This is a genomic window from Gloeocapsopsis sp. IPPAS B-1203 (genome assembly GCF_002749975.1).
Lineage (GTDB): Bacteria > Cyanobacteriota > Cyanobacteriia > Cyanobacteriales > Chroococcidiopsidaceae > Gloeocapsopsis.
Map to the genome: position 1 here is coordinate 288358 of NZ_PEIG01000002.1, position 57394 is coordinate 345751.

The 57394-nt window shown below is 41.5% G+C and carries 59 protein-coding genes and 1 tRNA gene (1 of these 60 cut by a window edge); 37 read left to right on the forward strand and 23 right to left on the reverse strand.

Translation table 11 applies throughout. The annotated features are described in order from the left end of the window. From CSQ79_RS04680 to CSQ79_RS04705, 6 genes are all read left to right on the forward strand, one after another. Positions 1–136, forward strand: the 3' end of a protein-coding gene (locus tag CSQ79_RS04680) for a TonB-dependent siderophore receptor (protein ID WP_099700025.1). It extends 2381 nt beyond the left edge of the window; only the last 136 of its 2517 coding nucleotides appear in the window; its start codon lies beyond the left edge, outside the window; it ends in the stop codon at positions 134–136. Between the two features lies 1 nt (position 137). Next, positions 138–1118 carry an ABC transporter substrate-binding protein gene (locus CSQ79_RS04685; protein ID WP_099700026.1) on the forward strand — a complete coding sequence of 327 codons (981 nt, stop codon included), beginning with the start codon at positions 138–140 and terminating at the stop codon, positions 1116–1118. A gap of 97 nt (positions 1119–1215) precedes the next feature. After that, positions 1216–1836 carry a type I restriction endonuclease subunit R gene (locus CSQ79_RS04690; protein WP_099700027.1) on the forward strand — a complete coding sequence of 207 codons (621 nt, stop codon included), beginning with the start codon at positions 1216–1218 and terminating at the stop codon, positions 1834–1836. A gap of 114 nt (positions 1837–1950) precedes the next feature. Continuing rightward, positions 1951–2021, forward strand: a tRNA-Gly gene (locus tag CSQ79_RS04695). A 482-nt stretch (positions 2022–2503) separates the two neighbouring features. Next, positions 2504–5431 carry a DUF5906 domain-containing protein gene (locus CSQ79_RS04700; RefSeq protein WP_099700028.1) on the forward strand — a complete coding sequence of 976 codons (2928 nt, stop codon included), beginning with the start codon at positions 2504–2506 and terminating at the stop codon, positions 5429–5431. Positions 5432–5446: 15 nt separating this feature from the next. After that, on the forward strand, positions 5447–5923 hold the full coding sequence (locus CSQ79_RS04705; protein ID WP_099700029.1) for a DUF29 domain-containing protein: 477 nt from the start codon (positions 5447–5449) through the stop codon (positions 5921–5923). A gap of 96 nt (positions 5924–6019) precedes the next feature. Here the strand turns inward: CSQ79_RS04705 and CSQ79_RS04710 are convergent, their stop codons facing one another. Further along, complete coding sequence (locus CSQ79_RS04710) at positions 6020–6325, reverse strand: hypothetical protein (RefSeq protein WP_099700030.1); 306 nt, start codon at positions 6323–6325, stop codon at positions 6020–6022. Between CSQ79_RS04710 and CSQ79_RS04715 the strand changes: the two genes are divergently transcribed. The 3 genes from CSQ79_RS04715 (at position 6326) to CSQ79_RS04725 (ending at position 7687) form a co-directional block, all read left to right on the forward strand. Further along, positions 6326–6628 (forward strand): hypothetical protein, encoded by a 303-nt coding sequence (locus tag CSQ79_RS04715; RefSeq protein ID WP_099700031.1) that lies wholly within the window; start codon positions 6326–6328, stop codon positions 6626–6628. A gap of 166 nt (positions 6629–6794) precedes the next feature. After that, a complete protein-coding gene (locus CSQ79_RS04720; RefSeq protein WP_099700032.1) occupies positions 6795–7082 on the forward strand; it encodes a hypothetical protein in 288 nt (95 codons plus the stop codon). A 92-nt stretch (positions 7083–7174) separates the two neighbouring features. Then, positions 7175–7687 carry a hypothetical protein gene (locus CSQ79_RS04725; RefSeq protein WP_099700033.1) on the forward strand — a complete coding sequence of 171 codons (513 nt, stop codon included), beginning with the start codon at positions 7175–7177 and terminating at the stop codon, positions 7685–7687. Here the strand turns inward: CSQ79_RS04725 and CSQ79_RS04730 are convergent. The 4 genes from CSQ79_RS04730 to CSQ79_RS04745 form a co-directional block, all read right to left on the reverse strand. Next, a complete protein-coding gene (locus CSQ79_RS04730) occupies positions 7684–8688 on the reverse strand; it encodes a hypothetical protein (RefSeq protein WP_099700034.1) in 1005 nt (334 codons plus the stop codon). The two genes, CSQ79_RS04725 and CSQ79_RS04730, sit on opposite strands and share 4 nt — an antisense overlap. A gap of 15 nt (positions 8689–8703) precedes the next feature. Continuing rightward, the gene (locus tag CSQ79_RS04735) at positions 8704–10380 is read right to left on the reverse strand and encodes a hypothetical protein (RefSeq protein WP_099700035.1); all 1677 of its coding nucleotides are present in this window, start codon (positions 10378–10380) and stop codon (positions 8704–8706) included. 169 nt (positions 10381–10549) lie between these two features. Beyond that, a complete protein-coding gene (locus CSQ79_RS04740; RefSeq protein ID WP_289500553.1) occupies positions 10550–11236 on the reverse strand; it encodes a glycosyltransferase family 2 protein in 687 nt (228 codons plus the stop codon). Between the two features lie 7 nt (positions 11237–11243). Beyond that, on the reverse strand, positions 11244–12224 hold the full coding sequence (locus CSQ79_RS04745) for a hypothetical protein (RefSeq protein WP_099700037.1): 981 nt from the start codon (positions 12222–12224) through the stop codon (positions 11244–11246). A gap of 270 nt (positions 12225–12494) precedes the next feature. Between CSQ79_RS04745 and CSQ79_RS04750 the strand changes: the two genes are divergently transcribed. Genes CSQ79_RS04750 through CSQ79_RS04785 form a run of 8 tightly spaced genes read left to right on the forward strand, consistent with a single transcriptional unit; the run spans position 12495 to position 17546 of the window. Continuing rightward, positions 12495–13163, forward strand: coding sequence for a hypothetical protein (locus tag CSQ79_RS04750; protein WP_099700038.1), 669 nt, complete (start codon positions 12495–12497; stop codon positions 13161–13163). Between the two features lie 16 nt (positions 13164–13179). Continuing rightward, the gene (locus CSQ79_RS04755; protein ID WP_099700039.1) at positions 13180–13446 is read left to right on the forward strand and encodes a hypothetical protein; all 267 of its coding nucleotides are present in this window, start codon (positions 13180–13182) and stop codon (positions 13444–13446) included. Next, positions 13443–14444, forward strand: a complete 1002-nt coding sequence (locus tag CSQ79_RS04760) for a hypothetical protein (RefSeq protein ID WP_099700040.1) — start codon at positions 13443–13445, stop codon at positions 14442–14444. Before CSQ79_RS04755 ends, CSQ79_RS04760 begins: the two co-directional genes overlap by 4 nt. Then, positions 14445–14948 (forward strand): hypothetical protein, encoded by a 504-nt coding sequence (locus tag CSQ79_RS04765; RefSeq protein ID WP_099700041.1) that lies wholly within the window; start codon positions 14445–14447, stop codon positions 14946–14948. Further along, positions 14948–16021 carry a hypothetical protein gene (locus CSQ79_RS04770; RefSeq protein WP_099700042.1) on the forward strand — a complete coding sequence of 358 codons (1074 nt, stop codon included), beginning with the start codon at positions 14948–14950 and terminating at the stop codon, positions 16019–16021. Before CSQ79_RS04765 ends, CSQ79_RS04770 begins: the two co-directional genes overlap by 1 nt. Position 16022: 1 nt before the next feature. After that, on the forward strand, positions 16023–16520 hold the full coding sequence (locus tag CSQ79_RS04775) for a hypothetical protein (RefSeq protein ID WP_099700043.1): 498 nt from the start codon (positions 16023–16025) through the stop codon (positions 16518–16520). Between the two features lie 20 nt (positions 16521–16540). Then, complete coding sequence (locus CSQ79_RS04780; protein WP_143755419.1) at positions 16541–16819, forward strand: hypothetical protein; 279 nt, start codon at positions 16541–16543, stop codon at positions 16817–16819. 19 nt (positions 16820–16838) lie between these two features. Beyond that, the gene (locus CSQ79_RS04785) at positions 16839–17546 is read left to right on the forward strand and encodes a D-Ala-D-Ala carboxypeptidase family metallohydrolase (protein ID WP_099700045.1); all 708 of its coding nucleotides are present in this window, start codon (positions 16839–16841) and stop codon (positions 17544–17546) included. 38 nt (positions 17547–17584) lie between these two features. Here the strand turns inward: CSQ79_RS04785 and CSQ79_RS04790 are convergent, their stop codons facing one another. Then, positions 17585–18784 (reverse strand): tyrosine-type recombinase/integrase, encoded by a 1200-nt coding sequence (locus CSQ79_RS04790; RefSeq protein WP_099700046.1) that lies wholly within the window; start codon positions 18782–18784, stop codon positions 17585–17587. A gap of 271 nt (positions 18785–19055) precedes the next feature. Between CSQ79_RS04790 and CSQ79_RS04795 the strand changes: the two genes are divergently transcribed. Then, positions 19056–19541: a DUF29 domain-containing protein gene (locus CSQ79_RS04795; protein ID WP_099700047.1), complete on the forward strand. Its 486-nt coding sequence runs from the start codon at positions 19056–19058 to the stop codon at positions 19539–19541. A 24-nt stretch (positions 19542–19565) separates the two neighbouring features. Here CSQ79_RS04795 and CSQ79_RS04800 read toward each other — a convergent pair whose 3' ends face one another. The 4 genes from CSQ79_RS04800 to CSQ79_RS04815 are packed head-to-tail and all read right to left on the reverse strand — an operon-like array spanning position 19566 to position 23482. Beyond that, a complete protein-coding gene (locus tag CSQ79_RS04800; RefSeq protein WP_099700048.1) occupies positions 19566–19976 on the reverse strand; it encodes a hypothetical protein in 411 nt (136 codons plus the stop codon). Between the two features lie 45 nt (positions 19977–20021). Continuing rightward, entirely contained in the window at positions 20022–20993 is a 972-nt protein-coding gene (gene secF / locus CSQ79_RS04805) for a protein translocase subunit SecF (protein WP_099700049.1), read from the reverse strand. A gap of 37 nt (positions 20994–21030) precedes the next feature. Continuing rightward, positions 21031–22446: a protein translocase subunit SecD gene (secD, locus tag CSQ79_RS04810; RefSeq protein ID WP_099700050.1), complete on the reverse strand. Its 1416-nt coding sequence runs from the start codon at positions 22444–22446 to the stop codon at positions 21031–21033. Between the two features lie 52 nt (positions 22447–22498). Continuing rightward, positions 22499–23482 (reverse strand): alpha-ketoacid dehydrogenase subunit beta, encoded by a 984-nt coding sequence (locus tag CSQ79_RS04815; RefSeq protein WP_099700051.1) that lies wholly within the window; start codon positions 23480–23482, stop codon positions 22499–22501. A 288-nt stretch (positions 23483–23770) separates the two neighbouring features. Between CSQ79_RS04815 and CSQ79_RS04820 the strand changes: the two genes are divergently transcribed. The 4 genes from CSQ79_RS04820 to CSQ79_RS04835 all read left to right on the forward strand — a co-directional run bounded on the left by CSQ79_RS04820 (position 23771) and on the right by CSQ79_RS04835 (position 28858). Further along, complete coding sequence (locus CSQ79_RS04820; RefSeq protein WP_099700052.1) at positions 23771–25498, forward strand: succinate dehydrogenase/fumarate reductase flavoprotein subunit; 1728 nt, start codon at positions 23771–23773, stop codon at positions 25496–25498. Between the two features lie 263 nt (positions 25499–25761). Beyond that, on the forward strand, positions 25762–26847 hold the full coding sequence (locus tag CSQ79_RS04825; RefSeq protein ID WP_099700053.1) for a PstS family phosphate ABC transporter substrate-binding protein: 1086 nt from the start codon (positions 25762–25764) through the stop codon (positions 26845–26847). 40 nt (positions 26848–26887) lie between these two features. Then, a complete protein-coding gene (locus CSQ79_RS04830; RefSeq protein ID WP_099700054.1) occupies positions 26888–28006 on the forward strand; it encodes a serine/threonine-protein kinase in 1119 nt (372 codons plus the stop codon). Positions 28007–28237: 231 nt separating this feature from the next. Then, the gene (locus CSQ79_RS04835) at positions 28238–28858 is read left to right on the forward strand and encodes a TMEM165/GDT1 family protein (protein WP_099700055.1); all 621 of its coding nucleotides are present in this window, start codon (positions 28238–28240) and stop codon (positions 28856–28858) included. Here CSQ79_RS04835 and CSQ79_RS04840 read toward each other — a convergent pair. Next, on the reverse strand, positions 28851–29681 hold the full coding sequence (locus tag CSQ79_RS04840) for a tetratricopeptide repeat protein (protein ID WP_099700056.1): 831 nt from the start codon (positions 29679–29681) through the stop codon (positions 28851–28853). The genes CSQ79_RS04835 and CSQ79_RS04840 overlap by 8 nt on opposite strands. Positions 29682–30121: 440 nt before the next feature. Here CSQ79_RS04840 and patR point away from each other — a divergent pair, with 440 nt between their 5' ends. Further along, the gene (patR, locus tag CSQ79_RS04845) at positions 30122–31039 is read left to right on the forward strand and encodes a heterocyst master regulator PatR (RefSeq protein WP_099700057.1); all 918 of its coding nucleotides are present in this window, start codon (positions 30122–30124) and stop codon (positions 31037–31039) included. A gap of 152 nt (positions 31040–31191) precedes the next feature. Here the strand turns inward: patR and CSQ79_RS04850 are convergent, their stop codons facing one another. Then, positions 31192–32373: a homocysteine biosynthesis protein gene (locus CSQ79_RS04850; RefSeq protein WP_099700058.1), complete on the reverse strand. Its 1182-nt coding sequence runs from the start codon at positions 32371–32373 to the stop codon at positions 31192–31194. Between the two features lie 164 nt (positions 32374–32537). Here CSQ79_RS04850 and CSQ79_RS04855 point away from each other — a divergent pair, with 164 nt between their 5' ends. The 4 genes from CSQ79_RS04855 (at position 32538) to CSQ79_RS04870 (ending at position 38050) form a co-directional block, all read left to right on the forward strand. Then, the gene (locus CSQ79_RS04855; protein WP_099700059.1) at positions 32538–33509 is read left to right on the forward strand and encodes a helix-turn-helix domain-containing protein; all 972 of its coding nucleotides are present in this window, start codon (positions 32538–32540) and stop codon (positions 33507–33509) included. Positions 33510–33621: 112 nt separating this feature from the next. Then, positions 33622–36093 carry a TonB-dependent siderophore receptor gene (locus CSQ79_RS04860; protein WP_099700060.1) on the forward strand — a complete coding sequence of 824 codons (2472 nt, stop codon included), beginning with the start codon at positions 33622–33624 and terminating at the stop codon, positions 36091–36093. 2 nt (positions 36094–36095) lie between these two features. After that, complete coding sequence (locus tag CSQ79_RS04865) at positions 36096–37049, forward strand: ABC transporter substrate-binding protein (protein ID WP_099700061.1); 954 nt, start codon at positions 36096–36098, stop codon at positions 37047–37049. Between the two features lie 2 nt (positions 37050–37051). Further along, complete coding sequence (locus CSQ79_RS04870) at positions 37052–38050, forward strand: ferredoxin family protein (protein ID WP_099700062.1); 999 nt, start codon at positions 37052–37054, stop codon at positions 38048–38050. A 4-nt stretch (positions 38051–38054) separates the two neighbouring features. Here the strand turns inward: CSQ79_RS04870 and CSQ79_RS04875 are convergent, their stop codons facing one another. After that, on the reverse strand, positions 38055–38246 hold the full coding sequence (locus tag CSQ79_RS04875) for a hypothetical protein (RefSeq protein WP_099700063.1): 192 nt from the start codon (positions 38244–38246) through the stop codon (positions 38055–38057). Between the two features lie 271 nt (positions 38247–38517). Here CSQ79_RS04875 and CSQ79_RS04880 point away from each other — a divergent pair, with 271 nt between their 5' ends. Together CSQ79_RS04880 and ftsH are read left to right on the forward strand one after the other, a co-directional pair. Beyond that, complete coding sequence (locus tag CSQ79_RS04880) at positions 38518–39186, forward strand: DUF1614 domain-containing protein (protein ID WP_099700064.1); 669 nt, start codon at positions 38518–38520, stop codon at positions 39184–39186. 177 nt (positions 39187–39363) lie between these two features. Continuing rightward, positions 39364–41289 carry an ATP-dependent zinc metalloprotease FtsH gene (gene ftsH / locus CSQ79_RS04885; RefSeq protein WP_099700065.1) on the forward strand — a complete coding sequence of 642 codons (1926 nt, stop codon included), beginning with the start codon at positions 39364–39366 and terminating at the stop codon, positions 41287–41289. A gap of 224 nt (positions 41290–41513) precedes the next feature. On the opposite strand, the gene CSQ79_RS04890 is transcribed toward ftsH, so the two are convergent. Beyond that, a complete protein-coding gene (locus tag CSQ79_RS04890; protein ID WP_099700066.1) occupies positions 41514–41825 on the reverse strand; it encodes a hypothetical protein in 312 nt (103 codons plus the stop codon). Between the two features lie 469 nt (positions 41826–42294). Here CSQ79_RS04890 and CSQ79_RS04895 point away from each other — a divergent pair, with 469 nt between their 5' ends. Further along, positions 42295–43641: a GntT/GntP/DsdX family permease gene (locus CSQ79_RS04895; protein ID WP_099700067.1), complete on the forward strand. Its 1347-nt coding sequence runs from the start codon at positions 42295–42297 to the stop codon at positions 43639–43641. A 28-nt stretch (positions 43642–43669) separates the two neighbouring features. Next, positions 43670–45217 (forward strand): gluconokinase, encoded by a 1548-nt coding sequence (gene gntK, locus CSQ79_RS04900; RefSeq protein ID WP_099700068.1) that lies wholly within the window; start codon positions 43670–43672, stop codon positions 45215–45217. A 114-nt stretch (positions 45218–45331) separates the two neighbouring features. On the opposite strand, the gene CSQ79_RS04905 is transcribed toward gntK, so the two are convergent. After that, a complete protein-coding gene (locus tag CSQ79_RS04905; RefSeq protein ID WP_289500557.1) occupies positions 45332–45883 on the reverse strand; it encodes a TetR/AcrR family transcriptional regulator in 552 nt (183 codons plus the stop codon). A 142-nt stretch (positions 45884–46025) separates the two neighbouring features. On the opposite strand from CSQ79_RS04905, the gene CSQ79_RS04910 reads away from it, so the two are divergent. The 3 genes from CSQ79_RS04910 (at position 46026) to CSQ79_RS04925 (ending at position 47983) form a co-directional block, all read left to right on the forward strand. Continuing rightward, positions 46026–46472, forward strand: a complete 447-nt coding sequence (locus tag CSQ79_RS04910; protein ID WP_289500559.1) for a DUF6463 family protein — start codon at positions 46026–46028, stop codon at positions 46470–46472. 507 nt (positions 46473–46979) lie between these two features. Beyond that, positions 46980–47813, forward strand: a complete 834-nt coding sequence (locus CSQ79_RS04920; protein ID WP_099700070.1) for a hypothetical protein — start codon at positions 46980–46982, stop codon at positions 47811–47813. After that, on the forward strand, positions 47801–47983 hold the full coding sequence (locus CSQ79_RS04925; RefSeq protein ID WP_099700071.1) for a hypothetical protein: 183 nt from the start codon (positions 47801–47803) through the stop codon (positions 47981–47983). Before CSQ79_RS04920 ends, CSQ79_RS04925 begins: the two co-directional genes overlap by 13 nt. A gap of 76 nt (positions 47984–48059) precedes the next feature. On the opposite strand, the gene CSQ79_RS04930 is transcribed toward CSQ79_RS04925, so the two are convergent. After that, the gene (locus CSQ79_RS04930; RefSeq protein WP_099700072.1) at positions 48060–49568 is read right to left on the reverse strand and encodes a UbiD family decarboxylase; all 1509 of its coding nucleotides are present in this window, start codon (positions 49566–49568) and stop codon (positions 48060–48062) included. 238 nt (positions 49569–49806) lie between these two features. Between CSQ79_RS04930 and CSQ79_RS04935 the strand changes: the two genes are divergently transcribed. The 3 genes from CSQ79_RS04935 to CSQ79_RS04945 all read left to right on the forward strand — a co-directional run bounded on the left by CSQ79_RS04935 (position 49807) and on the right by CSQ79_RS04945 (position 51329). After that, positions 49807–50481 (forward strand): MotA/TolQ/ExbB proton channel family protein, encoded by a 675-nt coding sequence (locus CSQ79_RS04935; RefSeq protein ID WP_099700073.1) that lies wholly within the window; start codon positions 49807–49809, stop codon positions 50479–50481. An 84-nt stretch (positions 50482–50565) separates the two neighbouring features. Continuing rightward, positions 50566–50925 (forward strand): ExbD/TolR family protein, encoded by a 360-nt coding sequence (locus CSQ79_RS04940; protein WP_502693907.1) that lies wholly within the window; start codon positions 50566–50568, stop codon positions 50923–50925. Positions 50926–50930: 5 nt separating this feature from the next. Further along, entirely contained in the window at positions 50931–51329 is a 399-nt protein-coding gene (locus CSQ79_RS04945) for an ExbD/TolR family protein (RefSeq protein WP_099700075.1), read from the forward strand. 17 nt (positions 51330–51346) lie between these two features. Here CSQ79_RS04945 and CSQ79_RS04950 read toward each other — a convergent pair whose 3' ends face one another. From CSQ79_RS04950 to CSQ79_RS04980, 7 genes are all read right to left on the reverse strand, one after another. After that, entirely contained in the window at positions 51347–51766 is a 420-nt protein-coding gene (locus CSQ79_RS04950) for a hypothetical protein (RefSeq protein ID WP_099700076.1), read from the reverse strand. 5 nt (positions 51767–51771) lie between these two features. Next, on the reverse strand, positions 51772–52380 hold the full coding sequence (locus CSQ79_RS04955; protein ID WP_099700077.1) for a hypothetical protein: 609 nt from the start codon (positions 52378–52380) through the stop codon (positions 51772–51774). A 128-nt stretch (positions 52381–52508) separates the two neighbouring features. Beyond that, positions 52509–53330 carry a hypothetical protein gene (locus CSQ79_RS04960; protein WP_099700078.1) on the reverse strand — a complete coding sequence of 274 codons (822 nt, stop codon included), beginning with the start codon at positions 53328–53330 and terminating at the stop codon, positions 52509–52511. Between the two features lie 76 nt (positions 53331–53406). Then, entirely contained in the window at positions 53407–54186 is a 780-nt protein-coding gene (gene pstB / locus CSQ79_RS04965) for a phosphate ABC transporter ATP-binding protein PstB (RefSeq protein ID WP_099700079.1), read from the reverse strand. Continuing rightward, the gene (gene pstA, locus CSQ79_RS04970; RefSeq protein ID WP_289500565.1) at positions 54180–55100 is read right to left on the reverse strand and encodes a phosphate ABC transporter permease PstA; all 921 of its coding nucleotides are present in this window, start codon (positions 55098–55100) and stop codon (positions 54180–54182) included. The genes pstB and pstA overlap by 7 nt, the downstream gene beginning before the upstream one ends. Before the next feature lie 2 nt (positions 55101–55102). Further along, on the reverse strand, positions 55103–56029 hold the full coding sequence (gene pstC / locus CSQ79_RS04975) for a phosphate ABC transporter permease subunit PstC (protein ID WP_099700081.1): 927 nt from the start codon (positions 56027–56029) through the stop codon (positions 55103–55105). 145 nt (positions 56030–56174) lie between these two features. Next, a complete protein-coding gene (locus tag CSQ79_RS04980; RefSeq protein WP_099700298.1) occupies positions 56175–57182 on the reverse strand; it encodes a PstS family phosphate ABC transporter substrate-binding protein in 1008 nt (335 codons plus the stop codon). Between the last annotated feature and the right edge of the window lie 212 nt (positions 57183–57394).

Below are 57394 nucleotides of genomic sequence, written 5' to 3' on the forward strand. Positions count from 1 at the left end.
AGACAATTGGAAAGCTGCTATTAACATTCAAAATTTATTTGATGTGACCTATTTCGACTCGATCAATTATGGCAGAGTTTCAGTAATTCCTGGTGCACCATTTACTGTAATTGGTTCATTTACAATCGAGTTCTAAAATGAACTTACAAAAGAAAATTTTAAAAACTCGTCATTTTCGCTCGTTTACGCTGGTGCTATTGTTCTTTTTGTCAGTTGTAGCTTGTAGCGCCCGTGGTGGATCTAATGCGCCGACTACAGAGTGTCGTATGGTTCAGCATTCGATGGGAGAAACCTGTGTTCCACTCAATCCGCAGCGCATCGTTGTTTTAGGGGGACTCGATAGCGCGATCGCTTTAGGAGTAAAACCTCTTGGTACTACCGACAGAATCGAACCATTCTTAACACCTTACCTCAATAACGAAGCTACACAATCAGTTGTGAATATTGGACTTTACGATACTGAACCCAATTTGGAAGCAATCTTAAAGCTTAAGCCTGACTTAATTTTAGGAATATCTTGGGAAATTGAAATCGGAACTTATCCGCTAATATCACAAATTGCACCTACTGTCGTGGTTGCGGTTGAAGCAGAAAAACAATGGAGAGAACCATTAAAAAAGTACGCCGAGGCTTTAGGGAAAACAGCAGAAGCAGAGAAAATACTTGCAAACTACAACGCCCGACTTGCAGAGTTCAAGGAAAAAATGGGCGATCAAACCACAGTCTCATTCATTCGTGTTTACTCGGATGGAGTTCCCTCATTTTATTTAAAAAGTTCCTTCGGTGGTTCAATTTTGGAAGATGCAGGGCTAAAACGTCCACCAGCACAAGATATCGAACCCAAAGGCGCAAATCAGCAACGGATTGATAAAGAAGTCATTTCGATTTTGGACGCTGATGTCATGTTTGTCTGGACTTATGGACATACTAGTGCGATCGCCCAAGAAGCACAAACCGCACTCAAACGCATAAAAACTGATCCTTTTTGGTTATCATTAAACGCTGTGCAACAAAACCGAGTATACGAAGTTCCTGCATCCTACTGGGCTGGCTTCGGTCCACTTGCCGCAAATCTCGTTGTTGACGATTTGTTTAAGTACTTTTTAGGAGAAAAATGAATTTCAGATTACGAAGGTAATCTTAGTATAATTAGCTGCGATTTTAGTTACCAAGCTTAATATTAAACTATATAGTCTCAAGAATATTTATGTAATTATGGTGCAAACAATTAAAGCTAGAGATATTACTCTCTACGAACTAGAAGAAATTGGTTTGCAACTCGTTCAAGATGCTAGCTTTTTTACAGAATGGCAAGAAGACTTACCTCCACTGACTGAAGCTGAAAAACAGGCTTTAGCAAGAGTTTGTAGCAACTACTTGAACTTGTCTAAGCGTCGTCCTATGTCAGAGGAGGCGGTAAAAATGGTAGTGCTATCTCCTCTCCCCGATTTAGCTGGGTTTTATCAATCACCTTTTGAAATTGAAACCGAAACTTCTATTGAAATTTCTGCTGAAGATGATGGTGTTGTTGTTAAAGGAATTGATGTTCTTGTAATACAAAAGCGGCTTTGGGTACTCGTTATTGAATCTAAAAGCACGAAATTTGCTGTCACAGTAGCTTTACCCCAAGCACTCGCCTATATGCTAGCTAACCCAAGCCCAGTAAACCCAACATTTGGCTTACTCGTTAATGGTAGGGAATTTATGTTTATCAAGCTGGTAATTCAAGAACACCTTATGTATGCACGCTCATACGCTTTATCAATCGAACGCGATCGCGAACGACACCAGATACTTAGCGTCTTAAAGTGCCTTGGTCAAATGATAAGTGCATAAGTTTGATGCTTTCCATCACATCTTTGCTTTATCTGACAATATTTAACAACAAAACCGAGATAAATTTGTATTTAATGAGCAATATGTGTTATCTTATTTAAGCTTGATTCTATTGCGGGCATAGTTTAGTGGTAAAACCATAGCCTTCCAAGCTATTGATGCGAGTTCGATTCTCGCTGCCCGCTTAAAGAGAGAAGCGCTGAAACTACTTACACAAAGTTGGTTTCAGCGCTTCTCTTTTTGTTTTTAAGCTTTGTGCTAAAGCTTAGTAATCTACCAAGGCTCTACCAAAAGTCTACCAAAGCAAAATGGTAGACTTTTAACAGTGGCTGTGCTGCTTTGTAACTCTGCAATACAAAATCTCTGATATCCTAAATTCAGTAATTGGGTAATGTATCCGTAAACCTTACAGTTTTGCGTATTTACCCTGATTTTTGATTTTTCTATTCCTGATTAAATTTGGAGTGTATAAAAAGTAAAAAAGCAGCACCTCTAAGACTTTTGACCGAGTTCAAGGGGGGGCTGCTTTTTGCTGTTGTACTTGCTGCTATTAGGACAGTGTACACATGAATAATACAACATTTCTCAATGGCATAACGGTTGTCAGCAACACAACCTCGCTAAATCTTGTTGCATTGCACACCTTCAGTTTTGTGGAGGTGCTGTAATGCAGGAATACAACCGTACTACTCAACCACGATTAACTGAAGTTACGAAATCTGAGCCATGCATTCACTGCGGTAAACCGGACTGGTGCTATCGATTAGGTGAATTGACAGTCTGCAAACGCGATGTTGAACCAGCAGACGGATGGCATCGTACTGAGAAGGCAGACCGTGATGGTTCTTACTTCTACGCGCCAAACATACCGCTAAAACCGATTAGAGCAGCGAGTAAACAAGAATTCTTCTATCCGGATCGCGAAGGCAATCAACTGCTGAAGGTGGTTCGCATCGATGACGGCAACGGTAAAAAATCTTTTGCTCAATATCACTGGAATGGCAAGCGCTGGTTAAAGGGATGTCCCCAAGAAATCCGATCGCGTATTCCGATTTACCGATATCAGCAGATCAAAAAAGCGATCGCTGCGGGGCGGACGATATTTTTTGTTGAAGGAGAGGGCGTTGCTGACGCGCTACACAAACTTGGACTTGCTGCAACGACAACTTTAGGTGGTTCAGGTAAATACCGCGCTTACGGGGGCTATTTAGACGACTTAAAGGGTGCAGATATAGTTTTATGCCCTGACCGCGATCAACCAGGCTTAAAGCACATGGAAATGGTCGCTGAGGAATTTCCTGATGCACGATGGTTATACGCGCCGCCAGGCGAGTTCTATTGGCAGAATTTAGTTCCTTCAAGCGGTTTAGATGTTTCAGATTGGATTTCTGACGGCGCAACTAAAGAAGACATTGTTAGTGCTATTAATACTAATAAAATTTCTTTACTCTCACACGCGTCCGCGCGTAAAATAAAAGAAGAAAAAAGTCAATATATTGACTCAAACAACCACCAATTAACGGTTCCAAGCGCTGACGAAGTTTACACACAAAAAGCACTCGATGCGCTTTACAGCGATACAAATTGGATCGCGGTTGATAAGCAGTTGTATCGGTGGACGGGAACGCATTACGAATTAGTCTCGGAAGCTGCGGAGAAGGCGCGGATCTCGCGGTGGTGTAATTCGACTCCAGTACAGAGGAATAGCGACAACTGGTCATACAGTTATGCGAAATCAAGTTACGTCGAGGCAATTTGGAATTGGCTAATCGTCAGTTTTGCGGTTGATCCAGCGTTGGTTAACCCTCCAGGGCTAAACTGCCTCAACGGTGTATTAAAAATCGAATGGCGTTTGAATGTGCCGTCCTGGACGCTCGTACCGCACGATCCGGCGGTGATGTACACCTATGTTGGGCAATTCGAGTTTGACCCGAATGCGGACCCAACTAATTGCGATCGCCTACTTGCTTGCTTGGATCAACCGCAACAGGAAATATTCATCAAAACCTTAGCAGCGAGTCTTGACCTCAAAACCGTGCGTTCGTACCGAGGGCGAAGTATCAAGGCACTTTTGTGCAAAGGTGACGGTAACAACGGTAAGGACAGCCTCAGAGAAGTCGTGCAGCTTCTTTATGGTGTCGGGGTGATTAGTGCTACGGTGGGTGATTTCCAGTCATACGATCAGGGACGCAAATTTACGCTAGCTAAGCTTGAGGGAGCGCGGATCAGTTGGAGTAGTGAAAATTCAAGTGTTAACCAACTCGATAATTTGCAGAGTCTCAAAGCGGCGATCACTGGTGAACCACTTGATTTAGAGCGTAAAGGTGTTGACGAGCGCGTGATGTTGCCGACGGCAGTGTTTTTATTCAACATCAACAACGTGCCTAATTTGCAAGCGTCGTTAGAGGCGATTCAATCGCGTTGGGCAGTTTTATCCTTCACCAAGACTTTCAAGGTTAATGCTGACCCAAATAAAGGGGAAATCGAGGCAGATCCACGTTTCCGGTATGACCCGCAGTTTTTACAACGCGAGGTTGTGCCAGCACTGCTCAACAAGATGCTAGCGGTGTTACCGGAAGTTGCGGCGAAAGCGATTGACTACATCTGCACCGAAGCGGCGTTAGAGGTTATCCAAGAGGAAACGAATCACTTATGGGCGTTCGCTCGACAGACAGGGCTTGATTACCAAGTTGGGGGCAAAGTATACATAAACGACCTATGGCAACGCCTTAGAGATTGGTATATCGCTAATGGCACGTTGGTAGTGACCACTGACGACAAGGGCAAACAAAAGAACGAATGGCATGAGCAACCACGTCGCGGCGATCGCAATATCAAAGCAGCAAATCAGGTGTATCAACGCTTTATTGAGCTATTCCCGAAAGCAAAGCGCCTAAGAGATAGTTCCTCAAGCGACAGAAAAGGTCAGTTTTACCTCAATGGCGTTTCGTTTATTTCAGTTGGTGAAGCAAGTGAAGCAATTGGTGAAGCAATTGGTGAAGCTACAGCCCTCTCCCAGAGCCAAAGTGAAGCAAGTGAAGCAATTAAGGGTATATTGATTTCACTTACGCAAATCACCACTGCTCGGCTGAAACCCTTGGAAATACGTGAAGTGCTACAAAAAATTGCATCTGAAGGTGATGTAGCCTTAATTGCTTCACTTGCTTCACTGGCAGACACAGCAAGGGCTGTAGCTTCACCAACTGCTTCACCATTGCTTCACTTTGCTTCACCAACTGCTTCACCAAAGGAGGCTCAAGTGACAGATCCTTCGCAAAATACATTTGCAACTGATTCACCAATAAATGCCCCTAATGCAGGGATTGCAGCCTTCAATGCCTCGATCAACGGTGAAACAAACATCAAAACTGGCGACAACCACAATAATTTTTTTGCTGATCCAAGTAATCACAAGTTCAAAGTAGGCTCGAAAGTCGCAAATATTGACCCGAAGAGCGAATCCTACAACTGGCACGGCACGATCACCGCGATCGATGGCGATAAAGCAAAAGTTCACTGGGAGGAGCGAGCGCAAAGAAAAATCAGGGGCGGGGCGGTGCTAAAACACTCTTTGAGCGAACTACGGCTGATTTAATGGGAGCAACCGATTATGAAACCTGAAACGGCTTACGCTAAAGCCCGTGACTTATACGATCGCGATTTTGTCGCGTGGTCAGACGAGCAAGCTTTGCTATTAGAACAAGAGCGATACAGCGAACTGGACTTGATTCACTTAATCGAAGAGGTGCGCGACTTGGGAAAAAGAGAACGCGACGCGATTGAAAGTCAGTTAGAGCGGTTATTGCTGCACCTACTCAAATGGGAATATCAACCGTCTAAAAGGACGAGTAGCTGGGAAATCTCAATCAAAGACGCAAGAAAACAAATTCGACGCCTGATCGAGAAATATCCTGTTCTCGCCAAACATCTAGAAAACGAAAACACCATCTATTTGTGCTACAAACACGCACTAGAAGACGCGGCGGATGAAACTGGATACAGCGCGAATACTTTCCCGCCAGAGTCCCCCTACTTGTTAGAGCAAGCGCTCGATTCGGATTTCTTACCCGAATCGACAGCCGAATAAGTTGGTTGCATTTATGAAGCGATCGCCCTCATGAACCAAAAGAGCGATCGCATTGTTGTTTGTAACCTTGTTCAGCTAAACCAATCGTAAACGCAATTATTTTTCCTGCCACTCGTAACCAGTCCACGAGTAGCCCAATTCTGCCAACTGTTGAAACAACACCATACGTCCGTGACGAGCCGCTGCTAAGTGAAAGAAATACGGTGATACCGCATTAACTTCTGAAAGCTTGCGTACACCCAATAAATACTTCGATGTCAAACTGGGCATTCTCAAGCCAAAAGATTCTACAGTCCGCCGATCAAGTTCGAGGCTTAATTCTTCAGACCAACTCAGTTCAATCAGTTTTGATTTCATGTCAAGTGTGCGATCGTATTCAATGAACCGATTATTGTCTAGCACATGAAGAACGTCACAGAGGCTCTAGAAATAATTCAGCGCGGTTACAGTCGTGCTAAGCAAGACAAGCAAGAAGCTTATATTTGCCAATTGGTAAATAACGATCAAGGATTCAATACATGGGAGATTGATGCAATCAAGCAAAAAGCATCTGAACTTTACTTTGAACTTCCCACGCATATTTCGGTTCTACCTATCGGTAAAAAGCCGACATCACAAAGGCTATTCGATGGTTTAATCGATATTTATTGCAACGATAATGACTTGCAAAACATGGTTGATTCAATGAAAACGAAAGTCTGCTAACACAAAATATCAATCAACTCTATAGTTAAAATTGCAAGTGTTTTTGAGGAAATGTTATGCCAGCAGTTGCAAACGGCAGCCACGCAGTACAAGGGAATATACAAGATATTGAACTTGAAAAAGAAACCGCTGAAGTTAAGCCTAAAAATCTGGGGGGAATCCCCTAATGAAAGTTGTCAATCCTGAAATGCTCTCTAACCCCTATCCATTAGATTTCATGGACGGCATGATGAGCAATGAATTTTGCTACGAGAAAGCAAACAAGACATTATTGCAACCGCTTGAATTTAAAACAGAGAAAGAATGGCTAGCTTTTTGCAAACAAGTGTGGACTTGGAACGAGTCAACAGAACTAAGAGAAAGTGAAGCAATAGCCAATCAATTCTTGAGTCAATATCAAGACAATCCCAAGATCATCGAAATTATCAAGCGAAAACTATCCGAGCAAATGTAATAATTAAATTCTTCACGCTCCTTAAATCACACCACACCTAGCATCAAGAGTGCTAGGTTTTTATTTGCTTAATTTACCTATCTCTCAAACATATGGCGACGATTATTCCTGGTGCGAATGCAACCATTAAATCAAACACTGCCGAAGGACAACTGCACGAATTATGTACGTATTTAGAAATCAATGAAGCCATCTACAGCGCCAATAATCCCACTGCAACCATCGACAACATCAGCAGCAATCACTTTCAAAATTCAGCTACATTCAGCGCAAGCTTTAGTATTCCAGTTCAACAAACAATCAATCCAGATGGACAAATTGTTTATTCAGCAACAGACTACCTAAACAACATCTCTTTTACCTCTGGTAGCGGTGGTACTTTTAAAAGTTCAACGTGTGCCGGTTACTTTATCGAAGTTGTCATTTACCTGCAAAACCTGGAAAGAAATCTAGCAACAAACCCAGAGAATCGTAATTATATTTCTGGAACATTCAATTCAGACAGCACAATTTTTAGTGGTGCAATTAATCTGCCTGTGATTTTGAGCATCGATAACAACGGGCGCGTTGTCTACGCAGCCCAAGAGTATCTTGTTAACCCTTAATCAACATCACCTTTTTTAAGTAACTCGCGCACCGTACTAGACCAGTTATCAGGTTCGCGTTCAGGGTAAAGAAACAATTTATTGTGCTTTGATAGCATCCGTCCTGAAAGTGTCTTTTTGCCATCACGTCGCTTGTCGTCAAGTTGCACAAGTTTAGTGTTCCAGATGCTTAGCCACGCGGGATAAACATCAAAGCTACTGTAACGGGCGCGATCTGGATCTCTTGCTACATCACCTTTGGTGTAGTCGATCTTATTGGCAGTAATCTTGCGAATCTTGCACTGAGTGAATTCTAAAAACTTCTCTAAATTGCGAATTGCCGTTGCTTCAGTTGAGCCACCAGACACCATTTGATGAATGCCCTTAGATTCCTCATCTAAACTCACATATGCTCTTGCAGACCATTCACCCCAATTCTGCCCTTGAGAGCCGCCACAAGCGTTTCTAACCGCTTGATAGGTAATCTTAGAGCGATCTACTAGTGGAATCGTGACATGACGCCTAGAGAACCATTTAGTGCCTACTTGGTAGTAAGGAGGGCGCTTGTACGTTGTCAAAATAATCTGCATCGTAATTCCCGTGCGTGGTTTTGCCCTTAAGTACTCATCGAGTGGATAACCTAACCACGCCACATCACCACCATTCATCGTTTTATTCATCAGGTGCAAATTCATAATCAAGCTCACCTGACTCATCAACGCTAATGGCGAACCCATCAACAAGTACGATTCATCTTTGTTCTCACGATCTGGAAAGAATTCAATAACGCGGTAGCCTTCAATTTGTTGTGCATCCGCTTGCTCATTCAACTCTTTGATGCGGGGACGATTTGAGAAACCTTGACCCCAATAATGATCTCTAAACTTCGGGTTAATTTTGACAAAACGCGGAAATCCATCCTCAAAGTCTTTAATCCAGTTATCCAAATCAAAATCAACACGCCGCACATCATTCGTAATGATCCGCTGAATTAACTTTTCACCAGGAACTAGATTAGACATTGTGCTTACCAACGTTTATTTTTTCTTCTGTGTTCTCAAGTCACCAGCAGTGAGTGCCTGACGCGCATTCTTACGGTCAATCGCGCTTTGTAGTTGCAGAATTAACTGCGCCGCTGCAACAAGTTGGTCTAATCGTTCAGGCGTTGATTTATCACTCACCGCCGCTGCTGCGATCGCTGTATCACGTTTAATGTCCTGTAACAAGTCATTAAGCGACTTCTTCTCGTCATTAACAAGCACGCGAATCTCAACTTCAGTGTTTTGTAAAAGCTTTGGCAATAATTCTTCTACGTTTTCTTTGGTATTGTCGTTAGCTGATTGTCCAAAGCCTTGACCTGATTTCCCTTTTGTTCCGGCGTACGGGTCAAATGCAAACGGCACTTTAACTTTCTTCCACCGCTGCTTAAAGTCTAAATGTTCACAAACTGCATCTAACATTGCATCAGCTTGCACCATACCTTGATGAATAAAACCAAGTTCATACAAAGCACGTACCAGCATATTATTTGTGATATCACCATCCCCTTCAGTATCAATTAAATATTGCAAGACTTCTTTAGCAAAATCAGCAAAAGAATGAATTTCAACTTCAACTGATTGATTACCTGGCTTACCTGGATTTGTATCTGTAATCTTTATCTTTTGTGGTAGATAGCCAACTGCTCTATCTATCTGTTTAACTTGATAACCTAATAATTCAACCAAGCTATCAATCTTTTCATTACCTTTACCATTTGGATAAATTAACCGCTTAGGTAACTCTGCCGGAAATTCATCAACACCAACTATTTCAGATAACTTGTCGACTTTTTCAATTAATTCATCAAGTAAAGCGTTAGTTTGTGGACAACATCCCATATCATCTTCCTGTTCTTTCTGATCGAGGGGTGGTGGTGGTGGTTTTTTTTGCTGATTAGTAGGACGATAAACTCCGTTGCAAAATCGATAATACTTTAAAGGTCTATTGCTACTAATAAAGTCGCTAAGAGATTGACGCCAACTTATGTATTCATTGCTATCCGTTAATCTTGGAGGTACAAATTCATAAATTAATAACGATGCAACAAAGTAGTCGTGTTCGGCTTCAGGACCTTGAAAAAAAGTGGCGAATCTCAATCTAGCTGAAAAACTTCCTGTGTTGAACGAACCAAAGTCAATTATGCCAGTGTGAAAAGATTCTTCATCAATTAGATTTACTCCATAGGCATAAGCGCCATTAGCCGACGGATCAAAGAAAAAGGGAGAAACATATCCTGCTGATGCAAAGCCGTCAGCAAGAAAAGTTTGAACTAAATAATGACTGCAATCAGAAGAAAATTCTAAAGGTAAGTCATCAGGTGATATCTTGTCAGGTTCATCATCAAACCTACATTCTGGATCTCGATAAACTAAAAACTTAGGAGGCATTTTGATAAATGCTAAAGAACCAGTAAGCTTGATTCCTAAGTTGCAAGGATTTCTAACTATCTGAATAGACAGACTAAGAGCATTAGGTGATAAAGGATTACTACAAAAAATACTGCCAGGATATCTCCTACAATCAAGTGGATCTACAGGCTGACCTATATCTGTGTATAAACCTGTATCCCCTATCGGTACTAAATCTGAAGGAATATCTTCATTCAGTGAAGGAAACTTGAGAAAACCAATACTAGGACTAAGGATTTTCTTAACAAGAGTTTTGACTACCATGATTTAATAGGTAATTCAACGAGGTTGCGTTGTAAATCTTCTGATATAGCCATAAGAGTTATTATTTAATTTCAAGTACTTGTGCTTCATGACTTCATAATCAGTTTTGCCGTAATAACGATAAGGCATCTTAAAATCATCTAAATGATTAGTGTAAACCTGTTCACCTTTATAAGGATTGACTAGCATTTCTCCTCACAGTTGCTGAATTAATTGCTTTTTGAGCAAAGTAACTTTGTTGCCTACGAAATGTATTTGAAATTTGGTCTTGATGTCTCCTGTAACAACACAAAGGCTTTTGTAAATTATAGATATCGCAAGTTTCTGATAACCTTAAACACAAATCGTAATCTGCTGCAAACTTGTACGTTTCGTTAATCCCTCCAATAGCTTCAAAAGCAATTCTTTTAATTAACCGGAAGTGGAAAGTAATAAAAAGCTTCAATAATTCATCTTGACTGTATTGATATTTACATCGGTGTCCTAGCCCTAGCTTGTCTCCTTGTTCATCAATATCAAAATATTGTGTATAAACCATTCCATATTTGGGGTTGCTTTCTAGAAAGCTAACTGTTTCTTCTAAACAGGTCGGCAGAATCAAGTCATCACTATCTACCCAAGCTAAATATTTATTACTTGTCATTTTCAGCGCTTGACTCAGCGATTGAGTAAAGCCTTGTTGTTTTTGATTAACAACTTTCACTCTAGAGTCAAAGCTTGCATACTTTTTAGCAATATAGAGTGAGTTATCGGAAGAACCATCATTCCAAACAACTAAATTAAAGTCAGGATATGTTTGTGAAAGTATACTTTCAATACATAAAGGTAGATATTTTTCACCGTTATGTGTAGACACTATTATGTCAAGTAGTTCCATATGATGAAGTTTCTACAACTATTAATGCATTAGGCTTTGTAGGTATCCAACCAATATCATCATTAACAAAAACAAAACTTATTTCTTCATTGTCTATTTCTAAAGTTACTGATTCTACTGACTTACCTTGAAAGAAAGCACCATTTACGTAAATGTCTAGCTGATAACTATTGTATTCATCATTAGAATGCTTAATAACTTTAATCTCTCCTCCAGGTGTCAAGTTACTATTTGGTAAAGTCAAAGTTGCTATGTCAGTAAGAATAAATGCTAATTTCTCTCCAATATTTGCCCGGTAAGAATTACTTTTAATTGCCCAGTTTGCCATTTCTGAATCTTCCTCTTGATTGTTTGGTGGAGTTGTATTGTCTGGTGGAGTTGTATTGTTTTGATTAGAGCCGTATATGTAGTAATTAGTGACTTCTGTTGACTTAAGGAATATTTCTTCTACATATGATCCATGAATAGTCACTGAATCTGAAGCTTCTAGTAAGCCATAACCTACGTTTTCTATCTGCACACCGATTTTCCCATTGTCTCCTATTTCTAATGCCAGTGTGTCGGTGAATAGATCCATCAGGTTATAAATCTTGAACGGATAGCCATAGTTGTTAATTAAACTAATGCTACCTATTTGTTGCCAGTTTTCATTTGTCTTGATTCCGGCAAAAACATTAAGTTGTTTTCTTGAATTATTCCATTCCAAGTCAATAACTTTCATTAACCTATCAGTTTCCGTATCTCTCGGTGAGAAAAGCGGTAGCGCAACTTCATCTAAGCTATTGATTTGAACAAAAGCTTTGAGGTTTTTGATAAAACAGTTGTAGCTAACGATTGTGTATCCTTCAATAAACTCACTACCTAGTGTTAAGTTACTGCTTGTATAAACAGTAATTATGTTGCTAGTACTTGCTGAGTTAAGCGGAACGATTATTGAACGAGCGCGGTTAACAGAACTAATTGGCATAAATAGTTAGTTGCATCCAAGCTATTTCTAACTTAATTTGCTATTAAGTAGTATCAGTATATTCTCTAATTTGTACATCAGTGATTCTACTATTTATCTCATAGTTTCTACTGAGTATCGTTAGAACTAGGATCATTATCTTGAATAGAGTTAAATAATTTTTCTGGGACTCTTTAAGGGGTTGTAAAAATACAGCAAAATTTACTGAAGCTCTTGCCAATTGATGTTGTCTATGGCTAGTTTTGATTTGTCAATATCAAGGTAATAAATATGCCACGTCGTAGACAACGATTTGCTGCTTTAGAACGTCAATTTAGAGAATCTGGTGGTCAAGCTGCTGCTGGTAGTCGCTTAGCTGGCTACATTGATTTCAAAACAGGTAAAACTAGTATCAAAGTTTCTAGAGTATTAACTGCTGAGCAACGCAAGCGCTTTGGATATGCAATTTTACCGTTCGGTTTATCGGTGTCTGCAACTCCAAGTCCATCTGAACGTTATGCGGCTGCAATTACTGCTTATTCCAATTCAGGTAGACGCGATTTAGGGTTGAGTGATAACGAATGCGGATATGACAATATCGGTGAAGAAACGACCCAAGACGATAATTTTTATCCGGCATTAATCCGCTGTTTCATACCTAGTGGAACTACAGTAGAAACACCAACTTCAGCGATTACTCGTAAAGAATACCGACGTCGTCCAGGTAGAAGTATTAGTTTTCCCTTTGGGCGGACTGTTACCAGCGTAGTTGATGCTAAAACAGGTGAAGCTGAATCAACTTTAAATAACGTCGATCAGTTGGATGTTCGCAAAGGTTTAGCCCAAAAAGCTAAGAATGGCAACGGTACAAATAAAGCTTTATCAGTCAGTTTTGAGCCGGAAGCCTTTAAAGTTGGCAAGCCCGATCTTGCTTCACCTGCTGCTCAACAAAATCCATAATCTATAAATTCCTACTATGCAACAAGTTATCGATCCACTTAAGCGTAAAGCTTTAGCTGATTGCTTTTATTTAGAGGTTCCTCTAATCAACGCAAGTGATGACGAGATTACTCACAACATTGCAAATGCAATTGCTATAGAGCAAGTCGCGACAGCAATGCTTGATGGATCGATGTCAATTGAAGACTTATTAGAGTCAGCCGAAGATTTGATTGCAGACATGGATACTTATGTCGAGGAAGTCGAAGCCAATTTAGAGGAAACGTTGCTAATTCTGCCATGAGTGGTTACAAGATTGATGACAACAAAACATCAAGCGCAATATTTGCCAAATTTGCAGATCGCGCTTATGCACTAGATTTCGTTGGTGCAATGAATGAATTAGACATTGCACTGCCACGTTTGGCGAATCGCATCGTTGCAGACCTCAAACCGCTGGTGAATAAGATCAATCAGGGTTGGCAGTTTTTTAAACGCTGGTGGCAAGATGACCCTGTTGGCGCTACGGCTGGTGGTATTGCTGCGGTGTTGACCGTAGGTGTAGTGGTGGTAGTCGGTGGCAAGGTTCTAGGAACTGTTGCTGGCGGAATTTCAGCATTGAGAACAATCAAATTGCTGACACTGGCTAAAAATGCTTTGTATGCAGCTACAGCAGCAGGAATTGTTGGTTCTTTGATTCGCTTTGCTGTTCGTGGTGTGCAACGCTTGTGGACTTTTAATTGGAATGTCACTGATAAGCAACTTCGAGAACAGCAGAACAGCTTGATGTTGTCGCTAATTGGGCAAATGGGGGAAGCTGCGGGTACAGGAGTAGGGGCGTTGCTTTGTGGTTCTGCACCAATTGAAATTGCTAAACGCACTAACCTGGTCCGCGTCAATCCGATGATGTTAGCTCGAATTAGAGAGCTTACTGAGTTTGACCCGCAAAGCGATAACTACGGTGAACTGTATGAAGAGACGATGGAGAGTGTTAAAGCGTTAGTTAGTGTCGGTAACAGAGTATTTGCACAAATCATGTTTATGGAGGCTTATAAGAACATCCGTAAATGGATTAAGAATTATTCAAAAGACACTAAGTTAGGGCTGCTGTTCCCAGGGCTAGCACAATTGATTGAACAGTGGGGAGAAGAAGGCTCTCAAGCATGGTCATTTGCTAGTGCAATTGAAGAACGAATTGAAAGTATTCCTGACGATCGGCTGCGGATCTTTACTGAAGAATTCTATGAAGGTTTCACTGATTCGTGTACCGAAAGTGCAATGATTATTTCCTATGTTTTTTAGATGTTTAGTTCTGATTTACAAGATCGCTTAAATTGGGACATCGTCCTTCGCAAAACTTACGAAGCCAAATCAGACCGCGCCGAAGCCCCAAGAACATATGATCCAATTCCACCAATTACAACAACTGTTGACAGCTACACGCTGGCTATTGGTGCTAGTTCTAGTACTGCCAAGCAAACTTGGTATTTAGCAGCTAGGGTTGCTCCCCAATTACTTCTTACGCCTTCAACTACCAGTAATTTTGTTGCTTTGGTACAGTCAGAAGATCCTAAACGAATTGCACTTAATCGACTTAATTTAATTCGCTTTACTGACTTTGGTATCAAGCCTTATGTAGTTGAAATTAGAATCCCTAAATGGTTCACTCAAATGTATATCGAGGTATGGAAGTATTCAGGTACTGATGTTTCAAATACTGATTTAGCTTCTCAGCTTCAAGATGTTAGATCGCGAATTATCAGGATTGAAAATAAGTTAGAAGTTCTTGACACTTGGGGTAACTAATGTCTTGGCAATCAGTAGCAATCATTACTCCAAGTAAAGATTGGCAGTATACACCAGCGATACTTGGCAACTTCTTTAGAATCAAGCATTTATCTAATTCTGAATTTGCTAACAACTTTCGGGCTATTATTGCTCAAGCTTTTGAAGAACCGGATAAAATAACTTTCTTTGATATCAAAAGATTAGCTTTTAAACCAGAGTCAGAAGCATTTTTATTTGTACAACCTGGGGGGTTACTTAATCGCAAATTAGCAATTAAACGACTGGATTATTTACCCGATGACTGGCAAATTGAAATTGAGGTTTTAGGTGGTATGAGTTCATCGATTAGTTTGCCAATCGAGCAATCTGAAGTATTAGGGCTTGAGGCAGCACTTACCTCAAAAGTTAATGTGGAAAGCTTGAGTACTCATATTTCAAGCGCTGATCATCCTGAAGCCACTGCTAGTAGCAATGGCATGATGTCTGCAATTGATAAACGGAAGTTAGATGAAATCAAGCGCAGTTACGATCAGCAATTAGTTCCAGAAAATCCATCAGTTGGGGAGATTTGGAAAGAAAGAGATAGTAATAACTTACCGATTCAAGAGTGGTTTTGGAATGGTACTTATTGGCTAAGTTCAGCAGAGGTTGTTTTCACGCAAAATCTTAATCTGGGAAGTCTTGGAAACACAGTTAGTCCAGTGATTGATTTTACATTAGGACAGGCAATTGACAGGCAAAATAACTTGTTTATCACACGATATATATTCTCGGCTTTAATGGGTAGTTCATCAAGCGCAAATTACACAACAAGGATTGGTGTTAGTAGACCGAGATTTGATCTAGGTTCTAGTGCTTACACAGAAATCCCAAATTCAGCTTTTACAACGACGATAGTAAGTGGAAACTCCTCTATTGTAAGTGCTGTAGAAAATCTTAATTTTCACCTTAATACTAGATCTGTAGAAGAGCTGCATAATACTGCTACCATCTCTCCTTTTAATTTTGTTTGTAGGCTGAGTTCAAGTAACACGACACAAGGATTAAGGCAACTTATGATTGGTATCTACTGTCGTTTAGCAAGAAAATAAAATGAAAATAAACATATCATATAACCAGCAAGGACAACCCCAATTTGTCCATTTCAATCGCGGTACTCAAGAGTCTCCCATGTGGGCTTCTTTACCCTTTAATTCTGATATAAAAGAATTCAATCCGCGATCTCCTATGGACTTTACTTTGATGAATGAAGTTGAAGATTTAGCGGAATGGAAAGCTCTTGATTTAAGCGATCGCCCTGCTGCAACAGATACGAATACTCCTCTTGAGCCTGACTACCCAGGACTGACAGCAGCAGTAAGAGATACACCAATATTTGGGAAAGCCTATACAATTGCTAAATCTAATTCAGATGTTCTTAGTGCTTTAAGTTTCTTCATGGCAGCACTTAATACAAATGTTTTCTTAGTTCAGGATTTGGAATTTGCTTTAAAGGATTTGCGTCGAGCATTAGAAGATGTTTGGAGCCAGGAAGACATTAACTATATCAATCAATCGCTTTTGACTAATAACTTTAATTTCCAGATTTAAAAAATCTACTTATATGAACTATGAACAGCAACAAAGATTTGCATTGCCCAGTTGACTGCCCTAATCGAATGTCGAGATTAGGGAAAGGTTATAGTTTTTTGTTTTCGATTGCTTTAACAGTGTTATTAGTGTGGCAATCATGCGATGTGAAATATTCCGATCAGACAGGTTTGGAGATTAAAACGCGGGATGTACCACTGGCAATTTTAGTCCCAAGTTTTTTATTGATTGCTGGTGCTTTGGGAATCAATACAGATCCGATTGCCCAAAAATTAGGAAATATCTTAACTAAGGATTGAAGAATTGAGCTATCCAAATTTGTCTCAATTGAATACAACTCTAACGCTTGATTCTTTAGTACAGAATCGAGTGTTAGTTACTGAAATTCAGTATTTATTAAGTGTTGGTGGTTTTTATAAAGGTAAAGTTGACGGCATATTAGGGAAGCAAACAATTGCTGCTTTTGTTGAATTTAAAAAACAGGCTTATTTGCAACATCCCGATCGACTAGGGCAATCTACAGCACGTGCTTTACTTGAATTACAGGGCAAAGCTTGGCACCCTAATCCAACTGAGACAAGTCCTAATAGAATTTCAACTGTGCAGTTTCGGTTGCCTACTGGCGAGATGGTGGCAACGAATGAGCCGATTTTTGAGTGCAAGCATTTTACGTGGGGTGAAGCTACTGGTAATGGATCTCGCAAGCTTGCAGATAAGACTATTTTGTTTAATGTTGTGAGAACTGCACAGTGTTTAGAGCGAGTGCGATCGCATTTTGGTAATCGTGCAATCAAGATTAATAGTTGGTATCGACCGCCAAGTATTAACCGTGCTGTTGGTGGCGTATCAAACTCTACGCACATTCAAGGCTATGCAGTGGATTTTACGATTGAGGGAATTACACCAGTGGAGGTTTATCAGAAATTGGATGCGTGGCACGGCAAGGCTGGGGGTTTAGGTAAGAGTGTTTTATTTACTCACCTTGACTTAAGAGGCTATGCAGCGCGTTGGATTTACGGGCGTTAATTTAAATTGGACCTAGTCCGATATTCCAACTAGCAGAATTAATCAATTGGTTTTAGATATTCCAATATTTTGTCATCTAAGTAATGTTTTCTAATGACATCTGCACTAGAATCTGTCCACCGCGCGACAATTTCAGGTGCTACACCTTTAGCCACTTGCTCACTCATGAAAGTATCTCTGCATGAATAAGGAGTTGTTTCTCGTTCAACAATTGAATCTACTATTTTATTCCAAGCCGTTTTAGAAAAATTGGCATAGTTTATAACTTTACCTTTAGGACTAGGAAAAACCAATGTAGACGGTTCAAAACTTTCAGGACGAATTGATTGCAATAAGTTTTGTAGATTTGAACCACAAGGGAATTTTCGATTATTGCGATATCGAGAATTTTTAGAGCCTTCTGATTTGATAATTTTTCCGTTTCCTAATTGAACGGCAGATTGAGAAAAAATTATTTGTGAACAATCATGCTTAATTTGTCCCCAAGTTAGCCCTATTGCTTCACTAGGTCGGCAACCTGTAAAAAAAAGAAACTTAACTAATGCAGTGTAGTGGCAGTATCCAAAACCAGTTACACCGCGTCCATTAAAGTTTCCTTTGTGTTGTTCAAAAGATTTAATAATCGCTTCTTTCTCTTCTTGATTAAATGCATTAGGTTTTGGTTCTTTTTCCCAGTTATGCTTGGGTAACTCTTGTGCCATTCCTTCATAAAGAGATGATTGCAAGCTGATTAAGTTGTATTTTATTCCCCATTTAGTTGCTGCATTTAAGTGTGTTAGTATGCGCTTAGTCATACTGTTAGTTGTGTTATCTAAAAGCCACTGCCTAACTTCTAGAGCTTCATCTAGTGCTTGATAAGGGCATTTTTCTAGATATTTGTATACACTAGTTTTTAGATAATGAATTGTGCTTTCTTTTAATCCGATTTGCTTGAATTCTAAATATTTACTAAAAAGTTGAGTGGTTGTTAAGTTGACTTTCTCAGTTGTTATCGCGACTAACTGATTTTTTTGCTTGTACTTACTTAAAGAAGTGTCAAAAACATCATTTAAGAGATCTAAAGATATTTGATCCGCAATAGCGATCGCTTTACCAAGTGCTATTGGTTCGCTATATTTAGCGCCTTTAATTGGATTGAATTTATAAGTTTTATTATTGAGTTGAAATTGAATGCAGATTGAGCCGTTGTGATTAATCGGTTTAATGCGCTTGGGTTTAGTTGCAGCTTGCTCAAGCATAGTCTTGTAAGCGGGAGTTTTAGTGAAGTGAATGTAGAGGGGAGTCTACCAAAAGTCTACCAGTTGCAGCACGCGGAAAGTCTACCAAAGCCTGTAACGTTCTCAGGTCTTGAATTGTTCACATTTTGTTTTAAGCCTTCCAAGCTATTGATGCGAGTTCGATTCTCGCTGCCCGCTTTGATAAAAAACTAAAATCAATATAATAAAAGCGATCGCTTGGCAAGTGAAACAAGTGATCATTGAAAAGCGCACCTCATAAGAGAATTAGCCAATGACTCGAACAAAACCTATACATTCAACTTCGCATAGCGACTTATACTATCGCGATTTTGTCGCATGGTCTGACGAGCAAGCCTTGTTATTAGAACAAGAAAGATTCAGCGAACTAGACTTGATTCACTTAATTGAAGAGGTGCGTGATTTGGGGCGCAGAGAGCGAGATGCTATTGAAAGTCAGCTAGAGCGATTACTGTTACACGTACTTAAGTGGCAATACCAACCCAAATTAAAAAGCAGTAGTTGGGAAATATCTATCAAAGATGCGAGAAGACAAATCAAAAAGCTGTGTAGAAAATATCCAGTACTTATAAAACATATTCATAAAGAAGATGTTTTTGATGAATGTTACTTGGATGCTCGTGAAGCAGCAATAGATGAGACAGGATTGCCTAAGAAAACTTTCCCGTTAGAGTGTTCTTACTCATTAGATCAAGTGCTGAATTCAAGTTTCTTTCCAGAAGCGATCGCAGATGAATAATTTGCTTTGAGAGTATTCACTTGCTTATTGACAAACCCATTTCCATAATGGGTGACTCGGACCCTGTTGACGAATGCGCTGTACTTGTTGTTCTAAACGGCGCTTTTCTTGCGATGGTATTCCCCAAAGGATATTACGACTTTGCCATACCAAGACACCCAAAGTCATGCCAACACAAATTGCTAAACCCAGGGTAGGTATTGGGTTATAATACAAGCCATAGCGCACTGCTACCCAAGTAAAATATTGTTGCCACAAAGCAATTTCCCCACGTAACCCCCACAAGCTCAATAAACCAATTGTTAACCACAATATTCCGACAAACAACCATCTACCGTACACAGTTAATTGATGTAGCTTGTGTACTTGCTGTTTAAAAGTTTTGTCGCGGTATTCACTGAGATTGTTATAGTGTGGCTGATCTGGTTGAACCATAGTGAGGGTAGGATACTACTGCAAGCTGACAAAAAGAATGCATTGTTAAGTATCTTCTGGTGGTGAATCAATCACTGCTGTGCTTTGTGTTGCTAAACGCTGACCATGACGTTCGCGCCACCAAGAAAGGAGAGTACTGGCGATAAAAATACTAGAATAAGCACCGCAAATAAAGCCGATAATCAAAGCTAAGGCAAAATTCTTTAAAGTTTCTCCACCAAATAGAAAAATTGCGAATAGTGCGAGCATTGTTGTTAATGTCGTATTGATCGATCTGGCTAAAGTCTGATTAACAGCATCATCAACAATTTCACTAATCGAGCGATCGGGATTTACTTTTAATATTTCCCGAATTCGGTCATAGATGACGACAGTATCGTTGACTGAAAAACCCGTGATTGTGAGTAAAGCAACGATAAATAAACTATCTACCTCAACACCCCATACTAAGCCTAAAATTGCAAAAACCCCTGCTGTGAACAGCACATCATGAAGTAGGGCAGTAATTGCAAATACGGCAAAGTCTAACTGAAACCGTAAACTAATGTAAACGATAATACCACCAAAAGAAACAATCAACGCCAGCAATCCAGAAGATAATAATTGGCGACCAATTGTTGGACCTACTGTGTCGATCTGAGTCGATTGCGGATCGAAAGCACCAATTCTTTGACTAAGTGCATCTTGCAACTGGGTACGTTGCTCTACATCTAAGGTACTCGTGCGAATTGAGATACCTTGTTGTTCTTGTCCCAAAATCTGAATGCTGCTATTAGCAAGTCCTTGGGCTGCTAGAACTTCGCGCACCGCAGTAATATCTATTGGTTGAGCACAATTATTTGGTTGACTGCAATCTCGTTCGAGTTGTAAGCGCGTACCACCGACAAAATCCAAACTAGGACGTAATGGTGCGCCGATTTGCTGCCAAGAAATTAGCATTGCAGCTATTCCAGTAATAATCGCTACAGCAGAAATTGCCCACCATAGTTTTCGCGATTGATTAATACTTAGTTTCATTGTGATATCTATGCCCCTCCAGTCTAAGATCGCGAGTTCATCGAGCTACCTCTGCCCTCCGAACTGTTGGCAGGTTTGGACAATACAATTCTGGCTTACGCAATGAAGGTAAGCTAATTGCGATAAACATGAGGGTACGACTACAGGTAATTGCTGTAAACATACTCACGGCAATTCCTAGTGCCAAAGTTAAGGCAAAACCACGAACTAAACCTGCTCCTAACCAGAACAAAGCTGCACAAGCAATCCAAGTTGTGACATTACTATCTAAAATGCTGGAAAAAGCACGGTAAAATCCCGATTCCACAGAACGATACAGCGACTTACCAGCACGAAGTTCCTCACGTGTCCGCTCAAAAATGAGTACATTGGCGTCAACTGCCATGCCAATACTGAGAATAAAACCCGCAATGCCAGGAAGTGTCAAGGTGACACCAAGTAAAGCAAAACTAGCCCACGTCAGTAAAGCATAAACACACAAAGATAAATCTGCAATGATGCCAGGAACTCGATAGTAAACGACCATGAAGATCAACACCAAGATCAAACCACCGATACCAGCATAGATACTGCGTTGGATGCTGTCTCTTCCTAAAGTGGCACCAACAGTGCGATTTTCAACAATTTCTACAGGTACAGGTAATGCACCACCTCGTAATTGAATTGCCAAATCGTTCGCTTCTTGGGCAGTAAAGCGACCTGTAATGACTGCTGATCCTCCTGTGATCCCAGTTTGAGCAAATTGCGGACCAACGGTAGGTGCGCTAATTAATTCATTGTCAAGAAAGATACCAATACTGCGTCCAGTTCCAGCAAGATCGCGGGTGAGTTGGGCAAACAGTTCAGCACCAGGTGAATCAAAACGAATTCCTACTTCCCAGTTGTTGGGTGCTTGTGTCGGTTGTCCGTACGCATCTTCAAGGTTTCTACCTGTTAGGGGAGGATTTGTGCTTTCAAATAGTTGAGCGATCGCTGCATTACTGCGCTCAATCGCTTCTTGATTTTGCTGAATTTCTGTAGTATTGTTTGTTGCTCTTAATTCTTGCTGTTTGGCTAGCAATCCTAATCTGACTTGCTGTTCGGCAAATAACTGGGCTTCTGTACCTGGTCGTTGCGTGCGAAACTCTAACTGTGCAGTTCCTCCAAGCACTCGTTCGGCTTGTTCTGGATTGCTGACACCAGGGAGTTGGACAAGTATTTGATCTTGCCCTACAGTTTGGACGACTGGTTCCGAAACACCTAAACCATTAATTCGATTTTCAATAACACTCTGAACGGCTTCTAGTTCGCGGTCAGTGATTTGGGGAATCTCTGCTGTTGGTTGCACTTGAATTGTTAGCTGCGAACCACCTTGAAGATCTAATCCCAAGGAAATCGGAAGTCTGGCGATCGCCACAATAGCAGCGATTACCAATACTACGATCAAAGCCAATAGCGATCGCTGTCTTTGCATACTCTAAATTTGTCTGCGACAAACGCTATGATAACGTTTTAAAAATGCATTGCTAAATCCGCAATGCCACCATCTTCTCGACTGCTTCAATAATTTGCTCTGGTTGAACAATTGTCAATCGCTCTAAAGCCCCGTTGTATGGTGTGGGAATATCTTGGGAAGACAAGCGCAATACAGGTGCATCGAGTTCGTCGAAGAGGCGATCGTTAATTGAGGCAACCAGTTCAGCACCAATACCTCCTGTGCGCATACACTCTTCCACAATAATGACACGATGTGTTTTCCGAATCGAGTCACCAATCGTATCAAAATCTAAAGGTTTGAGTGAAATTAAATCGATGACTTCAGGGTCAAAACCATTCTTTTCTAAAGTTTTTACCGCTTGGAGCACATGATGACGCATCCGCGAGTACGTCAAAATTGTCACATCTTTCCCTTGACGAACGACTTCGGCTTTATCTAAAGGCAACAAATATTCAGTTTCTGGTAAATCTTCTTTTAAGTTGTACAGCAGTACGTGTTCAAAAAATAATACTGGATTCTCATCGCGAATTGCTGATTTGAGTAATCCCTTAGCGTTATAAGGAGTGGAGCAGGCAACAATTTTTAGCCCTGGAACTGCCTGAAAATAAGCCTCTAGCCTTTGTGAGTGTTCTGCACCGAGTTGTCTACCCACACCGCCAGGACCGCGAATTACCATCGGAATTTTGAAGTTACCGCCAGAAGTATAGCGCAGCATTCCGGCATTGTTTGCAATTTGGTTAAAAGCAAGGAGTAGAAACCCCATATTCATACCTTCAACAATCGGTCGCAATCCGGTCATTGCGGCTCCTACAGCCATTCCAGTAAAACTATTTTCGGCAATGGGCGTGTCGAGTAATCGCAGTTCGCCATACTTTTTGTAAAGGTCTTTCGTCACTTTATACGAACCGCCATAATGTCCGACGTCTTCACCAAGAACAAATACAGTAGCATCGCGTGCCATTTCTTCATCAATGGCGGCACGTAGCGCATTAAAAAAGAGTGTTTCTGCCATGAATGCAAGGAGGTGGAATAGTTAATCGGTTAGTCTATAATATTAACCTTTTGCCATGATTTATGAATGCTGTGGGCGATCGCACTTGGAACTAGGAGCGAGGGGCGAGGGGTTAGAGAGCGGTTGAAACCGCTGCTATACAGACAAAACCTGTCTTCACAGGTTTCTACAGCTTTTATCTTCGCATTAATCCACGGAGGTGAGCTTTGTTTTTAAGCCGCGAAGGGAGTCGCTGGGCTACCTTTGTGAATTCGCGTTAAATTAAAAACAAAAATTTTATACTAAATCATGCTCGAACACGATGTTGTTATTGTAGGTGGTGGATTAGCGGGATGTCGTGCAGCGGTAGAAATTGCCCGCACTGATCCAAAATTAGACGTTGCTGTTGTTGCCAAAACACACCCGATTCGTTCGCACTCGGTTGCAGCACAAGGCGGAATTGCCGCAACGCTCAAAAATGTTGACGATAGTGATACTTGGGAAGCTCATGCATTTGATACTGTTAAAGGTTCCGACTACTTAGCCGATCAAGATGCGGTAGAACTATTAGCAAAAGAAGCACCTGATGTGGTGATTGATTTGGAACATATGGGGGTGCTGTTTTCTCGTTTACCTGATGGGCGAATCGCGCAACGTGCTTTTGGGGGACACTCGCACAACCGTACTTGCTACGCAGCTGATAAAACTGGTCATGCAATTCTACACGAACTCGTTAACAATTTACGACGATATGGCGTCCAGATTTACGATGAGTGGTATGTCCTGCGCTTGATTTTAGAAGATGGTCAAGCTAAGGGTATCGTTACGTACAACATTCTTGATGGACAACTTGAAGTAGTCCGCGCTAAAGCCGTGATGTTTGCGACTGGTGGTTATGGTCGCGTCTACAATACTACATCGAATGATTATGCTTCCACAGGTGATGGTTTGGCCATGACGGCAATGGCTGGTTTACCTTTGGAAGATATGGAGTTTGTACAATTTCATCCCACAGGTTTATATCCAGTAGGCGTTTTGATTTCGGAAGCTGTACGCGGTGAAGGTGCGTATCTGATTAACAGTGAAGGCGATCGCTTTATGGCAAATTATGCGCCGAGTCGCATGGAATTAGCACCGCGCGATATTACATCTCGTGCGATCGCCAGAGAAATTCGCGCCGGACGCGGGATTCATGCTGATGGAAGTGCAGGAGGACCATTTGTGTATCTCGATCTGCGCCACATGGGACCAGAAAAAATTATGAGCCGCGTTCCTTTCTGTTGGGAAGAAGCCCACCGCTTAGTTGGTATTGATGCAGTACATCAACCGATGCCGGTGCGTCCTACGGTGCATTATTCAATGGGGGGAATTCCTGTTAATACCGATGGGCAAGTCCGCAGTAGTGGAGACAATTTAGTTGATGGCTTCTTTGCTGCTGGTGAGTGTGCGTGTGTCTCGGTGCATGGTGCAAATCGTCTGGGAAGTAATTCACTGCTTGAATGTGTTGTCTATGGACGCCGAACGGGGAAAGCGATCGCGCAGTATGTGCAAAATCGCAAGTTACCTGCAATTGACGAGCAACGTTACATTACAGAAGCCCAGCGTCGCCTGCAAGCCTTACTCGAGCAACCAGGCAAGTACCGAATCAACCAAGTTCGTACTGCTTTTCAAGACTGCATGACGCAGCATTGTGGTGTCTTTCGCACTGCCGAAATTATGCAAGAAGGCTTGCAACAAATACAACAATTACAACAGCGATATTCGGATATTTACTTAGACGACAAAAGCATATGTTGGAACACAGAAATTGTTGAAGCATTAGAACTGCAAAGTTTATTCGTCGTAGGTAGAATCATTCTTGCAGCTGCCTTAAATCGTCAAGAAAGTCGCGGCGCACACTACCGCGAAGATTACGCGCAGCGCAATGATAGCGATTTTCTCAAACATACAATGGCTTACTATTCCCCAGCCGGAATTGATCTACAATATCGACCTGTTACAATTACAATGTTTGAACCGCAAGAAAGAAAGTATTAGAGTTCTATTAAATGAGTGGCGATTCTATCTCTAGGGTTGAGAAAGTGGGGAATTCCTAGCAGAGTCAGCTTCTGAAAGTAATTAGTATTCTTCAATTGGCAATTTTAGTTAACGGTGGGCTTGCATAAACTAACCTCGGACTATGTTAACTTTAGATACATAGTATTCCATGTTGTTACGTAAACTTCTCAGCTTAAGGTAATTTTATTTATTAGAAGACATTTTAAGTTTAAATTGCTCCCTCATTTTAAAGAAGATCGGCAATGACTGATAATGGAGAACAAACGCGGAATCGGTTAAGCAAAGATGTTGTCCTGCTGATTAGAGGGCTAATCATTGGTAAAGTGTTAACACTTGTCGTGATTGGTGGTGTCTTGTGGTGGTTGAGACCACGTTTATTCATGAGTAACGACGCCGCAACTCAAAATTCAGGTGTTGCTTCAGTTGCGAACGATGGAGCAAACTTTCAGTCAGTTGCAGCAGTACCGACTGGTACATTTAACTATGGTGGTAGTCCAGCTTGGGCGGCGATTAGACAGCTGGTAGATGCACAAATTCAAAATGCACGTCCAGAATTACAACTGCGTTACGTATCTCCTGGTGAAGGTGTTCCCAGTTCAAGGACAGGCATTCAAATGTTGCTTGACGGAAAGATAGACATAGCTCAAACTTCTCGTCCCTTAACAGCAACAGAAGCGGCAATCGCCAAAGAGCGAGGTATTGTACTAGAGCAAAGTCCTGTTGGAGTTGATGGTGTAGCAGTAGCCGTGAACCATTCACTAACAGTCGCAGGATTAACGACTGAGCAGTTGCGGCAAATCTATCAAGGAACAATTACCAACTGGAGCCAAGTTGGAGGACCAGACCTTAACATTGTGCCATTTTCTCGACCGTTAGAAGATGCAGATACTCCAATATTTGCTTCTCAAAGCCAGTCGTCGCAGTTTGGAACTCAAGTGCAGTATGTCACCACAACAACAGAAGCGTTACGTCAAGTTAGTAATACCCCAGGTGGTATATATTATGCTTCTGCACGTACGATAGTACCTCAATGTAGTGTCAAAACTTTGCCTTTAGGCGAGAATACCAATCAGCTGATCGCTCCTTATCGTCAGCCCTCAGTTCAGACAAGTGAATGTCCCGCTGAACGGAATCAGGTAAATACAGCCGTTTTTGAAAGCGGCGAATATCCAATCACTTACAATCTATTTGTCATTACCAAGCAAAATCAAAGTCGAGAACAACAAGCAGGAGAAGCTTACACTAATCTTTTGCTAAGTCAACAGGGACAAAAAGCACTAGAGCAAGTTGGATTTGCACCAGTATCGTCAGATATTGCCCGTCAATAATCCAAAGTAGCACTGCGAAGTACTTTATGCGCTCTTTAACATGATAGGCGAAGTCATTAAAGGTCGATACCAAATACTAGAAATTCTCAGTAGGGGAGGATTTTGTCAAACGTATCTGGCTCAAGACCTTTACGAACCAGAGACTAAATGTGTAATTAAACATCTTTCAACTGCAACTAGTTCTCAACCACAAACAATAGCTGACCTGCGCTCATCATTTACTAGAGAAGCACAAGCTTTAGAGAAATTAGGCGAACACGACCAAGTACCACAGCTACTTGCTCACTTTGAGATCGATCGAGAATTCTACTTGGTGCAGCAGTTCGTGACTGGTCATCCTTTGAGTGAAGAACTACAAACACCTTGGAGTGAAAGTCAAGTAGTAGAGGTGTTGCAACAAGTTTTGAGCATTTTAGAGTATGTTCACGATTACGGATTGATTCACCGCGACATCAAACCTAGCAATTTAATTCGTCGGAAGAGCGATCGCCAATTAGTGTTAATTGACTTTGGTAGTGTCAAGCAAGTCTGGAAGCAAGTCGTCACAGCTGGAGGTCAGACAAGTTCCAAATTTGTTGAGGGAATTCCTGCTACCGTTGCTATTGGTACTCCTGGATATATGCCAACTGAACAAGGAAGAGGTAGACCTCGACCAAACAGTGATATTTATGCACTAGGGATGATTGGTATTCAAGCCTTGACTGGGCGCAGTCCGAGTGAGTTACTTGAAGATGCGGATGGGGAGATTATTTGGCAACACTACGCTGATGTTAGTCCTCGTTTAGCAAACATCCTAAATCAAATGGTGCGCTACCACTTTAAAGAGCGTTATCAATCAGCAACAGAAGCCTTACAAGCATTGCAACCTCTTACAGAACAAAATGACAACTTAAACTTGGTTCAACTGACCTCAGATGTAGTAGAAAAGCGATCGCCAACTTTCACAACTGATACCAGCAATACTACCAATAGCAAGTCAGATCGATTGACATTGTGGCTAGGACTAGCAATAGGTGCAGTTTCTGCTGTGGTGTTAATAGTCAGCAGCTACTACTATTTGCGTCCGCTACCTCCAAACAATTCACCATCATCTTGGCAAGAAACAACTCACGACCTGGCACAAAGTACTTTTAATCTATCAAAAGACGTAGTAAAATAATCATAAATTGAAGGGGAGTAACTGCTGACACGCGATTTTGTCAGCACACTTGAGTCAACATACTGGTGAATAACCTGGTTCAAGTGACAACTTAGCAAGTAGTATTGCCAAGCTAATTTGGAAGTGAGACCTTCACTAAGTTCACAACAGGAATTGTGAGCTTGGTGGGGTCTTTTGGCTGTCATCAAGCTCATCAAGCAGAGGTTAGTTTAGTTTGAGGAGCTTGATCAGGTGCTATCTGCTTTTATCGCGGGTTTTTTCCTCATTGCAGTATCTGAGCTAGGAGATAAAACATTTTTTATTGCCGCAATTTTAGCAATGCGCCATTCGCGTAGGCTGATTTTTGCTGCTGTCGTCGCGGCTTTAGCAACAATGACGGTATTATCTGTACTCGTGGGGCAAGTCGCATCAGTATTTCCGCCAAACTACATCTACTATGCCGAAATTACTTTATTTATTGGCTTTGGCTTTAAGCTTTTGTACGATGCAAGTCAAATGCCTGCCAATGCTTGTGATGTGGAAGTGGTGCAAGAAGCTGTAGATATTGTGGAAAAGGCAGAAGGTAGCTTACCCCAGCAATCAAATTGGGCGATTTGTGCTGAAGCATTTGTTTTGACATTTCTAGCTGAGTGGGGCGATCGCACGCAAATTGCAACAATCGCCTTAGCAGCAGGTAATAATCCTTTAGGAGTCACAGCAGGGGCAATTTTAGGTCATGCGCTGTGTGCTGCGATCGCTGTTATTGGTGGCAGAATGTTAGCTGGACGCATATCTGAGCAAGCATTAACTATTTTTGGCGGTTGTTTGTTTTTGTTATTCGGACTAATGGCGTGGTGGGAAGGACTTAATTAGAGGGGCTAGGAGCGAGGGGTGAGGGGCTAAGGCTTGGAGAAGGAGTTGCGAGTTGATTAATTCGCTCTTTGTATTGAGCGGGGGCTAATCCTGCAGCATTATCAAATAAGGGTTTAGCTTCCTCATTTTTGCCTTGTTGCTGTAATGCCATAGCTTTTGCTAATACTGGACGAAAATCTTGTTTGTTATTACTAATCAGTTCGTCGTAGATAGCGATCGCCTCATTGTAATTTTGCTGCGTGGCATAGACTTGAGCTAAAAGTAGCCTGACACCATTAATATCTACACTACCAGGCTGATTTTGATTAGCTTCTGGAGCATTCGAGAGGGTGTTTTGGAGTAAAGCAACTGCCTCCATTGGACGTTGTTCGCGTAACTGGACATTGGCTAGTCCTTCAAGCGCTGGGAGATTACCTGGATTTGCATTGAGAATCGAGCGATACGCCGCAGCTTCACCTTCGCGATCGCCTAGCCTTTGCTTAACTTCCGCCAACAGTAAGCCATATTGTGTTTCTGCCGGATTCAATGCGACCAATTTTTCGAGGGGATCAACAGTCCCTTTAAGATCCAATAGTTGAATTCGTGCTTCGACTAATCCCCGTAATGCTGTTTGATTTTCTGGTTCGCGCTGCAAAACGACTTCATAGCCTCGTGCAGCTTCTTCAAGTTGTTTTTGACCTTGGTTGGTTACAGATGTTTCGCTTACTGGTTGACTGGCGCGAAATGCGGTGCTGATCAAAGGAATCATTGAAAACCCAACGAAGGCAATGATTGCCAGCACCAGAACTACACTAATAAACCAGCGTCTACGCGGTTGAGACACAAAACTGCCTTGAACTCTAAATCTAAAATAATATTATTTGTGATGAATAAGAGAATTACTGAAAATTGCTTTAACTTTGCCGAAGCTTTCTAGACTAACGAGTTAAAATAGCTGCAATATTATTTAAGTAGGTGCTCAAAACAAGTCTCAACAATATTCTGTGGAAACGTGCTGTGGGATAGAGTTTGAAATTAATGAATGCTGGCAACGATATGCAAAACCTTCGGATAATGTCCGGAATGTGACAGCTGTACTTTGTTTGGTTACTGGAGGCTATGTAGCTATGCTATGCTTCGCACACTGGAGTTTGCACAGTGCATTTTAGCTACTTTTTGTTGCTAAGAAGCACAACACTTGTGTACTTCCTAACAGTCTACAGGTAACGTGCAAGTGCCAAATATAATCTCAAGTTGGATGTGTCTCCGCCGCAAGGAGTTTTTATGAATTCCTCCGTTAATCCGTTTTCCGAATCATCCAATGCTGCCTTTGACTCTGTGTCAACTGAATCTCAGGCAGAAATTGGGGGTGAATCATCACCAACTGTAACAGATGCTGTAGAAACATCAGTCAATCGACAGCAACCAATTCCGCCTCCGAGTGAACCAATGCAGTATCGAGCAATTGGTTTGGTTCGGAGTAGATATGTTCCCAGTGCCGAACAGTTCACTAAAGGCATACTGTTGACAAGTGAGGGAATTGAAATTGATGCTGTTCTTTTAGGAAGAGTTATGAGCTTGGTGAGGAATCACCTCGATTTATCCCAAGAACATTTATGGGTGGTTTATCCGCGTACGCAACAAAAAGAAGGTACTTTACACCTGCAAGTTGTTGGTGTGTGGGAACCAGATAAGTTAGCGAAACAAAGTCAAAATCAGGATTCCGAGATTGGGGATCAGGAAAATGAATTTTCTGCGTTAGAACCACCTCGCCCTTCAGATTTAGTAGAAGATGGTTATTTCTCAGTGCGAGGTGAAATTGTTTATCAGTCTGCGCCCGATCAACACTTCATTGTGAAAATTAAGCAGGCTCCGCGCAAAGATTCGGATAAGCCCAAATATTTTAAGTTAAAACTTAGCGGCGATCTCGCAAGTAAAGCTGTTGGTCAATTTTGGGACTTACACGCGCAAAGGCAAGAGAAAGATTTGGTACTTAAAGAGGGAAGTGCGATCGCGATTCTGCCATCGAAGCCTAAATTAAAGCGCGGTGGTAGTCCTCGTAAAGGAGGTTATCCACTTCCTAAACGTAATTCAGATCCACCACGCCCAGTGCGTAAATCTCTAGACGCCAAGCCAGTAGCACGACCTGTTCCAAAATCCTCGGTTCCTAAACCAATCAAGCGCCCGAAGCCACCAAACTAGAGAGAGGGACAGAGAGTAAGCGGGTGGTAGGGTAGTTGGGATTGAGAGTATGAGGGTTGAAGGGTATCTCTACTACTCGAACACTCTTCCACTATTCACTCGCTCCTCACTCCGGACTTCGTCCCGCTGCGCTAACGCCCCTGACTCCTCTTTCACTCCAAAGCAACTTGTGCGCCCCAAATGTCTTGAGGAAGAAAAGAGCGTTCTTTAGGGATTGGTGCAACTGGCTCAGCAAGAGTAAATTTTCCTGCTTCAATCCACTGTTTGAGGGCGATCGTGACTTGACGTGATAAAAATAAACTGGCTAGGGGAGCAACGCGCACAGGTTTCCCTTCAATCGCGATCCGCCCAGATTTAAGCTGTGCGTAACTGACCAAACCAAAGGTAGGACGCACGCGACGTGGAATCGAAAAGTCTACTATCGGAGCTACTAAGTCGTTGTCTTGAACTGCACAGCGGGCAACGACTTCCTCATTTAAAACGGGTAAGGGTACTCCAACGCCGATCATAAGAGAAGGACCATAGCTTTTAAAATAGCAGCCACGTACCCAACGGGCATCCATTTGTTTGGCATCACCGATCAAAGCTAAAGTTGCCGCAGGACCTATCGGTGTGTCGTTTGGGAGGCGCTTTTGTAAAGGAAAGTGTTGTGTCCCTTCCCAAGCAACATAGCCAATCCCACCACCTAAAAAAATTCGCGTACCAATCCCAATCAATTGTAAATTCGGGTCGTTCAATAGTGGAGAAAGCGCCCCAGGGTTAGAGTAAACAGCATTACCTAACCGAGGTTGTAGCGGTCCTAGATACGTGTGTAAAGGGCGATCGCCGCCATTAACTCCCACAATAAAATTTTGATATAGATTTCGAGGATTAAATAAATAAAACTGGTTAATTGTATCGCGGGTAATCGTCGTTTCAAACGTCGCACGCGGATAACAATCAGTGACTTGTCCTAAAGCACGTAGCTGAATCGGTAATCCAGCAATCAAATCGGAAATAACATGACCTCCGCCTTTTTCTCGCACTTCTTCACCATCAATTGCCTCAACTGCTTGAGTTGCACCTAAATAGAGATCTACGGCTCCAAAGCCTGAATAGGCAGGAACGCCATCCAACCAACAGCGACGAATTTTAATTGGGGGATCGGTATGTCCTAAATTGATAATTGCTCCCGATGATTCCATCGGCTCGAATGTGCCAGTAGTAATGACATCTACTTCTTTTGCGGCTTGAGTAACGCCGACTTCGGCAACTCGTGCTTTCAATTCCTCAACTGTCAACACCGCTGCACTTTGACGAGCAATTTTTTCATTAATTTCGGCAATTGTACGCATGGCAGTTGAGAGCAAAAGTAGAGATTGAGATGCTTTGAGAAGGCTATCAATTATTAGCCTACACGTTGGGGCGATCGCAAACCATTTAGAAGCTTTCTAGAAGAATAGAGACAAACTCATGATAAGTTGAGAAGATATCTCAATTAGCTGAAAATGCTTTAATAATGGCAATTATCCTTTCACAAAGTAGCTACTGGGAGCTATTTGAGGACACTGTAGAAGTCGAAACCAATGTTCATGCAGTTGATGAATTCGATACTATTTGGAAATATCCGCAGCAGCTTGGTCAAGGATATTGGCGAGATATTGTCCTTGGTGAAGGATTATCATTAACGATCGCAGACTATCAACCACACGATGACATCATTTCTGCAGCACCCGAACGCCAACACCCTTTAGAGTACACCTTCTATCTTGCCGGCGGTGAGGGGTGTAATGATTGCTTTGTGCGTGCTGGGCAATATACGCTATGTGGTAGTGGAGTTGCCCCCAAAGAAGATTGCTACTCCTCTGCTCAAAACCGATGCTTTATTGTTAATGCACACATTGCACCTGCCCTGTTTCAATCATTTTTGGAGCCTACCAAGGAACTGCCACAGGAGTTTAAGCATTTGCTGCGTGATTTGCATCAAGAATACAGTATTAGTTTTGGCAAAACTACCGCACAAATGCACCTAGTTTTGCAACAAATTTTACAGTGCCCTTACCACGGTTTCATGAAACGCATATATCTCGAAAGTAAGATTTGGGAGCTAATCGTGTTGCTGCTTGACCAACTAAAACCACAAAAACAGCAAAAATCTACTACACTAAAATCTGACGATATTGAGCGCATTTACCAAGCGCAAGCAATTTTATTACAGCAACTTAGTAATCCACCTTCTTTAATTGAGCTAGCCCGTAAAGTGGGTCTGAATGACTGCACGTTGAAGCGGGGATTTCGCCAAGTTTTCGGCAAAACGGCATTTGCGTATTTACATCATCACCGATTAGAACAAGCGAAGCAACTGTTAGCACAAGGAGATATGAGTGTTGCAGAAGTTGCCCTTAGTGTAGGATTTGCCGATCGCAGCTACTTCACAACAGCTTTTCGCAAGCAATATGGCTGTAATCCAGGCGCTTACCGACGGCGATAAGTATCAAAAAATTCCGTCTACCCTACAAAAAAATTCCGTTTAGCCAACATCTGACTCGCGATCGCAATGGTTCATCACTGTAAGCTAATTGAGAATTCCTCTTGCTTGAGTGATGACGCAACTACGACAAATTGTATTAATTATTAGTATTCTGCTGTTGGTATTATCACCAAAGGCGCGGGCGGAAATTTCTAGAGATAGCCAGCCGCAACACATCGGGCAACGATCGCCGTTACCATTATTGACTCCTAATACCCCAAATCAAATTACAGGAGTGCAATTAAAATCAACCGATGCAGAAATTGAGGTGATTTTAATCAGTTCGCAGCAACTGCAACCAGTCACAACCTCAGTTGTTGGCAATGCGTACATTGTCGAGATACCTAATGCAGTGCTCGTTTTAGCCGATGGTGAGGAATTTCGCACGCTAGATCCAAGTGCAGGAATTGCAGAAGTCACAGTCACAAATTTACCCAATAATCGCGTTCAAGTTGCGATCGCGGGAGTAAACGAGCCTCCCACTGTTGCTATCAGTAGCGATCCTCAAAGCTTGGTATTAAGCGTTACGCCTGTTGCCGAAGAAACCATCGAAATTCTTGTTACTGGCGAACAAACTCAGGGCTATATTGTCCCCAATGCGTCAACAGCAACGCGCACAGATACACCATTGCGTGACATTCCGCAATCGATTCAAGTCATTCCGCAACAAGTGCTAGAAGATCAACAAGTAATTCGTCTTGATGAAGCACTGCGTAATGTTAGTGGTATTGTTCCAGGTGACAACTTTGCCGGAACGCGCGATCAGTTTATTATTCGCGGTTTTTCACAATTCAATACATTTCGCGATGGCGTGCGCGATAGCCGTAATATTCTCCAAGAAACAACCAACATCGAACGCATTGAAGTTCTCAAAGGTCCAGCGTCGGTTTTATTTGGCAACTTAGAGCCAGGGGGAATTATTAATATCATTCCCAAAAGACCTTTACGCGACCCGTTCTACGCGGCTGAAGTACAAGTAGGGTTTGGTCTCATTCGACCGCAAATTGACGTTTCTGAACCATTAAATGCTGAGCGATCGCTGCTTTATCGCTTGAATCTTGCCTATGAACGCGCCCAAGGCTTTCGCGACTTTGAACAAGATATCGAGCGCGTGTTTATTGCTCCCGTGTTTTCCTGGGCGATTAGCGACAATACTAATCTCTTGCTTGAGTTTGAATATCTCCGCGATGAAAGACCTTTTGATCGGGGCTTAGTTGCCATTGATGACACTGTTGCCGATATTCCTATAAACCGCATTTTAGGCGAACCTGATGATTTTAGACGCAATGAAGCGGTGAGTGCTGGATACGCACTTGAACATCGCTTGAGCAACAATTGGCAGATCCGTAATGCATTTCGCTTTTCAGCATCAGATACACTCGACTTCAAAGCTGACCCTGATAGTTTAGACGAAACTACTGGAGAACTTTCGCGGACTTTTAGTTCTAACGATGACTTGCGTGAAACTTATGAGTTACAAACTGCGTTGCTAGGGCAATTTACAACAGGTGAAATCGCGCATCAAGTCGTGTTTGGTGTAGATTTATCTCGTGTCTTCTCTCAAGGGACAAATCGCTTACTGCCTGAGGGTGAGACTCCTAGCATTAATATCTTTGCTCCAGTTTATGATGCGATCGCGCCGACACTCAATGACTTAACCGAGTTGGGTCGAGATAGTAGATCGCAAGTAGATTCATTAGGAATTTACCTGCAAGATCAAGTCAGTATTCTTGATAACTTGAAACTACTTGTTGGCGGTCGCTTTGATGTTGTTGAACAAGACAGTGTCTTTAACGATTCTCCTTCAGCACGCCGCGACGATGTTTTTAGTCCCCGCGTTGGATTAGTCTATCAACCGATCGATCCAATTTCACTTTACACCAGCTACAGTCAATCGTTTGCACCCAACTTTGGTACTACCGCCGATGGTACGTCCTTAGAACCCGAACGCGGGACGCAATATGAGATTGGTGTGAGAGCAGAGTTACTAGAGGGTAAGTTAATTTCAAATCTCGCTTTCTACGAACTGACAAAAACAAACATTGCCACATCAGACCCCAACGATCCTACTTTTAGTTTTTACATTCCGATCGGCGAACAACGCAGTCGCGGTATTGAACTCGATATTGGCGGTGAAATTCTTCCAGGCTGGAACGTCATTGCATCTTATGCTTACACTGATGCTGTCATTACAACAGGGACTTTTGGGATTCCTGATGGCAACTTACCTGCAAACGTTCCGCAACATAGCGGTAGTTTATGGACAACCTATGAAATTCAGCGCGGTAATTTACAAGGCTTAGGCTTTGGTTTTGGTTTATTTTTTACTGGAGCGCGACAAGGAGATAATGAAAATACTTTTGAGCTACCAGGTTATCTGCGTACCGATGCAGCAGTGTATTACCGACAAGACAACTGGAGAGTAGCGCTGAATTTACGCAACTTATTTGATGTTGCCTATTTTGAAGGTGTTGAATACGGACGAACGACGATTAAGCCTGGTGCGCCTTTTACAGTAGTCGGATCAATTGCGATTGAGTTTTGAGCATGAATTACTGTAAGCGTTGGCAAGCATTGATTCTGTTTTTTATCAGCGTTTGCATTAGTTTATTTGTAGCTTGTACACACAATACTGATACCGTCAAAAATGTTTCTACACCATCTGCTGTCCGCCTTGTTAAACACGCGATGGGAGAAACACTAGTACCTGCAAATCCTCAACGGATTGTCACGCTTGATAGTTATACCCTAGAAGCCGTATTAGCACTCAATATAAAACCGATAGGCGCAGCACGAACCGACTGGGACCATTTGCGCGATCGCCTCGTTGGAGTGGCAAATGTAGGACTTTCTGGAGAACCAAGCTTAGAGAAAGTTCTCGCGCTTAAGCCTGATTTGATTTTGGGCAATTCTTACCAGCAATCAGTCTACAACCAACTATCACAAATTGCCCCAACAGTTCTTGCCAAGTTTGAAAATAGTAGCGATTGGAAAGAAATCTTGACGTTGGTTGCGCAGGCATTAGGAACAACCACAAGCCCCCTCATGGAGCAATATTATGCCCGACTAGAAGATTTCAAGACACGCATGGGCGTTCGCCTCAATCAGCTTGAGGTATCAGTCATCACTGTTCCACCGGATGGTGGTTTCTACATTTACGGTAACGATACTTTCTCTGGCACAATTCTTGCTGATGCAGATTTACGTCGCCCAAAAGCACAACAAAACGCTGCTACAACATCTCTAAGGCTATCACGCGAACACTTAAGCAAAGCTGATGGCGATGTCATTTTTTTGTGGAATTACAGTAGCCCTGACGAGCAAGGCGCACAAATCCAAGCTACAGCAAAACTCAAAGCCGATCTCTTGTGGCAACAATTAAATGCTGTCAAGCAAGGCAAAGTGTACGAAGTGCCGCACTACTGGATCGGCACAGGTCCGATTGCTGCCAACTTAGTGATTGATGATTTGTTTACCTACTTACTCGAACTCAAAAAGTGAATATGGATAAACTAACACTGCGCAATTGCCGCTTTTGTACCGAGGTTGCGAAACAAAATGGCGAAGACCCGATTGGGACAACGGAAACTTATGACCATTGGTTAATCTTTGAATTACCGCTACCTTGGGCAAAAACAATTTGGATGGAACCGAATCCCGTACCGCAACATATCCACGAAGCACTAGCGGTCATTTGGCAAGAAGATATTCGATTAAGACCTTTGGCGATCGCTCCTGATCGTGAATATTCCCAACCGCACCTTATGCGCGTGCTGTATTACCACAAACCTGCGGGAGCATTTGCACGGTTAACTAAGTATGAGTATCTTTTACCTCTTGATGCCGTAGCACCGCTGATCTTTGCTTTATTTAAACAGCCGCAACAACTTGCGACATTTGCTGCCTATCAACAAAAGACACAACACATCCGCGATTTACTTGTGTGTACTCATGGTAACGTTGATGCTGCTTGTGCTCGGTTTGGCTATCCAATTTATCGACAGTTACGCCAGCAGTACGCTTCACAAAACCTACGCGTGTGGCGATGTAGTCATTTTGGCTATCACCAATTTGCACCAACCCTACTTGATATGCCAGAAGGACGCTGCTGGGGACAGCTTGAGCCAGATGTGCTAGAACTTCTTATCCGTCGTAGTAGTTCAGTAACAGGGTTACGTTCTTATTACCAAGGGTGGGCTGGATTGACAAAGTTTGAACAAATTGCTGAACGCGAGATTTTGATGCTTGAAGGTTGGGCGTGGTTGGATTATCTCAAGCAAGGCAAAGTGTTGGCAGTAGATGAAATTCATATTGAGCCGGAGTGGGCAGAAATTCAAATTGATTTTGCATCCTCCGGTGGTAGTATTTTTGGAGCTTATCAAGCACGAATTGAGGTCAGCGGTCAGGTAACAACTGCTTGGTGGACATCAACCTATGACGATGATGAACCGTTGGTACAAGTGAAGCAGTATCGCGTCAGTCGTTTAGTTAAAGTTATTTGACGATCTATGACTTAGAAGATTGTTGTTGGAAGCGTTGAAATAAAGCGATCGCCATAAATATACTTGGCAGTAAAACAACAATCAATGCAGTTGTTGATGTCGGTGAGAGTGGTAGATATAGACCACCATACTTAATCAAAACTGATATGAAAGCAGACAACAGAAGCACCTTAAAAATAAATCCAGTCTGATTCATGAATTAGGCTAAGTAGTTGAGGAACTTCTATTTTAATCTGGCAATAGTTTTAAAAGTTTTTTGTTTTGAATTAAGAATATTTCAATCATTATTCTTAAAGAGGAATTTTGTAAAGCTGTATGAAAGCAGATAGCTCTGCTTTTGTGCATTTTAAGGTGTGGATTTTGCGGTGGGAAGTTAAGTAAACACCGAACTAGTACGGCGATCCCCAACTTTTACAATAACTTTAGAGCCATTTAGTTTAGTTTAAGCTCTAACGCTTAGTAAGTTAATGTTTTACCTGCCGGTATCATTATTACTATTTCTAGTCTTGTTGCTGTTACTGCCATTTGTGTGGTTTACGTTGGCAGTTGATGTTGTCAGGTTAGCAGTAGCCAAGCTGGGATTTGCACCCGATGTCGCAGTATTGTTGCTAGCTGCGGTCATTCTCGGCAGTACAATCAACATTCCTCTTTACAAAGTGGCTGCTCCGCAAACTACTGCAGATAATTTAACTCAGTTGTGGTTACAGGAGTATTGGGGTATTCCTCTCAAACGCATGAAACGTTCTACTGTAGTAGCGGTTAATGTAGGAGGCGGCGTTATTCCGGTTGGATTAGCACTGTATCAATTTACGCAAGGTGATGTATTAGCAATTTTGTTAGTGACTGCCATTGTTACATTAGTTAGTTACTACGCAGCGCGAGTTGTTCCAGGGATTGGTATTCAGATGAATCCTTTACTCGCACCTTTAACAGCTGCTTTATCGGCAATGGTACTAGCGACAGCCCATGCTGCACCTGTTGCTTTTGCAGGTGGAATCTTAGGCACTTTGATTGGTGCTGACTTACTGCATCTCAAAGACATTCAATCAATGAGTTCTGGTGTTTTAAGTATTGGTGGTGCAGGAGTATTTGATGGTATTACTTTGTGTGGTTTATTTGCTTTGCTCTTGACATAAATCAGAGGTCAGGAGTCAAGGTTACTTGATTATTCCCATAATTACAAAGACAAAACCTCACTTTCATAGAATTTCTGATCTATATTGTCCTAACCTTTGAACTATAGGTCTGATCGCGCCCTCTGACCTCTGATTCCTGACCTCCGACCCCTTTTCATATTAGGAGAATCTATTGAAATGCCTGTCGAAACTAACAATAATAAACGCTCAAAAAAACCACCCCAAACACGGCAATTTGGAGGCAGTTTACTCATTTTATTTACAATACTTTTGCTGCTAAATTTTATTGTGCCGAGCTTTGGTCCTCGTTTACCGCAAGTGCCTTACAGTGACTTTATTACGCAAGTAGAAGCAGATCGAGTCGAACGGGCAATTGTGGGAAGCGATCGCATTGAATTTGCCCTCAAATCTGAAGCAGAAGGAGATCAAGCATTTACCACGACACCGATCGCAATTGACCTCGATTTACCTAAAATTCTCCGCGAACATAATGTTAAATATGCAGCTCCAGCACCAAATAATAATGGTTGGATTGGAACTATCTTAAGTTGGGTGATACCACCATTAATTTTCTTTGGAATTTGGGGATTTTTGATTAATCGTCAAGGTGGCGGTCCTGCTGCATTAACTGTTGGTAAAAGTAAAGCTCGTATTTATTCAGAAGGAACGACTGGAGTTAAGTTTAGTGATGTTGCGGGTGTTGAAGAAGCGAAACAAGAAGTTCAAGAAGTTGTTGATTTCTTAAAAAATGCAGGCAAGTATACCAAACTAGGAGCTAAGATTCCTAAAGGAGTTTTACTGGTAGGACCTCCAGGAACAGGTAAAACACTTTTAGCAAAAGCGATCGCTGGTGAAGCGAGTGTTCCTTTCTTTAGCATTTCTGGTTCTGAATTTATTGAGTTATTTGTCGGCGTTGGTGCAGCAAGAGTCCGTGACTTGTTTGAACAAGCGAAGCAACAAGCCCCTTGTATTGTCTTTATCGACGAGTTAGATGCTTTGGGTAAGTCGCGTGGCGGTGCGAATGGCTTTGTTGGCGGTAACGACGAACGCGAACAAACACTCAACCAACTTTTAACCGAAATGGATGGTTTTGATGCAAATACTGGCGTGATCATCATTGCAGCAACAAACCGTCCTGAAATTCTAGACCCTGCATTACGCCGCCCTGGTAGATTTGACCGTCAAGTTGTTGTCGATCGTCCTGATAAAGTTGGTCGCGAAGCGATTCTCAAAGTTCATGCACGGAATGTCAAGTTAGCAGATGATGTCGATCTCCTCACCGTTGCAGGACGTACGCCAGGATTTGCTGGTGCAGATTTAGCAAATTTAGTCAATGAAGCCGCATTACTTGCTGCTCGCCAAAATCGCGAAGCTGTGGCAATGAGTGACTTTAATGAAGCAATCGAGCGTGTTGTTGCTGGATTGGAGCGGCGATCGCGCGTTCTTAATGAAAATGAGAAAAAGACGGTTGCCTATCATGAAGTTGGTCATGCCATTATCGGCGCTTTAATGCCTGGCGCGGGTAAAGTTGAGAAAATCTCTGTGGTTCCTCGTGGTGTGGGTGCGTTGGGTTATACCGTACAAATGCCAGAAGAAGACCGCTTTTTGATGATTGAGGATGAATTGCGCGGTCGGATCGCAACACTACTGGGTGGACGTTCAGCAGAAGAATTGATTTTTGGCAAAGTCTCTACAGGTGCAAGTGATGATATCCAAAAAGCAACTGATTTGGCAGAACGCGCTGTAACGCTTTATGGAATGAGTGATGAGTTGGGTCCTGTTGCTTTTGAGAAAATTCAACAAGAGTTCTTAGGCGGTTTTAGTAATCCACGTCGTTCGGTTAGCCCAAAAGTTGCAGAAGAAATTGATCGCGAAGTTAAGGGAATTGTTGATGGAGCACATCATATCGCTTTGAGCATTTTGGCTCAAAATCGCGATCTGTTGGAGGAAACTGCTCAGATTTTGTTGCAGCAAGAAATCCTCGAAGGGAAACAACTCCACGCCCAACTAAATAAAGTACAAGCACCATCAGAGTTAGATGAGTGGCTGCGTACAGGGAAGTTATCTCCTGATAAGCCGTTAATGCAATCTGTTTTGGTGTAGTTAAATTTCTCTTGTCTTTAAATAGACCTCCTGCATGAATCACAGATGCCCTACGACTGAAGTCAGGGCTATCCAAGCAAAGTGTACCTTCGTACACTCAAATAAGCCTTTTAGCAGTAAGTCCACGGAAGTGGACTTTATTTATTTAGCTTGCGAATGAATTCGCAAGCGCATTTACACAGAATGTCTAATGAATCAAGAGACTTTCCTGACCCCTTCAGAGGTCAATCTTCTCTATCCAACCGCTGAATTCGTCGCTGTAACTCAACTTCTTGCGAACTACAAATTGTTTCTAAATCAACAACTCGTTGTTCTAAATTTTTAATACTATTTGTTAAGTTATCATTTAATTCTCGATTTCCACGCCAGACGGCAACTGTACCAATAGCTGCACTTGCCACTACTGCTAACGGTAAAATTGGACCACTTCTCGTCGCAGGAGCTAATGGAATGCAAATTGCTAGCATCCCTGTGGTGAAGCCCCAAATTTGTTTAGTCGCTGAAACACGGATATCTGTTTCGGTATTATGCGCCATAAGCTAAATAATATGACTTTGAATAGTTTTTATTGATTAGGTTCAAGATACAGATAGTGTTTAATACAATCTTGTCAGTTTGAATTCCGCAGTATCAATGTTGTTTAGCAAGACTTTATATAAATACACTCTATCTTTAGATTAATCTCTCTGGATAGATGACCGATATAAATAAAGTTTTAAAAATAGTATTTATAAGTAAACTTAATTAATAAGCAGGGTTGATTCTGCTTTTCAGTACAGCGTAATCGGCTTTTTAGCCAGTGGTACTATTTTGCTCAGGTAGCATAAAGCAATCTCTCTGTGGTTGTTTGTGATAGTTGCAACCTGTCCTGGGCTGCTTGAGTATTGAATGTCTAGTGAATAATAATCATTTTCACAAAGAAAATTGACTCCACTATTTTAGCTGTACTGCAATGTTGTTTTGTACACGAAAAGTAAAAGTGGAGGGGGCTTTTAAGCTGCAATTATGACACCTGGTGTATTAATTTTGATTGCGATGCTCGGCATCGCCTTACTACTATTTCTCGTCATGGGGTTAAGGCTACAAGCTTTTGTAGCTTTGCTATTAAGCAGTTTATTTGTCGCAATTGCCGCAGGGATACCTTTAAACGAGATTGCCAGCACAATTCAACAAGGTATGGGGAACACCCTGGGATTTATTGCGATTGTCGTTGGTTTAGGGACAATGTTCGGCGAGATGCTGCGGGTATCTGGCGGTGCGGAACAATTAGCAAATACTCTAGTCAGAAGGTTTGGACAAGACCGCGCGCAATGGGCATTAGGCTTGACAGGATTTTTAGTGGCAATTCCTGTCTTTTTTGATGTTGGTTTGATTATTCTGATTCCGCTTGTCTACAGCTTAGCTCAACGTACTGGAAAGTCTTTGCTGTATTACGCAATTCCCTTAACTGCAGGCTTAGCAATTACTCACAGCTACATTCCACCGACTCCAGGTCCTGTTGCAGTTGCCTCTTTAATTAATGCAGATCTTGGTTGGGTCATTTTGTTTGGTGCGATCGCTGGTTTACCAGCAATGGTCATTGGAGGTGTCTTCTTTGGTAAGTACATCGGAGGCAAAATTCATGTAAAAGTACCGGAGTATATGCTCATTGACGCACCCCATAAGGAAGAAGTCAAAGATCCACCGCCATTTGGCACAGTCGTTGCCATCATTGGCATTCCACTGTTATTAATTCTTCTCAACACAGTTTCTGGCATTTTGCTACCAGAAGGCAATTTTATACGTAACTTCCTAGGGTTTTTAGGACATCCCTTCACAGCATTGCTACTAGCGGCATTAGCCTCATTTTATTTGTTGGGAACTCAACGCGGTTATACGCAAGACGAAATTCAAACAATTGCCACAAAATCTCTCGAACCAGTCGGACTGATTATTTTAGTTACAGGTGCTGGTGGTGTCTTTGGTAGAGTCTTAGTAGAAAGTGGCGTTGGTGATGCATTAGCAGGTGTGATGGCTGCATCAAATTTACCAATTATACTACTAGCTTTCTTAATTGCTACTGCTGTACGAGTTTCGCAAGGTTCAGCTACAGTATCAATGGTGACAGCTGCAGGAATTATGGCACCTGCAATTGAGGCGGGTAATTATTCTGCACCAATGGCGGGGTTAATTACAATTGCGATCGCATCTGGTGCGACGGTACTTTCCCACGTTAATGATTCGGGTTTTTGGTTGGTAAGCCGTTATCTTGGTTTATCTGAGAAAAACACACTGCGTTCTTGGACAGTCATGGAAACAATTATTGGTTTAGTGGGGTTTCTTATCGTGTTCTTGATTAGCTTTTTTGTGTAACCACCTCTAGTCACTAACCACTAAATCTATGAGTCAAAATTACTTTATTGGTGTTGATCTTGGTACTACGAGTACAAAAGCAATTGTTTTTTCGACTTCTGGTGCAATTAAAGGTATGGGTAATCGGGGATACAAAATTATTGTCCCCAAACCCACCTGGGCAGAACAAGATCCTGAAGCAATTTTTTCTGCAGTAATTGCAGCAGTATGCGAAGCGGTAGAGGCTGCGGAGATACCAAAATCTGCGATCGCCGCATTAGGGTTTAGTGCAGCAACACACAGTTTAATTGCCGTTGATGCCAAAAACTATCCTTTAACAAATGCCATCATTTGGGCAGATAATCGTAGTATTAATCAGACAGAACAACTCAAGCAACAAGATATCAAACACGATCTTTACTTGCGAACTGGAAGCCCAATTCATCCAGTTTCCGTTGTCACTAAACTGATGTGGATGCGCGAATCGAACCCAGCGATTTTTGAGAAAGCTGCTAAATTTATCTCAATCAAAGAGTATGTTTTCTATCAGTTATTTGAACGCTACGTTATCGATTACTCGATCGCTTCGGCGACAGGGTTACTGAATTTAAAACAGCTAGATTGGGATGCAGAGGCGCTTGAACTCGCAGGAATACGTTCTGAAAAGTTGAGTGAATTAGTTTCTCCCACTCACGTTTTGCGTGGGATGAAGACACGTCATGCAGATGCAATGCGGATTGCACCGGATACCCCTGTTGTCATTGGCGCAAATGACGGAGTTTTAGCAAATTTGGGAGTCGGGGCGATCGCTAAAGGCGAAGTTGCAATTACGATTGGTACAAGTGGCGCGGTGCGTACAGTGGTTGACACTCCGCTGACGGATGAGAAAGAAAGAACGTTTTGTTACGCTTTAACTGAAAAACACTGGGTCATCGGTGGACCAACAAACAATGGTGGGATTGTTTTACGGTGGTTTCGCGATAATTTTTGTGCGCCAGAAGTTGAAACAGCAAAACAATTGGGAGTAGATCCTTACGATTTGATGATTGAAGCCGCAATGGAGGTTTCCCCAGGCGCTGAAGGTTTACTATGTTTACCGTATTTATCGGGAGAACGCGCACCCTATTGGAATGCCAAAACACGGGGTTTATTTTTCGGTGTTGGGCTGCATCATGGGCGATCGCATTTTATCCGTGCGATTATGGAAGGCATTTTATTTAATGTTTACAGCGTGAATGTTGCTTTGCAAGAACTCACTGGAGATATCAAAGAGATTCGCGCTTCCGGTGGTTTTGCCCGTTCGACTCCTTGGCGACAGATGATGGCAGATTTGTTTGGTATTGAGGTATTAATGCCAGAAGTTTATGAAGGTAGTGGATTTGGTGCGGCGGTGTTGGCAATGTATAGTGTAGGTGCGATCGCAGATTTGACTGACGTGCAAAAATTAATTCGGATTACCTATCGCCATAAACCTAATTCACATTTAGTCAGCACTTACCACAATTTGTTTCCACTATACGAGCGCTTGTATCAAAATTTGGAAAATGAGTTTAATGCGATCGCAGATTATCAAAGCCAAGCAATTAAAGAGAATTAGAGTTTAGAGGCTAAGTTCAGTGAAGTTCCTCTGATGTCCTAGCGTGAAGCGAAGCTATCCCGAAAAGAATCGCGCCACCTGTTTAAACAATCAACAGCTGTTTTTGCATACATTTTAATCGTGTCTTACTAAGATGGCGTGGTAAAGTTTTGCCTCTTCTAATCTTTCCGCCCGAGTGGGAAGCACTCCAACTATAAATTCACCTATCCAGGAATAATACGCTAGTCGCGCCCGCGCCATTGCCTCAACTGTTGGGAAACCCATCTGCAAAAACAAGGCTTGCATATAGTTTATACGACGCAGATCTATACGGGCGATCGCCGCAGCAGATCTTGTATCATTTGCAGCCCAGTTTCTTATTGCTTTCTCTAGTTGACCATCATCCTGAAATGCAATTTGAAACAAGTTAAATAACTTTGCACTAGCATTTCCTCCAGACGCTTCTACCTGATTGATGATATCGTCTGTCTCGCGGACTTCCCACTCTTGCAACATTGCCATTAACAGGTCTTCCCGATTTTTGAAATGCCAATAAAAGCTTCCTTTTGTCACCTGCATCAACTTTGCTAGAGGTTCCACTCGCACCGCTTCGATCCCACTGGTAGCTAAAACCTTCAGCCCCATAGTCAACCAGTCGTGTCGCCCTAACTTTTGTGGTATTTCCATACGCCAACGTATTGACAACTATTTATTTACCAACTATAGTTTTAACATACGCAACCGTACGGATAATTAATGCGTTTCTGCTTTTAGCTGTCTGCACAGTATTAATCCAAATAGCTTTTAGTTCCAAGCTGGAGAAATCGAGATGGAAACATTTGAAATAACAAGCAAATCAAGTACCATGCTGAAAGTAAGTGGATACTGGTTAATAACCACAACTATTATTCATGTTATAGTAGGTTTTCTGGTCTTCCGCGAACCGCTTGCTGAAATAGCTTTCAACGGATGGTTTAATACAGTTGCACCCGACCCTTTTAATCCTTATTTCGACCGAGAAGATGCTTTTTGGTTTATGATGGTCGCACCATTCATCTTCATAATTGGGCAACTTTGTTTTTGGGCAAAGTCTCGACAAATGACTCTTCCTGCATTTCTCGGTTGGACGATACTTGCAACTGCAACAGTTGGGTGTTTTCTAGAACCTATTTCTGCTTTCTGGCTGCTGATACCACCAAGCTTGCTGATTCTCTCTGCATCGCGACAAGCTAGGATTCAGTCTGCTAAATCTAACCAGCCTTCTGAGATGCTGTAGCATTTACCTCGACTAACACGATTGCTGCAACAACTGCTTACCTATAACGCTTCACGAGTGCGATCGCTGATCTGACTGAGGCGCAAAAATTAATTCGCATTTAGTCAGCATCTACCACGATCTGTTTCCGTTGTACAAATGCTTGTATCAAATTTCAGTGTCCGAAGGTACACTTTACCTGGGTAGCCCTGACTTCAGTCGGAGGGCTTCATTTTTTGATGAAATTGAAAATGCGATCGCCTATGATATGTTTGTAGTTTTCGGCAATAAAGATAGCGTAATTGAGTCATTAATATTACACATATAGCAAGTGTATTCCCAAGATGATTTTTCTATTGTTTGAATTGAGCAAAAAGTTTCAGTTCATTTCCAACAAAGAGAAAAAGATGAAAATTTTGTGGAAAAACTTACTAATTAAAACAGTACTTTGGCTCGTTGTAGAAGTCATTTTAACCTTGCTGGGACTTGATAACATTGCTGACTACAGCGAGTTTGTCTTCGGGCAAGATGACTCAACAACAAGCTACATTCAGCCAGCTACTTATCAGAATTCCTTTTACTGCGCGTGATGCTGTCACTATTGATGCAAAGGACAGTGGCAATCCTACTAACATCAATAGTATCGTCTCTATAGATGCTGTATGTAACGGCGGTAATATTACTGTTAAGGCACGATCGCTCTTGTTGATAGATGGTAGAGAATTATTCGCTAGTACCTACGGGCAGGGTGATGCTGGAAGTATTCAGGTCAATGCTACTGAGTTTGTGAGCATTTCTGGAATTGATTCTGCGAACGGATACTCAAGTAGATTATTTGCCAGCACTGAAGATAGCTCCACAGGCACGGGTGGTGAGATCACAATCTCTGCTAGTAATATCCGTCTACGCGGTGATAGTGACATTAGAACAGATCTCACTAGTAGTGCAGGAAGTGGCGGTAACATTAACCTTACGGCTAACTCAATCATTGCGTTTGATGATAGTGATATTTTGGCATTTGCACCTGAAGGTCAAGGAGGTAACATTACGCTGAACACACCTGTCTTTTTTGGTTTTGGCTATCGCCCTGGTGCTTCAGAAACTAATTATGCAATTCTTGATGGCAATAACCGAGTGGATGTTAATGCTAGTGGTGCGATCGCTTCCGGTAACATCACCACACCAGACACTACATTTGTCCAAAACAGCTTGACAGAATTACCAGAAGATGTATTAGATGCAAATACGCCCGTAGCGATCGCCAACAAGGTAATTTCATCATCACAGGTAGTGGCGGCTTACCAACGCGCCCTGGAGATATCACAGCTTCATCCTACCCGACGGGTACTGTGCGTTCTGTAACAGGCGATCTGCCGGAGGCAGCGGCGCTTCTCTTCGAGACGCTTCGCGAACGCCATCGCACTACTGATGCTAGTCATCGTCCTTGGAAAATAGGCGATCCAATTGTAGAACCGCAAGGCGCGTATCGATTACCAAATGGTCAGCTTGTTCTAAGTCGTGAGTGTTCCTAATTCTTCTGCAACTTTCAGTAACCTCATGGTAGAAACCTATGAAGATAGGTTTCGTTTATATAGCTTTTTTCTGACATTAACGCATGTCGTAACCAAACAAATTCGGGTCAACGTCTTGCAGATTTAAATTGTCTAAACCATATTCCGCCCAGCGACGTTCTACCATAGCAGCAACATCAGGATCGGACTCTAAGACTGCACCCCACTCATGTTCGGTTTCGGGAGGAATTTTTGTTGTTGCATCAATTCCCATGCGTCCACCTAAACCAATTTTTTCACTGGCAAAATCTAAGGAATCAAACGGCGTATTAGGTAGGATAAACACATCTCTAGTCGGGTCAACTTTAGAACTAATTGCCCAAACAACTTGGCGCGGATCGCGGATATTAATATCTTTATCGACAACAATCACAAACTTAGTGTAAGTAAACTGTGGTAACGCACTCCAAAATGCTAATGCTGCCCTTCTTGCTTGTCCAGGATATGCTTTATCAATGGAAATAATTGCCGCTTTGTAACTCAAGGCTTCCATTGGTAAGAAGAAATCAACAATTTCGGAGACTTGTTGACGCAGAATTGGAGTGTATATGCGATTGAGTGCGATCGCCATCATTGCTTCTTCTTTGGGCGGACGACCGCTAAATGTTGTTAAATAAACGGGATCTTTACGATGTGTCATGCAGTGGAAACGAATGAGTGGTGAATCTTCCACACCACCGTAGTAACCCATATGATCGCCAAACGGTCCATCGGGTAATACTTCCCCTGGTGTAATTGTGCCTTCTAAGACGAATTCTGAAGCCGCTGGAACTTCTAAATCAACAGTTTTGCATTTTGCAAGTTGTACTCCTGAACCGCCGTAAAGCCCTGCAAATAGCCATTCAGATAAATCGACAGGTATGGGTGTCGCGGCTGCCATAATGATCAGAGGATCGACACCAAGAGCGATCGCGATTTCTAATTTTTTCCCACGTTCGGCTGCTTTGCGTAAATGTCTCGCCCCACCGCGTACCGATAACCAGTGAACTGTCATGGTATTTTTTGATTGCAATTGCAGGCGATAAACTCCAACATTAGGAGTTCCTGTTTCACAATCTTTGGTAATCACAAGCCCTAAGGTGATAATCTTACCCGCATCGCCTGGATAAGGACGAATTAAAGGTAGTGTATTTAAATCTAAGTCGTCACCTTGAAAGACAACTTGCTGACACGCAGGGAAAAAATCTCGCCCTGGTTTTGCTTTGACAACATCAAATAATAATTTACCAAATTCTACAGCTTGCCCAATTTTCTTAGGTGGTTTGGGTTGTTGCAACATACCCAGTTTTTTCCCCAAAGTTTCTAATTCTTGGGGAGTTTCCATATTCATCGCCCAGCAGATGCGTTCTACAGTTCCCATGAGATTGACTGCGACGGGATATGCTGCACCTTTGACGTTTTCAAAGAGTAAGCCAGGTCCTCCTTGTTGTAACATGCGATTGGAGATTTCAGCGATTTCTAAGTCTGGATCGACTTTGGCTGTGATGCGTCGCAGTTGTCCGCGTTCTTCTAGGAGTTTGATGAATCCGCGTAAGTCTCGTGCCATGTTTTTTGTAGAAATGTGAAGCTATTTTCATTATCACAGGTGTTGTCGAGAGGGTGGGAGACGAACCACAGAGGTACAGAGGAGAGTTATTCTTGTTCGGCTAGGGCGAGGCGGATGACTATACCGGAATTATGAAACGGTGTTTTGAGCTTTGATAATGCTCCCTTAACTTTAACAGTGTATTTAAGTAGAACAGGTATCTGCATACATTTTGATTTCAGCAGCCAGAGAAAACAACATGGCTAGAATATATGACACCTTTATTGCAGGTGGTCCTGTGATGTGGCCCTTATTAGGGCTTTCTATTGTGACATTTGCTTGTGCTTTGGAACGTGCTTGGTTTTGGTTTCAATTACTCAGTAAAGAAGATCGAATTGTTCATGATGTGTTAGCAGCAGCACGTTTTGATTTGATGAAAGCTGCAAATATAGCTCAAAAAGCTCAATCTTTACCGATTGGTCGTTTTTTGTTTGCGCCTTTGAGGTTAACTCAGCCTACTCCTGAAACTTTTCGTTTGGCGATGGAAGCCGCAGGCGATAAAGAATTTACTCAAATGCGTAAAGGAGATAAATTACTAGAAACTGTCGTAGCACTTGCTCCTTTACTAGGATTACTAGGGACGGTTACAGGTTTAATAGGTACTTTTAATAACTTAAATATTGGTGGCGGCGGAACAACTGCGGAAGCAACACGCGCAGCTGCGGGTATTGGTGAAGCCTTAATTACTACGGCTGCGGGAATGATTGTGGCGATTATTGCGTTAATTTTTTTCCGAGTTTTCGTGACGTTGCAATCTCAACAAATTGATTACTTTTCAGATGTAGGTAGCGAATTAGAACTCATCTATCGCCAAACTTGGTATGAACCGATGTTCAGTTCGATTGGACAAAATAGTACTCAGGGTAATGGGTAATTGGTAACTGGTAATTGGTGATTTATTTTGTTTAGAAATCAGCAAAGACGTTCCTCGCAGATACCAGAAGTTAATTTAATACCGATGATGGATGTGTTGATGTCTGTTCTCACGTTTTTCATCATCACTTCTATGACATTATCAGGTAGAAGAATTGCTAATGTAAGTTTACCAATAGTAGGCAATGGCGTACGCGAACAAAGTTCTTTCCTTGAACCTTTAATTGTAGGTTTAAACCAAAGTGGGGAAATTATACTTGAAAATCAGCCTATTACTTTAACAACACTAGAAAAAGAGATAGAATCATATTTAAAACAAAATTCTCAAGCGCTAGTCGTGCTGAAAGCTGATAAAAAACTATCATATAAACAAGTAGTACAAATATTAGAAAAAATGCGTGATGTAGGAGGTGATCGCGTTTCTTTAGCTATCGAAAGAAAATAAATATTATGCGATTTAAACAGCAACATACTGCAATACCCACAATCAATTTAACGCCAATGTTGAATGTGATGATGGCAACTTTGGCATTTTTTGTTCTTATTTCTATGACTTTAACAAATGAACAAGGTGTTGATATTCAGTTACCTGTACAAAATAATGCTGGACCACAACAAAATACACCTGAACCGTTACTAGTAGAATTAAATGAGCAGCAAATCTTACTCGATCAACAACCAGTAACTAAACAGCAACTCTTACAACAAATGCAAGTTTATCTCCAGCAAAATCCCCAAGGTTCTGTTTTACTTCAACCAGATAGTGAATTACCTTATGAATCGGTTGTGCAACTATTAGGAGACATGCGTGATGTGGGTGGCGATCGCATCTCTTTAGCTATTGATTAAAAAGGTGGTAAAACAAATTAATTTGATTTGTTTTGACCTGCTGCTGAACCTAATTTAAATTCTATAGTAATTCCTTCTAGAAGAGGATCTGGGTGTTTATCAAGGTAATTTCTAACTACTTGCTGTAAATTTTCTAAATAACTAAAACCTATAGCTAATTGTTGCCAACTAGGATTGCGACTAAACTTAAGACCGTTTTGTTTAGCTATCCGACGACAGTTACTATATGAACCGTAGCGACGAATTAATTCTGCTTTATCAATTGATGGTTGTACTGGCTTTAACGCTAATGTAGATAAATTTTCTGATGTTGCTTCCTTGTGTAATTCATTTACAGCTACCTGAGCTACAGTGTAAATAGCAGCAGCATTTTGTAAGTCTGCTTGTTGATTAGTCTTAAGTTGCTCTAATAGTTGCTCTAGGCGTTTTTTACCCATAATACTTATCTATCCAGAAGAGCACGTCCTGTTGATGCAGGATCGTCGTACATTTGTGGTTGTTCTCTACGGGCGTTATCTAAATCAGTGCTATCTAAAATTGTAGGTTGAGAAGTACCTTTGAGTGAAATATTTGTTGTATCTTCGTAATGCTCTTCACGCCAAGATAAGACGATCGATTTAACTGCTTTTAATAGTTGAAAAAAGCGCTGAGGTAGACTTAAAAAACTCCACTGAGTTTGCGCCATGTCCTCAATATCTGCAACTGTATTATAAACCTCAGATAAATTATCTAAGTGCTTAGTCATTGAACTAATTTCTTGCTCTAAGCCAGTAACAATTAGTTGTTGGCTTTGTGCTAATTGTTGTTTTTCCTGATTAAGTTGATTAATTAATAGTTGTAATCGTTCTACATCTGTTTTCAGTTTTATTGCGGATTGTTTTTGTTCTTCATTCCGCCGCAATAGCTGTGCTCGACTCCGATTTGTAAAAATCAGACAGTCTCTCATTTCACCATAGACTTCTTCTAGCTCTGAACGATTTAGTTGTCCTATAGTTTTAGGAAACTTGGTTGCTGAACGAAAGCGAGGAGGTGTTTGTTCAGATGTAGCCACGACTTATGTACCTAGCTCCAAATATCTATAATGCTGACATAGTACAAAGCTCTGCAGTTAAAGCAACATAAAAGATTTGATGAAATTTTTATGAAGCAGAGTCAAACTCTATATGGCACTCATCTTGCTCAAATTTGAAGAGGATCGCTATTCCATACAACAATCATTGTACCGATACTTGTTGCTGTATGAACTAAGTTCAAATATGTGATAAAGTTACCTTTTTGTATTTTATAAACGTTTCCACCACCATATTCACCTTGAATAGAAACTTCCATTCCACTACTTTGTAGCTGTGGTTCAATTTCAGTAAAGACTTGTTCAGGTGTTTTCAGCGAAATCCATTTAATGCGAGCAATTTCTTGTTTTTGTTGTGGTTCTTCTGTTGCTAAGCTTTCTGGTGTGAAAAATAATTCAGGTTGTGCAAAATAGCTTGGATCTACTCCCAAGTCTTCTGCAACTTCTCCCGCAACTTCCCCAAAAAGATTTTGAAATTCGGCAACATTGTCATCTGAAACGTTAGGAGATGCTTCTATCGTTGGTTCAGATGTCGGTTCTAAGGTTGGTGATACTTCTGGTGAAGGTAAGGGCGTTGGTGATGCAAGCGGTGTTGGCGTAGGACTTAGTGTAGCTTGAGGTGTTGGCGAAATACTGGGGGTTGGTTTCGGTTGCGATATTGATGGCGTAATTTTAGGATTTGGTTGTGGAAGCTGACGCTGCGGACGCGTAGTTTGCAAGGATGATTGAGGAGAAGGTTTCTTTGGTGGTGCGAGTAACTGGGTAATTTCTAATTCCTCATTTTGTGGCTTTTGTTCAACTTGCGATTTTGTTGGCTGCGGCATTGGTAAAGTTAAAAATATCCCATGTAAAGCCAAAGAAATAAATAACATGGGTCGATATAAAATTTGTAATACAGGAGGTAGTTTTTTTGATAAGCTAGATTGATTCATAACAATTTTAAAGTGTCTTGATCTACCTCTATTCCATTATCTTCTAATCACTAACCACTATTCACTATTCACTTTTTTATCCAAATCTCCCACGAATATAATCCTCTGTTTGTTTCTGCGTAGGATGCGTAAAAATTTGCTTGGTTTGCTTAAACTCGATAATCTCACCAAGGTACATAAACGCTGTGTAGTCAGAAATTCGTGCAGCTTGCTGCATATTGTGCGTCACAATTAAAACTGTTACTTGTTCTTTTAATCGAGTAATTAATGCTTCAATACTACTTGTAGAGATTGGATCGAGTGCAGATGTTGGCTCGTCAAATAAAATAATTTCAGGATTTGTTGCTAATGCACGCGCAATACATAATCTTTGCTGTTGTCCGCCAGAAAGATTGAATGCTAAATCGTATAAACGATCTTTAACTTCATCCCAAAGCGCAGCATTATATAAAGCTTGTTCCACTTTTTCATCAATAATACTGCGTCGAGATTCACCCCGCACGCGCAATCCATAGGCTACATTTTCGTAAATTGATTTTGGGAAAGGATTAGGTTTTTGAAATACCATGCTAATCCGCATTCTTACTTCAATTGGATCGATGCGACGACTTAAAATATTTATCTGTTCAGAATCGAGCAAAATCTCTCCTTCGTAGCGATTACCAGGATAAAGATCGTGCATGCGATTAAAACAGCGTAATAAGGTAGTTTTACCACATCCTGATGGTCCAATTAAGGCTGTAACTTTGTTTTCTGGTACTAGCAAGTTAATATGTCTCAATACCTGTACTGTTCCATAATAAAAGTTCAGGTTATTAACTTTTGCCTTGGTTTTGATGGATGTTACTTCTACCATTTAATTCGTTCGCGGAGACGATAGCGGAGGTAAATTGCTAAAGCATTCATTCCTAGTGTCATGCAAATTAATACGACACCAGCAGCAGCAGCATTAAATTGGAAATCAGGTTCAGGACGCGATACCCAATTAAACATTTGAATGGGCATGACTGTAAAGGGTGCTTGTAACCAACCAAAGGAAATGTAAGGAAATTCAGTTTTGATTGGTGGATCGGGTAAGAATGCAATAAAAGTTAGCGCACCAATTGTAATTAAAGGTGCAGTTTCACCAACAGCGCGTGATAAACCAATAATGATACCTGTCAGAATACTACCAATTGAATAGGGTAATATATGATCCCAAATTGCTTGCCATTTACTTGCACCTGTTGCATAAGCTGCTTCGCGGATACTATTAGGAATTGCCCGCAATGCTTCGCGTGTTGTGACAATAACAATGGGTAAAACGAGTAATGCTAAGGTTAGCCCTGCAGTGAGAACACTTTCACCTAAATTGAGTTGATAAACAAATAAACCTAATGCTAAAAGTCCATAAATAATAGAGGGAACACCTGCTAGGTTAGTAACGTTTATTTCAATTAAACCTGTAAACCAGTTTTCACCAGCATATTCTTCTAAATAAATTCCTGAAGCAATTCCCACAGGTATTGCTGCGATCGCTGTGACAATCATTACCAAAACTGTTCCTACCCAAGCTGCTAAAATTCCTGCTTCTTCAGGCTTACGGCTAGGGAATGATGTTAAAAATTGCCAAGATAAACGAGGTAAGCCATCGATAAATAAGTCTGAAACTAAGGTTATAAGCGTTATAATTCCAACTAAGACAGACAACAAGCCAAGGACAGCAAAACAACCTTGCCAAAGTTTATTACGGATAATAATTTTTTTGACTTGCTGTAATTCTTGCTGCATAATTAGTATTTTTCGCGATAGCGTCTACTTAAAAAATATCCAAAAATATTGAATACTAAGGTCATCAATACCAGCGTAAGTCCCGCAGCAAAGATTGTTTGGTACTCTAAACTACCGTGAGGTAAATCTCCTAAACTAACTGAAACAATATAAGCCGTAATTGTTGCAGCTTCATTCATCGGATTCCAAGTAAGAGTAGGCTGTAAACCAGCAGCGATCGCTACAATCATTGTTTCACCAACTGCCCGCGAAATTCCTAAAATATAAGCTGCTGTAATACCCGAAATAGCTGAGGGAAAGATAACTTTTAAAGCTGTTTGCAAGCGCGTTGCGCCCATTGCATAAGAACCTTCGCGCAGGTGTAAGGGTACAGAACGCATTGCATCTTCACTAACAGAACTGACGTAGGGAATAATCATAACTCCCATAACAATGCCAGCACTTAACATATTAAATCCAGGAAGATCCCATAAAAATGTTTGTAATAATGGTGTCACAAATAAAAGTGCGAAATAACCATACACTACTGTAGGAATACCAGCTAATAATTCCAAGCAAGGTTTAATAAATTCACGTAGTCGAAAAGGTGCAAACTCGCTTAAATAAATTGCTGCAATCGTTCCTAGAGGTACTGCTACTGATAATGCAACAGCAGTCGTTACTAACGTACCTGAAAGTAGTGGTAAAATTCCATAGTGCGCATCATCAAATAAGGGCGACCATTGTGTATCTGTTAGAAAGTTTATTAAAGAAACTTCTCTAAAAAAAGTTATTGATTCATATACCAAAATTCCAATAATTGCAATAGTTGTGGCTACTGAAGAACAAGCAGCGAGAAATAGTAAAATCTCAATCGCTTTTTCTCGCACTTTCCGCAGCATTCTTGGCGATAAAGGTTTTATAGTAAGTTGGATTTGCCTTTCTACCATAATTAGTTGAATCTTATACGCCTGGCGAATAAATTCGCGGCTTAAAAACTCTTTCCACCTGCGTGGACTGAAAAAAATTGATGATTGAGCGATTAGCAATCAGCTTTAAACTAATTACTAATCGCGAGTTTTATACAAAAATTACTTACAGTCTTGCTTCGCGTTGTAGTAGTTCTTCAATACGGAGTCCGACAGCTTCTTTCCCACCAAATACAGTACCTACTTTATTCTGTTGAAAGTGGCTGCTTGCTAAAGTGTAAGCGCGCGCTGGTAAAGCTACATAACCAACTTCACTGACTAATTTAGGTGCATTGCTGATGTAGTAGTTAATGAATTGCTTGACATCATCTCTACTTGCAGCTTTAGCATTTACGTAAATAAATAGTGGTCGCGATAAAGGCTGGTAAGTACCGTTTTCTACTGCTTCTCTAGAAGGTAGCACAGCTTTACCATTACCATTATCAATTGCTACGGCTTTTAAACGATTTTTGTTAGCTTCGTAATACGCATAGCCGAAGTAACCTAAAGCACCGCGATCGCGACTAACTCCTTGTACGAGAACATTGTCATCCTCGCTAGCTGTGAAGTCTGTACGGCTAGACTTTGCATCACCAACGACTGCTTCGGTAAAGTACTCAAAAGTTCCTGAATCTGCACCAGGACCATACAGTTTCATGGGAGAATTGGGAAATCCTTGGCGTACTTGACTCCAATTTGTCATCTTACCTTGTGCAGCTGGTTCCCAAATTTTCTTCAACTCAGCAACAGTCATGCTGTTGACCCAGTTATTTCTAGGATTTACAACAACTGTTAAAGCGTCGTAAGCTACTGGCATTTCTATATACTGAACACCAGCACTTTTGCAAGCTTCCATTTCTTCAGCTTTAATTGGTCGAGAAGCGTTAGAAATTTCGGTTTCACCACGACAAAACTTTTTGAATCCACCGCCAGTACCAGAAATACCAACTGTAACTCGCGTTCTACCACCGTTTTGCTTCTGAAAATCTTCAGCTACAGCTTCAGTGATTGGGAAAACTGTACTAGAACCATCAACTCGGATTGTTGTTGGGTTTTGAGAACGAACTGCAGGTACTGATAAACCAATTGTTGCAGCAGCTATGACTAAAGATGCGATCGCTTTTCGACTTGTCATCTTTGTTTTCAAGCGCTCAAGTTTAAAACTTACTTTGTTACCCAGCATATTATTCTGTCTATTGATTCTCAAAATGCGTAGAAATCTCACTAAAGACAGAATACTGGTCTAAGGTTAAGTGGTTATAATCAAGAGTTAGGAAAAAATTAACTTCCGGTTAATAGTACTGTTTTTGTTACTTAATTTTTTCTTATCACTGTAATTAGTAAAAG

Bases quoted from the DNA above. Each gene is read 5' to 3' on its own strand.
- CSQ79_RS04685 (WP_099700026.1), top strand. From the start codon at position 138: ATGAACTTACAAAAGAAAATTTTAAAAACTCGTCATTTTCGCTCGTTT.
- CSQ79_RS04690 (WP_099700027.1), top strand. From the start codon at position 1,216: ATGGTGCAAACAATTAAAGCTAGAGATATTACTCTCTACGAACTAGAA.
- CSQ79_RS04700 (WP_099700028.1), top strand. From the start codon at position 2,504: ATGCAGGAATACAACCGTACTACTCAACCACGATTAACTGAAGTTACG.
- CSQ79_RS04705 (WP_099700029.1), top strand. From the start codon at position 5,447: ATGAAACCTGAAACGGCTTACGCTAAAGCCCGTGACTTATACGATCGC.
- CSQ79_RS04715 (WP_099700031.1), top strand. From the start codon at position 6,326: ATGAAGAACGTCACAGAGGCTCTAGAAATAATTCAGCGCGGTTACAGT.
- CSQ79_RS04720 (WP_099700032.1), top strand. From the start codon at position 6,795: ATGAAAGTTGTCAATCCTGAAATGCTCTCTAACCCCTATCCATTAGAT.
- CSQ79_RS04725 (WP_099700033.1), top strand. From the start codon at position 7,175: ATGGCGACGATTATTCCTGGTGCGAATGCAACCATTAAATCAAACACT.
- CSQ79_RS04730 (WP_099700034.1), bottom strand. From the start codon at position 8,688: ATGTCTAATCTAGTTCCTGGTGAAAAGTTAATTCAGCGGATCATTACG.
- CSQ79_RS04735 (WP_099700035.1), bottom strand. From the start codon at position 10,380: ATGGTAGTCAAAACTCTTGTTAAGAAAATCCTTAGTCCTAGTATTGGT.
- CSQ79_RS04745 (WP_099700037.1), bottom strand. From the start codon at position 12,224: ATGCCAATTAGTTCTGTTAACCGCGCTCGTTCAATAATCGTTCCGCTT.
- CSQ79_RS04750 (WP_099700038.1), top strand. From the start codon at position 12,495: ATGCCACGTCGTAGACAACGATTTGCTGCTTTAGAACGTCAATTTAGA.
- CSQ79_RS04755 (WP_099700039.1), top strand. From the start codon at position 13,180: ATGCAACAAGTTATCGATCCACTTAAGCGTAAAGCTTTAGCTGATTGC.
- CSQ79_RS04760 (WP_099700040.1), top strand. From the start codon at position 13,443: ATGAGTGGTTACAAGATTGATGACAACAAAACATCAAGCGCAATATTT.
- CSQ79_RS04765 (WP_099700041.1), top strand. From the start codon at position 14,445: ATGTTTAGTTCTGATTTACAAGATCGCTTAAATTGGGACATCGTCCTT.
- CSQ79_RS04770 (WP_099700042.1), top strand. From the start codon at position 14,948: ATGTCTTGGCAATCAGTAGCAATCATTACTCCAAGTAAAGATTGGCAG.
- CSQ79_RS04775 (WP_099700043.1), top strand. From the start codon at position 16,023: ATGAAAATAAACATATCATATAACCAGCAAGGACAACCCCAATTTGTC.
- CSQ79_RS04780 (WP_143755419.1), top strand. From the start codon at position 16,541: ATGAACAGCAACAAAGATTTGCATTGCCCAGTTGACTGCCCTAATCGA.
- CSQ79_RS04790 (WP_099700046.1), bottom strand. From the start codon at position 18,784: ATGCTTGAGCAAGCTGCAACTAAACCCAAGCGCATTAAACCGATTAAT.
- CSQ79_RS04795 (WP_099700047.1), top strand. From the start codon at position 19,056: ATGACTCGAACAAAACCTATACATTCAACTTCGCATAGCGACTTATAC.
- CSQ79_RS04800 (WP_099700048.1), bottom strand. From the start codon at position 19,976: ATGGTTCAACCAGATCAGCCACACTATAACAATCTCAGTGAATACCGC.
- secF (WP_099700049.1), bottom strand. From the start codon at position 20,993: ATGAAACTAAGTATTAATCAATCGCGAAAACTATGGTGGGCAATTTCT.
- secD (WP_099700050.1), bottom strand. From the start codon at position 22,446: ATGCAAAGACAGCGATCGCTATTGGCTTTGATCGTAGTATTGGTAATC.
- CSQ79_RS04815 (WP_099700051.1), bottom strand. From the start codon at position 23,482: ATGGCAGAAACACTCTTTTTTAATGCGCTACGTGCCGCCATTGATGAA.
- CSQ79_RS04820 (WP_099700052.1), top strand. From the start codon at position 23,771: ATGCTCGAACACGATGTTGTTATTGTAGGTGGTGGATTAGCGGGATGT.
- CSQ79_RS04825 (WP_099700053.1), top strand. From the start codon at position 25,762: ATGACTGATAATGGAGAACAAACGCGGAATCGGTTAAGCAAAGATGTT.
- CSQ79_RS04830 (WP_099700054.1), top strand. From the start codon at position 26,888: ATGATAGGCGAAGTCATTAAAGGTCGATACCAAATACTAGAAATTCTC.
- patR (WP_099700057.1), top strand. From the start codon at position 30,122: ATGAATTCCTCCGTTAATCCGTTTTCCGAATCATCCAATGCTGCCTTT.
- CSQ79_RS04850 (WP_099700058.1), bottom strand. From the start codon at position 32,373: ATGCGTACAATTGCCGAAATTAATGAAAAAATTGCTCGTCAAAGTGCA.
- CSQ79_RS04855 (WP_099700059.1), top strand. From the start codon at position 32,538: ATGGCAATTATCCTTTCACAAAGTAGCTACTGGGAGCTATTTGAGGAC.
- CSQ79_RS04860 (WP_099700060.1), top strand. From the start codon at position 33,622: ATGACGCAACTACGACAAATTGTATTAATTATTAGTATTCTGCTGTTG.
- CSQ79_RS04865 (WP_099700061.1), top strand. From the start codon at position 36,096: ATGAATTACTGTAAGCGTTGGCAAGCATTGATTCTGTTTTTTATCAGC.
- CSQ79_RS04870 (WP_099700062.1), top strand. From the start codon at position 37,052: ATGGATAAACTAACACTGCGCAATTGCCGCTTTTGTACCGAGGTTGCG.
- CSQ79_RS04875 (WP_099700063.1), bottom strand. From the start codon at position 38,246: ATGAATCAGACTGGATTTATTTTTAAGGTGCTTCTGTTGTCTGCTTTC.
- CSQ79_RS04880 (WP_099700064.1), top strand. From the start codon at position 38,518: ATGTTTTACCTGCCGGTATCATTATTACTATTTCTAGTCTTGTTGCTG.
- ftsH (WP_099700065.1), top strand. From the start codon at position 39,364: ATGCCTGTCGAAACTAACAATAATAAACGCTCAAAAAAACCACCCCAA.
- CSQ79_RS04890 (WP_099700066.1), bottom strand. From the start codon at position 41,825: ATGGCGCATAATACCGAAACAGATATCCGTGTTTCAGCGACTAAACAA.
- CSQ79_RS04895 (WP_099700067.1), top strand. From the start codon at position 42,295: ATGACACCTGGTGTATTAATTTTGATTGCGATGCTCGGCATCGCCTTA.
- gntK (WP_099700068.1), top strand. From the start codon at position 43,670: ATGAGTCAAAATTACTTTATTGGTGTTGATCTTGGTACTACGAGTACA.
- CSQ79_RS04905 (WP_289500557.1), bottom strand. From the start codon at position 45,883: ATGGAAATACCACAAAAGTTAGGGCGACACGACTGGTTGACTATGGGG.
- CSQ79_RS04910 (WP_289500559.1), top strand. From the start codon at position 46,026: ATGGAAACATTTGAAATAACAAGCAAATCAAGTACCATGCTGAAAGTA.
- CSQ79_RS04920 (WP_099700070.1), top strand. From the start codon at position 46,980: ATGACTCAACAACAAGCTACATTCAGCCAGCTACTTATCAGAATTCCT.
- CSQ79_RS04930 (WP_099700072.1), bottom strand. From the start codon at position 49,568: ATGGCACGAGACTTACGCGGATTCATCAAACTCCTAGAAGAACGCGGA.
- CSQ79_RS04935 (WP_099700073.1), top strand. From the start codon at position 49,807: ATGGCTAGAATATATGACACCTTTATTGCAGGTGGTCCTGTGATGTGG.
- CSQ79_RS04940 (WP_502693907.1), top strand. From the start codon at position 50,566: ATGATGGATGTGTTGATGTCTGTTCTCACGTTTTTCATCATCACTTCT.
- CSQ79_RS04945 (WP_099700075.1), top strand. From the start codon at position 50,931: ATGCGATTTAAACAGCAACATACTGCAATACCCACAATCAATTTAACG.
- CSQ79_RS04950 (WP_099700076.1), bottom strand. From the start codon at position 51,766: ATGGGTAAAAAACGCCTAGAGCAACTATTAGAGCAACTTAAGACTAAT.
- CSQ79_RS04960 (WP_099700078.1), bottom strand. From the start codon at position 53,330: ATGAATCAATCTAGCTTATCAAAAAAACTACCTCCTGTATTACAAATT.
- pstB (WP_099700079.1), bottom strand. From the start codon at position 54,186: ATGGTAGAAGTAACATCCATCAAAACCAAGGCAAAAGTTAATAACCTG.
- pstA (WP_289500565.1), bottom strand. From the start codon at position 55,100: ATGCAGCAAGAATTACAGCAAGTCAAAAAAATTATTATCCGTAATAAA.
- pstC (WP_099700081.1), bottom strand. From the start codon at position 56,029: ATGGTAGAAAGGCAAATCCAACTTACTATAAAACCTTTATCGCCAAGA.
- CSQ79_RS04980 (WP_099700298.1), bottom strand. From the start codon at position 57,182: ATGACAAGTCGAAAAGCGATCGCATCTTTAGTCATAGCTGCTGCAACA.